This is a genomic window from Enterobacter sp. BNK-34 (assembly GCF_048684445.1).
GTDB lineage: Bacteria > Pseudomonadota > Gammaproteobacteria > Enterobacterales > Enterobacteriaceae > Enterobacter > Enterobacter pseudoroggenkampii.
On the sequence record NZ_JBLQUA010000001.1, the window covers coordinates 3,589,120 to 3,645,003 of the forward strand.

Annotated in this window: 58 protein-coding genes and 1 pseudogene (1 of these 59 only partly in view); 34 read left to right on the plus strand and 25 right to left on the minus strand. The window is 54.6% G+C overall.

Going from position 1 to position 55,884, the window contains the following annotated elements; translation table 11 throughout:
- The first annotated feature begins 68 nt into the window (after positions 1-68).
- Positions 69-2,033: a peptidase U32 family protein gene (locus tag ACMGG5_RS17605; RefSeq protein WP_024908432.1), complete on the plus strand. Its 1,965-nt coding sequence runs from the start codon at positions 69-71 to the stop codon at positions 2,031-2,033.
- Here ACMGG5_RS17605 and ACMGG5_RS17610 read toward each other — a convergent pair whose 3' ends face one another.
- Positions 2,034-2,264 (minus strand): DUF2554 family protein, encoded by a 231-nt coding sequence (locus ACMGG5_RS17610; RefSeq protein ID WP_024908433.1) that lies wholly within the window; start codon positions 2,262-2,264, stop codon positions 2,034-2,036. It abuts the gene before it with no gap.
- A 244-nt stretch (positions 2,265-2,508) separates the two neighbouring features.
- Here ACMGG5_RS17610 and ACMGG5_RS17615 point away from each other — a divergent pair, with 244 nt between their 5' ends.
- Complete coding sequence (locus ACMGG5_RS17615) at positions 2,509-2,871, plus strand: hypothetical protein (RefSeq protein WP_024908434.1); 363 nt, start codon at positions 2,509-2,511, stop codon at positions 2,869-2,871.
- A gap of 161 nt (positions 2,872-3,032) precedes the next feature.
- On the opposite strand, the gene ACMGG5_RS17620 is transcribed toward ACMGG5_RS17615, so the two are convergent.
- Together ACMGG5_RS17620 and ftrA are read right to left on the minus strand one after the other, a co-directional pair.
- Positions 3,033-3,569, minus strand: coding sequence for a dihydrofolate reductase family protein (locus ACMGG5_RS17620; RefSeq protein WP_420278264.1), 537 nt, complete (start codon positions 3,567-3,569; stop codon positions 3,033-3,035).
- A gap of 33 nt (positions 3,570-3,602) precedes the next feature.
- Positions 3,603-4,610, minus strand: a complete 1,008-nt coding sequence (ftrA, locus tag ACMGG5_RS17625; protein WP_248272041.1) for a transcriptional regulator FtrA — start codon at positions 4,608-4,610, stop codon at positions 3,603-3,605.
- Positions 4,611-4,683: 73 nt separating this feature from the next.
- Here ftrA and ACMGG5_RS17630 point away from each other — a divergent pair, with 73 nt between their 5' ends.
- The 8 genes from ACMGG5_RS17630 (at position 4,684) to zinT (ending at position 12,702) form a co-directional block, all read left to right on the plus strand.
- Complete coding sequence (locus ACMGG5_RS17630) at positions 4,684-5,097, plus strand: rhodanese-like domain-containing protein (RefSeq protein ID WP_061715159.1); 414 nt, start codon at positions 4,684-4,686, stop codon at positions 5,095-5,097.
- A gap of 156 nt (positions 5,098-5,253) precedes the next feature.
- Positions 5,254-6,357, plus strand: coding sequence for a cobalamin-independent methionine synthase II family protein (locus ACMGG5_RS17635; RefSeq protein ID WP_420278265.1), 1,104 nt, complete (start codon positions 5,254-5,256; stop codon positions 6,355-6,357).
- Positions 6,358-6,559: 202 nt separating this feature from the next.
- Positions 6,560-7,831, plus strand: a complete 1,272-nt coding sequence (gene urtA / locus ACMGG5_RS17640) for an urea ABC transporter substrate-binding protein (RefSeq protein WP_008502246.1) — start codon at positions 6,560-6,562, stop codon at positions 7,829-7,831.
- 24 nt (positions 7,832-7,855) lie between these two features.
- Positions 7,856-9,430 (plus strand): urea ABC transporter permease subunit UrtB, encoded by a 1,575-nt coding sequence (gene urtB / locus ACMGG5_RS17645; RefSeq protein ID WP_420278266.1) that lies wholly within the window; start codon positions 7,856-7,858, stop codon positions 9,428-9,430.
- Positions 9,430-10,503 (plus strand): urea ABC transporter permease subunit UrtC, encoded by a 1,074-nt coding sequence (urtC, locus tag ACMGG5_RS17650; RefSeq protein ID WP_420278267.1) that lies wholly within the window; start codon positions 9,430-9,432, stop codon positions 10,501-10,503. Before urtB ends, urtC begins: the two co-directional genes overlap by 1 nt.
- On the plus strand, positions 10,503-11,300 hold the full coding sequence (gene urtD / locus ACMGG5_RS17655) for an urea ABC transporter ATP-binding protein UrtD (RefSeq protein WP_420278268.1): 798 nt from the start codon (positions 10,503-10,505) through the stop codon (positions 11,298-11,300). The genes urtC and urtD overlap by 1 nt, the downstream gene beginning before the upstream one ends.
- Positions 11,301-11,309: 9 nt before the next feature.
- Entirely contained in the window at positions 11,310-12,008 is a 699-nt protein-coding gene (urtE, locus tag ACMGG5_RS17660) for an urea ABC transporter ATP-binding subunit UrtE (protein WP_024908443.1), read from the plus strand.
- Between the two features lie 52 nt (positions 12,009-12,060).
- Complete coding sequence (zinT, locus tag ACMGG5_RS17665; RefSeq protein WP_420278628.1) at positions 12,061-12,702, plus strand: metal-binding protein ZinT; 642 nt, start codon at positions 12,061-12,063, stop codon at positions 12,700-12,702.
- A 46-nt stretch (positions 12,703-12,748) separates the two neighbouring features.
- Here the strand turns inward: zinT and ydeE are convergent, their stop codons facing one another.
- Positions 12,749-13,942, minus strand: a complete 1,194-nt coding sequence (gene ydeE / locus ACMGG5_RS17670; protein WP_420278269.1) for an efflux MFS transporter YdeE — start codon at positions 13,940-13,942, stop codon at positions 12,749-12,751.
- Positions 13,943-14,136: 194 nt separating this feature from the next.
- On the opposite strand from ydeE, the gene eamA reads away from it, so the two are divergent.
- Complete coding sequence (gene eamA / locus ACMGG5_RS17675; RefSeq protein WP_267216476.1) at positions 14,137-15,042, plus strand: O-acetylserine/cysteine exporter; 906 nt, start codon at positions 14,137-14,139, stop codon at positions 15,040-15,042.
- A 32-nt stretch (positions 15,043-15,074) separates the two neighbouring features.
- Here eamA and marB read toward each other — a convergent pair whose 3' ends face one another.
- From marB to marR, 3 genes are read right to left on the minus strand one after another with little or no spacing between them, the layout of a single operon-like run.
- Positions 15,075-15,293, minus strand: a complete 219-nt coding sequence (gene marB / locus ACMGG5_RS17680; protein ID WP_023335698.1) for a multiple antibiotic resistance protein MarB — start codon at positions 15,291-15,293, stop codon at positions 15,075-15,077.
- Positions 15,294-15,326: 33 nt separating this feature from the next.
- Positions 15,327-15,707 carry an MDR efflux pump AcrAB transcriptional activator MarA gene (gene marA / locus ACMGG5_RS17685; protein ID WP_008502237.1) on the minus strand — a complete coding sequence of 127 codons (381 nt, stop codon included), beginning with the start codon at positions 15,705-15,707 and terminating at the stop codon, positions 15,327-15,329.
- Between the two features lie 21 nt (positions 15,708-15,728).
- A complete protein-coding gene (marR, locus tag ACMGG5_RS17690) occupies positions 15,729-16,163 on the minus strand; it encodes a multiple antibiotic resistance transcriptional regulator MarR (RefSeq protein WP_032647191.1) in 435 nt (144 codons plus the stop codon).
- A gap of 255 nt (positions 16,164-16,418) precedes the next feature.
- Here marR and ACMGG5_RS17695 point away from each other — a divergent pair, with 255 nt between their 5' ends.
- Positions 16,419-17,084: a MarC family NAAT transporter gene (locus ACMGG5_RS17695; protein WP_024908448.1), complete on the plus strand. Its 666-nt coding sequence runs from the start codon at positions 16,419-16,421 to the stop codon at positions 17,082-17,084.
- A gap of 91 nt (positions 17,085-17,175) precedes the next feature.
- On the opposite strand, the gene ACMGG5_RS17700 is transcribed toward ACMGG5_RS17695, so the two are convergent.
- On the minus strand, positions 17,176-18,372 hold the full coding sequence (locus ACMGG5_RS17700; protein ID WP_420278270.1) for a sugar transporter: 1,197 nt from the start codon (positions 18,370-18,372) through the stop codon (positions 17,176-17,178).
- A 177-nt stretch (positions 18,373-18,549) separates the two neighbouring features.
- Here ACMGG5_RS17700 and ACMGG5_RS17705 point away from each other — a divergent pair, with 177 nt between their 5' ends.
- From ACMGG5_RS17705 to ACMGG5_RS17715, 3 genes are all read left to right on the plus strand, one after another.
- The gene (locus tag ACMGG5_RS17705; RefSeq protein WP_420278271.1) at positions 18,550-19,338 is read left to right on the plus strand and encodes a PhzF family phenazine biosynthesis protein; all 789 of its coding nucleotides are present in this window, start codon (positions 18,550-18,552) and stop codon (positions 19,336-19,338) included.
- A gap of 27 nt (positions 19,339-19,365) precedes the next feature.
- Entirely contained in the window at positions 19,366-20,157 is a 792-nt protein-coding gene (locus ACMGG5_RS17710) for a PhzF family phenazine biosynthesis protein (RefSeq protein ID WP_157189176.1), read from the plus strand.
- A gap of 92 nt (positions 20,158-20,249) precedes the next feature.
- On the plus strand, positions 20,250-20,732 hold the full coding sequence (locus ACMGG5_RS17715) for a GNAT family N-acetyltransferase (protein WP_032647199.1): 483 nt from the start codon (positions 20,250-20,252) through the stop codon (positions 20,730-20,732).
- On the opposite strand, the gene ptrR is transcribed toward ACMGG5_RS17715, so the two are convergent.
- Entirely contained in the window at positions 20,686-21,564 is an 879-nt protein-coding gene (gene ptrR, locus ACMGG5_RS17720) for a putrescine utilization regulator PtrR (RefSeq protein ID WP_420278272.1), read from the minus strand. The two genes, ACMGG5_RS17715 and ptrR, sit on opposite strands and share 47 nt — an antisense overlap.
- A 98-nt stretch (positions 21,565-21,662) precedes the next feature.
- Here ptrR and sad point away from each other — a divergent pair, with 98 nt between their 5' ends.
- The 9 genes from sad (at position 21,663) to ACMGG5_RS17765 (ending at position 32,029) form a co-directional block, all read left to right on the plus strand.
- On the plus strand, positions 21,663-23,051 hold the full coding sequence (gene sad / locus ACMGG5_RS17725; protein ID WP_370883651.1) for a succinate-semialdehyde dehydrogenase: 1,389 nt from the start codon (positions 21,663-21,665) through the stop codon (positions 23,049-23,051).
- Between the two features lie 111 nt (positions 23,052-23,162).
- Positions 23,163-24,752, plus strand: coding sequence for a methyl-accepting chemotaxis protein (locus ACMGG5_RS17730; protein WP_420278273.1), 1,590 nt, complete (start codon positions 23,163-23,165; stop codon positions 24,750-24,752).
- 62 nt (positions 24,753-24,814) lie between these two features.
- The gene (glsB, locus tag ACMGG5_RS17735) at positions 24,815-25,741 is read left to right on the plus strand and encodes a glutaminase B (protein WP_024908464.1); all 927 of its coding nucleotides are present in this window, start codon (positions 24,815-24,817) and stop codon (positions 25,739-25,741) included.
- On the plus strand, positions 25,741-26,097 hold the full coding sequence (locus ACMGG5_RS17740) for a DUF4186 domain-containing protein (protein WP_061715147.1): 357 nt from the start codon (positions 25,741-25,743) through the stop codon (positions 26,095-26,097). The genes glsB and ACMGG5_RS17740 overlap by 1 nt, the downstream gene beginning before the upstream one ends.
- A gap of 113 nt (positions 26,098-26,210) precedes the next feature.
- Positions 26,211-27,650 (plus strand): GGDEF domain-containing protein, encoded by a 1,440-nt coding sequence (locus ACMGG5_RS17745; RefSeq protein WP_290092950.1) that lies wholly within the window; start codon positions 26,211-26,213, stop codon positions 27,648-27,650.
- A gap of 119 nt (positions 27,651-27,769) precedes the next feature.
- Positions 27,770-28,735: a sensor domain-containing diguanylate cyclase gene (locus ACMGG5_RS17750; protein WP_061715145.1), complete on the plus strand. Its 966-nt coding sequence runs from the start codon at positions 27,770-27,772 to the stop codon at positions 28,733-28,735.
- 82 nt (positions 28,736-28,817) lie between these two features.
- Positions 28,818-29,345 (plus strand): GNAT family N-acetyltransferase, encoded by a 528-nt coding sequence (locus tag ACMGG5_RS17755; protein WP_420278274.1) that lies wholly within the window; start codon positions 28,818-28,820, stop codon positions 29,343-29,345.
- A gap of 118 nt (positions 29,346-29,463) precedes the next feature.
- Positions 29,464-30,915: a tagaturonate reductase gene (locus tag ACMGG5_RS17760; RefSeq protein ID WP_420278275.1), complete on the plus strand. Its 1,452-nt coding sequence runs from the start codon at positions 29,464-29,466 to the stop codon at positions 30,913-30,915.
- Positions 30,916-31,114: 199 nt separating this feature from the next.
- Entirely contained in the window at positions 31,115-32,029 is a 915-nt protein-coding gene (locus ACMGG5_RS17765) for a bestrophin family protein (protein WP_048991640.1), read from the plus strand.
- On the opposite strand, the gene ACMGG5_RS17770 is transcribed toward ACMGG5_RS17765, so the two are convergent.
- Positions 32,017-32,565, minus strand: coding sequence for a GNAT family N-acetyltransferase (locus ACMGG5_RS17770; protein WP_048991639.1), 549 nt, complete (start codon positions 32,563-32,565; stop codon positions 32,017-32,019). The two genes, ACMGG5_RS17765 and ACMGG5_RS17770, sit on opposite strands and share 13 nt — an antisense overlap.
- A 134-nt stretch (positions 32,566-32,699) precedes the next feature.
- On the opposite strand from ACMGG5_RS17770, the gene ACMGG5_RS17775 reads away from it, so the two are divergent.
- The 7 genes from ACMGG5_RS17775 to ACMGG5_RS17805 all read left to right on the plus strand — a co-directional run bounded on the left by ACMGG5_RS17775 (position 32,700) and on the right by ACMGG5_RS17805 (position 38,772).
- Positions 32,700-33,287, plus strand: a complete 588-nt coding sequence (locus tag ACMGG5_RS17775; RefSeq protein ID WP_420278276.1) for a hypothetical protein — start codon at positions 32,700-32,702, stop codon at positions 33,285-33,287.
- An 11-nt stretch (positions 33,288-33,298) separates the two neighbouring features.
- A complete protein-coding gene (locus tag ACMGG5_RS17780; protein WP_420278277.1) occupies positions 33,299-33,772 on the plus strand; it encodes a GNAT family N-acetyltransferase in 474 nt (157 codons plus the stop codon).
- Positions 33,773-33,784: 12 nt separating this feature from the next.
- On the plus strand, positions 33,785-34,225 hold the full coding sequence (locus ACMGG5_RS17785) for a GNAT family N-acetyltransferase (RefSeq protein ID WP_024908474.1): 441 nt from the start codon (positions 33,785-33,787) through the stop codon (positions 34,223-34,225).
- Between the two features lie 145 nt (positions 34,226-34,370).
- A complete protein-coding gene (locus tag ACMGG5_RS17790; RefSeq protein WP_420278278.1) occupies positions 34,371-35,366 on the plus strand; it encodes an alpha/beta fold hydrolase in 996 nt (331 codons plus the stop codon).
- A gap of 44 nt (positions 35,367-35,410) precedes the next feature.
- Complete coding sequence (locus tag ACMGG5_RS17795) at positions 35,411-36,151, plus strand: response regulator (RefSeq protein ID WP_032647230.1); 741 nt, start codon at positions 35,411-35,413, stop codon at positions 36,149-36,151.
- A complete protein-coding gene (locus tag ACMGG5_RS17800) occupies positions 36,148-37,446 on the plus strand; it encodes an ATP-binding protein (protein WP_208762877.1) in 1,299 nt (432 codons plus the stop codon). Before ACMGG5_RS17795 ends, ACMGG5_RS17800 begins: the two co-directional genes overlap by 4 nt.
- Positions 37,447-37,581: 135 nt before the next feature.
- Positions 37,582-38,772 (plus strand): cytochrome c biogenesis protein/redoxin, encoded by a 1,191-nt coding sequence (locus ACMGG5_RS17805; RefSeq protein ID WP_370883646.1) that lies wholly within the window; start codon positions 37,582-37,584, stop codon positions 38,770-38,772.
- Positions 38,773-38,777: 5 nt separating this feature from the next.
- Here the strand turns inward: ACMGG5_RS17805 and tam are convergent, their stop codons facing one another.
- A complete protein-coding gene (gene tam, locus ACMGG5_RS17810; RefSeq protein WP_024908479.1) occupies positions 38,778-39,536 on the minus strand; it encodes a trans-aconitate 2-methyltransferase in 759 nt (252 codons plus the stop codon).
- 440 nt (positions 39,537-39,976) lie between these two features.
- Between tam and ACMGG5_RS17815 the strand changes: the two genes are divergently transcribed.
- Positions 39,977-40,615 carry an acyl-homoserine-lactone synthase gene (locus tag ACMGG5_RS17815; protein WP_157189188.1) on the plus strand — a complete coding sequence of 213 codons (639 nt, stop codon included), beginning with the start codon at positions 39,977-39,979 and terminating at the stop codon, positions 40,613-40,615.
- 14 nt (positions 40,616-40,629) lie between these two features.
- Here the strand turns inward: ACMGG5_RS17815 and ACMGG5_RS17820 are convergent, their stop codons facing one another.
- Together ACMGG5_RS17820 and ACMGG5_RS17825 are read right to left on the minus strand one after the other, a co-directional pair.
- Entirely contained in the window at positions 40,630-41,322 is a 693-nt protein-coding gene (locus ACMGG5_RS17820; protein ID WP_024908481.1) for a helix-turn-helix transcriptional regulator, read from the minus strand.
- Positions 41,323-41,627: 305 nt separating this feature from the next.
- Positions 41,628-42,212: an NUDIX domain-containing protein gene (locus ACMGG5_RS17825; RefSeq protein WP_420278279.1), complete on the minus strand. Its 585-nt coding sequence runs from the start codon at positions 42,210-42,212 to the stop codon at positions 41,628-41,630.
- A gap of 86 nt (positions 42,213-42,298) precedes the next feature.
- Between ACMGG5_RS17825 and ACMGG5_RS17830 the strand changes: the two genes are divergently transcribed.
- Entirely contained in the window at positions 42,299-43,072 is a 774-nt protein-coding gene (locus ACMGG5_RS17830; RefSeq protein WP_024908483.1) for a DeoR/GlpR family DNA-binding transcription regulator, read from the plus strand.
- A gap of 38 nt (positions 43,073-43,110) precedes the next feature.
- Here ACMGG5_RS17830 and ACMGG5_RS17835 read toward each other — a convergent pair whose 3' ends face one another.
- The 8 genes and pseudogenes from ACMGG5_RS17835 to ACMGG5_RS17870 all read right to left on the minus strand — a co-directional run bounded on the left by ACMGG5_RS17835 (position 43,111) and on the right by ACMGG5_RS17870 (position 49,097).
- Entirely contained in the window at positions 43,111-43,473 is a 363-nt protein-coding gene (locus ACMGG5_RS17835) for a DUF4406 domain-containing protein (RefSeq protein WP_024908484.1), read from the minus strand.
- A gap of 137 nt (positions 43,474-43,610) precedes the next feature.
- Positions 43,611-43,970 (minus strand): VOC family protein, encoded by a 360-nt coding sequence (locus ACMGG5_RS17840; protein WP_420278280.1) that lies wholly within the window; start codon positions 43,968-43,970, stop codon positions 43,611-43,613.
- A gap of 362 nt (positions 43,971-44,332) precedes the next feature.
- Positions 44,333-45,424: an HBL/NHE enterotoxin family protein gene (locus ACMGG5_RS17845; RefSeq protein WP_420278281.1), complete on the minus strand. Its 1,092-nt coding sequence runs from the start codon at positions 45,422-45,424 to the stop codon at positions 44,333-44,335.
- A gap of 35 nt (positions 45,425-45,459) precedes the next feature.
- Positions 45,460-46,347: an HBL/NHE enterotoxin family protein gene (locus ACMGG5_RS17850; protein WP_420278282.1), complete on the minus strand. Its 888-nt coding sequence runs from the start codon at positions 46,345-46,347 to the stop codon at positions 45,460-45,462.
- 111 nt (positions 46,348-46,458) lie between these two features.
- Complete coding sequence (locus ACMGG5_RS17855; RefSeq protein WP_048991623.1) at positions 46,459-47,601, minus strand: HBL/NHE enterotoxin family protein; 1,143 nt, start codon at positions 47,599-47,601, stop codon at positions 46,459-46,461.
- 245 nt (positions 47,602-47,846) lie between these two features.
- The gene (locus tag ACMGG5_RS17860) at positions 47,847-48,116 is read right to left on the minus strand and encodes a hypothetical protein (protein ID WP_024908520.1); all 270 of its coding nucleotides are present in this window, start codon (positions 48,114-48,116) and stop codon (positions 47,847-47,849) included.
- Between the two features lie 559 nt (positions 48,117-48,675).
- Positions 48,676-48,753: pseudogene (locus tag ACMGG5_RS17865) on the minus strand (recombinase family protein); the annotation flags it as partial.
- A 17-nt stretch (positions 48,754-48,770) separates the two neighbouring features.
- The gene (locus ACMGG5_RS17870) at positions 48,771-49,097 is read right to left on the minus strand and encodes a Silver-binding protein (protein WP_420278283.1); all 327 of its coding nucleotides are present in this window, start codon (positions 49,095-49,097) and stop codon (positions 48,771-48,773) included.
- Between the two features lie 289 nt (positions 49,098-49,386).
- Between ACMGG5_RS17870 and ACMGG5_RS17875 the strand changes: the two genes are divergently transcribed.
- Positions 49,387-49,860, plus strand: a complete 474-nt coding sequence (locus tag ACMGG5_RS17875; protein WP_420278284.1) for a hypothetical protein — start codon at positions 49,387-49,389, stop codon at positions 49,858-49,860.
- A gap of 42 nt (positions 49,861-49,902) precedes the next feature.
- Here ACMGG5_RS17875 and silA read toward each other — a convergent pair whose 3' ends face one another.
- The 4 genes in view from silA to ACMGG5_RS17895 are tightly spaced (at most 28 nt apart) and all read right to left on the minus strand, a layout consistent with a single transcriptional unit that may run on beyond the window.
- Positions 49,903-53,043 carry a Cu(+)/Ag(+) efflux RND transporter permease subunit SilA gene (gene silA, locus ACMGG5_RS17880; RefSeq protein WP_420278629.1) on the minus strand — a complete coding sequence of 1,047 codons (3,141 nt, stop codon included), beginning with the start codon at positions 53,041-53,043 and terminating at the stop codon, positions 49,903-49,905.
- A 10-nt stretch (positions 53,044-53,053) separates the two neighbouring features.
- Positions 53,054-54,304 carry an efflux RND transporter periplasmic adaptor subunit gene (locus ACMGG5_RS17885; protein ID WP_420278285.1) on the minus strand — a complete coding sequence of 417 codons (1,251 nt, stop codon included), beginning with the start codon at positions 54,302-54,304 and terminating at the stop codon, positions 53,054-53,056.
- A gap of 11 nt (positions 54,305-54,315) precedes the next feature.
- Positions 54,316-54,657 carry a cation efflux system protein CusF gene (cusF, locus tag ACMGG5_RS17890; protein WP_420278286.1) on the minus strand — a complete coding sequence of 114 codons (342 nt, stop codon included), beginning with the start codon at positions 54,655-54,657 and terminating at the stop codon, positions 54,316-54,318.
- Positions 54,658-54,685: 28 nt separating this feature from the next.
- Positions 54,686-55,884, minus strand: partial view of an efflux transporter outer membrane subunit gene (locus ACMGG5_RS17895; protein WP_420278287.1) — the 3' portion only. 187 nt of this gene lie beyond the right edge of the window; the window shows 1,199 of its 1,386 coding nt (coding positions 188-1,386); its start codon lies off the right edge, out of view — the gene reads right to left on this strand; the stop codon is at positions 54,686-54,688.

Consider the following 55,884-nt stretch of genomic DNA (forward strand, 5'->3'; position numbering starts at 1 on the left):
CTGTTTCGCTGACGCATACTTCTGACTACAATAGCCGCCATTTTGACCATAACGGATAACGACGAAGTATGCGCCTGCAATCCCATCATCTTGAACTTTTAAGCCCGGCCCGCGACGCCGCCATAGCCCGTGAAGCGATCCTTCATGGCGCTGACGCCGTCTACATTGGCGGCCCTGGCTTTGGTGCCCGCCATAACGCCAGCAACAGCCTGAGCGATATTGCTGAACTGGTGCCGTTCGCCCACCGTTTCGGGGCGAAAGTGTTCGTGACCCTGAACACCATTCTTCATGATGATGAGCTGGAGCCTGCGCAACGTCTGATTACCGATCTCTACCAGTCCGGGGTGGATGCCCTGATTGTTCAGGATATGGGCGTGCTTGAGCTGGATATTCCGCCCATTGAACTGCATGCCAGTACCCAGTGTGATATCCGTACGGTCGAGAAGGCGAAATTTCTCTCCGACGTCGGCTTTTCACAGATCGTCCTCGCGCGCGAGCTGAATCTGAATCAGATCCGCGATATTCATCAGGCGACAGACGCGACGATCGAGTTCTTTATCCACGGCGCGCTATGCGTGGCCTATTCCGGTCAGTGCAATATTTCCCACGCCCAGACGGGCCGCAGCGCCAACCGCGGCGACTGCTCTCAGGCCTGCCGTCTGCCGTATACCCTGAAAGACGATCAGGGCCGCGTCGTGGCGTTCGAAAAACACCTGCTCTCTATGAAGGATAACGATCAGACTGCCAACCTGGGCGCGCTGATCGACGCGGGCGTGCGTTCCTTCAAGATTGAAGGGCGCTATAAAGATATGAGCTACGTGAAGAACATCACCGCGCACTATCGCCAGATGCTGGACGCCATTATTGAGGATCGCGGCGACCTGGCGCGCGCGTCGGCCGGCCGCACCGAGCATTTCTTTATTCCGTCGACGGACAAAACGTTCCACCGCGGCAGCACGGACTATTTCGTGAATGCCCGTAAAGGGGATATCGGCGCGTTTGACTCACCGAAGTTTATCGGTTTACCGGTCGGCGAAGTGCTGAAAGTGGCGAAAGATCACCTTGATGTTGCAGTGACGGAGCCGCTGGCGAACGGCGATGGCCTTAACGTGATGATTAAGCGCGAAGTCGTGGGCTTCCGTGCGAATACGGTCGAGAAAACCGGCGAGAACCGCTACCGCGTATGGCCGAATGAAATGCCAGCCGATCTCTACAAGGCGCGACCGAACGCGGCGCTTAACCGTAACCTCGATCATAACTGGCAGCAGGCGCTGCTGAAAACCTCCAGCGAACGACGTATCGCCGTGGATATTGAGCTGGGCGGCTGGGAAGAGCAGCTGATCCTGACCATGACCTGTGAAGATGGTATCAGCGTGACGCATACGCTCGATGGTCTTTTCGAGGTGGCAAACAACGCGGAAAAAGCGCTTAGCAGCCTGAAGGATGGCGTGGCGAAGCTGGGCCAGACGATTTACTACGCGCGCGCTATCGACGTGAATCTGCCGGACGCGCTGTTCGTGCCGAACAGCCTGCTTAACCAGTTCCGCCGAGAAACGGCAGAGATGCTGGATGCCGCGCGCCTGGCTCAGTATCCGCGCGGTAGCCGTAAAGCCGAAGCCGTCCCTGCGCCAGTATACCCGGACACCCATTTGTCCTTCCTCGCCAACGTTTACAACCATAAAGCACGTGAATTCTATCATCGCCACGGCGTGCAGCTGATCGACGCGGCCTATGAAGCGCATGAAGAGAAGGGCGATGTGCCGGTGATGATCACCAAGCACTGCCTCCGCTTTGCGTTTAACCTGTGTCCTAAGCAGGCTAAAGGTAACATTAAGAGCTGGAAGGCCACCCCAATGCAGCTGGTAAACGGTGACGAAGTTCTGACCCTTAAGTTCGACTGCCGTCCTTGCGAAATGCATGTGATTGGCAAGATGAAAAACCACATCTTCAAAATGCCGCAGCCCGGCAGTATTGTGGCATCCGTCAGTCCGGACGACCTGATGAAAACCCTGCCAAAACGCAAGGGCAGTTAATTACCTGACGTGCGTGTCCGGTTTGCGCGACTTCTGCCACAGGTGGTGTTCGCGCAAACCCTCCGCCGACTCTTCCGCAGCGCTTCGCAACTCATCGCTGTCGGCTTCATGACGAAGCTGATGCGCCACGTTCTTTACCCATAAATATTCATGTCCTTTGTGCCCGGCCATAAGCTGGCCTGAAAACAGCGCACAAATAAGCATTATGAAAGATAACCCTTTTTTAATCATGGATTCCCCGCTGAAAAACAATGCCGGATAATCATGTCGATTATTTCCTGGTGTTATTATTTAAAAATTAAAATTAGCGAAAAGAAAATGTCAAATAATGTGGGTTCGGAATAGTGATTAGGATATTTCCTAAAATTCATCCTAATCTTTGTAAAGCTCCATTTCTGGACCACAATTGGATGTTTGCATTAAGGATTAATCTTATATAATAGTTATCTTGGGCTAAGGAACAGGTCATTTATAAATGAAAAAAATAGTAGCGCTTGCGCTTCTGGCGGCGGCTGTTGTAGCCGTTGCAGGGGTTCGTTATGCAGGTAATGACGAACCAGAATATATTCAATCTGCAGAAATTCGCGTGGGTTCCTATTTAACCAGCGACTATGGTGGCGTTGCCTGCACCAGCAAAAAAGTGAACGATCAGCGTTGGGAATTAGATTGCACTCATCAGGCAAGAGGAAAAACATTCCAGTTCGCGGTGTATCCCTCTGAAAAAGCACCTTATGGTGTCGCACGCTCCTTTTATCTTGAAGCCATTAACGATGACGCAAAACAGAGCGCTGAACAGGGGCTTATGCGTTATTTGCAGATCAATACCCATGCAGGTTAATAAGACTGTTTAACCTTCGTTAAGACAACGGGTGTTAGGTTGTATGGGATCCGCAGCCCGGCCATGGAGTGTCGGGACGTAGAGACCAAAATACAAATCTATCCATGCAAGCATTTACCGCCATTTTTGGCGGTTTTTTTTGCTCAGTGTTTACCCTGGTTTTATGGCTTCAGTCGATAATGTGACTGCACCAGGCCAGAAGGGAAGCTGCGGCTTGATACCAGCGTCAAATCGATATCTCCGGACAGGGCGCCGAACAGCGACTTTCCCGATCCGAGCAGAACAGGAACGGTCGTGATCACCATATCCGCTACCAGTCCTTCGCGCAGGAACGACTGGATCACCTGTCCACCATCGAGATAGACGCGATGGACGTTCTGCATCGCCAGATCGTCGAGCACCTCCTTTGGCGTGCGGCCGGAAAACTGTACTTTACCCCTCAATGCGTCGGGCACGGGCGTATCGGCCAGCTGTCGGGAAAGCACCAGCACGGGCCGATCATACGGCCATGTGTCAAAAGTCAGCACCTTCTCATAGCTCCCCCGGCCCATCATGATCCACTCTTTGTCCGCGATGAACGCCGCATAGCCATGATCCTCAGTCGGGTCATCGCGCTGCAGCAGCCACTCGATATCGTCATTCTGTCGGGCGATGTAGCCATCAAGACTGGTTGCGATGAAAACGTGTGTGGTGACCATCAGGTGCTCCGTATTAACCATAAAACTAACGCCTCAGCGGGCGGTACCAGTACGTGAAAATTGTTTGCGATACTGAGCCGGGGAGAGCGCGAACTGCTGGCGAAAGTGATGACGTAATGTCGATGCCTGACCAAACCCGGTCTGTTCCGCGATGCTGTCGATGCTTAACCGGCTGCTTTCCAGATAATCTTTCGCTCGCAGCAGGCGCTCATTGATCAACCAGCGTGCGGGCGTCATTCCCGTTGCCGCCTCGAAGCGGCGAAGAAAGGTGCGCTGGCTCATTCCGACCCGACGCGCCAGCGAGTCGACGCTATGCGCGTCGATAAGATGCGTGTGCAGAAAATCAAACAGCTGGCCGAGACGTTGACTCTCCCGCAGCTGCGCCACCGGGCGGCTCAGCTGCTGCGGCTGAGATCCATCCCTGTGAGGGGGAATGACCAGCCGACGCGCCACGCTGTTGGCGGTTTCCATGCCATAATCCCGACGCACAACGTGCAGGCAGAGATCGATCCCCGCCGCGCTGCCCGCAGAGGTCAGTATATCGCCCTCATCCTGGTAGAGCACATCCTCAACCACGTCGATGTCAGGGTAACGGGTTTTTAGCGTATCAATGTAGCGCCAGTGCGTCGTGGCTTTACGTCCATTCAACAGCCCCGTAGCGGCCAGGACAAACACACCCGAACAGATGGAGAGTAGCTGACACCCGCGCACACTGGCCTGACGCAATGCGCCGCAGAGCGCATCCGGAACCGGTGAGTCCAGCCCCCGCCAGCCCGGAACCACAATCAGATCGGCAGACTCAAGCAGGGAGATATCGCCATCGGTAATGATGCGGATCCCGCCCGTCGCCCGAAGTTCACCGCTGTCCACGCCCGCCACGGCAAAACGATACCATTCGTCGCCCAGCTCGGGGCGAGGCAGGCCGAAGATTTCCACCGCCACCCCAAACTCAAAGGTACACAGACCGTCATACGCCAGCACGACCACCTTCGGGCGGGCAAGTTGTCTTAAGTTTGTCATCTTTTTGCTGTTTTCTGGCATAAGCGAGCGCATTCACGGGCTGAATTTGTGGATAGAGTAGTGTTAACACAAACGCCAAAGATGAGGAAGGATCATGAGCTATGTTACTGAATTTCCGGCTGCCGAGCCGCAGGAAGCTGTTACCCATTTTCTGCGTCGCCTGAGCGTCGAAACCGACTGTGCCGATGTGCATCATGCCATCGCCAATAATGAGCAGGACTTTGTTTTGCTGCATGTGGTGGGGAGCCCGGAGCAGTTTGCCCGTCGTCACGTACCTGGCGCATTGCATCTGCCGCGGAGCCAGATTACCGCTGAGCGCATGGCTCAATGGCCTGAAGGCACGCTGTTCGTTGTCTACTGCGCAGGGCCGCACTGTAACGGCGCGGACAGAGCCGCGCTCAAGCTGGCGCGCCTCGGGCTGCCGGTCAAAATCATGCTCGGGGGGATCGCCGGCTGGGAAGATGAAAAGTTCGCCTTTGCCAGCAGCGAAACCGCCGCCGCGCTGTGAAGATGAATTTTTTTCAATGCCCGTGAAATTTTCTCGTTTGCCGACGCCGGTGAGGTATGACATTGTTTTTGGACATTTAGACATCCAGAAGTCTAAAACTTCAAATAATGAATTATCACTGCTGGCAATTACCGTCGGCAGACTGAGGAGATTTCCATGCAACGACACCACGCCCCGTACCGCGCCGATGTAGTCGGCAGTTTTTTACGCCCGGATGCCATCAAACAGGCGCGCCTGAAGTTCGCCAGCGGCGAAATCGATGCCGGACAGCTTCGCGCGGTAGAGGATGAGGCCATTCGCCACGTCGTTGAGCAGCAGTGTGCGTGCGGCCTGCACGTGGTCACCGACGGCGAGTTTCGTCGTGCCTGGTGGCACTTCGACTTCTTCGACGGACTGCAGGGCGTTGAACGTTACGATTCACAGCAGGGCATCCAGTTTAACGGGGTGCAAACCAAAGCCCACGGTGTGCGCGTCACCGGCAAGCTGGGTTTCGGTGACCATCCAATGCTCGAAGATTTTCGCTATCTGAAAAGCATCAGCGGGAACGCCCAGCCGAAAATGACCATTCCCAGCCCGAGCGTGCTCCATTTCCGCGGCGGTCGCAAAGACATTGATGCGACCGTCTATCCGGACCTGAACGTCTATTTCGACGATCTGGCCGCCACCTGGCGTGATGCCATTCGCGCTTTCTATGACGCGGGCTGCCGTTATCTGCAGCTGGATGACACCGTCTGGGCCTATCTCTGTTCGGACGATCAGCGCCGTCAGATCCGCGAGCGCGGCGATGATGCCGATGAGCTGGCGCGTATCTATGCCCGCGTTCTGAACAAGGCGCTGGAAGGCAAGCCGGACGATCTGACCATCGGGCTGCACGTCTGTCGCGGTAACTTCCGTTCCACCTGGATCTCCGAAGGCGGCTATGAGCCGGTGGCGGAAGTGCTGTTCGGGACGGTCAACGTTGACGCGTTCTTCCTTGAATATGATAACGACCGCAGCGGGGATTTCGCGCCATTGCGCTTTGTTCGACCGGGCAAGCAGCAGGTGGTGCTGGGGCTGATTACCACGAAAAACGGCGAGCTGGAGAACCCGGAAGGAATTAAAGCTCGTCTGGAAGAAGCGGCGAAATACGTGGCGAAAGAGCAGATCTGCCTCAGCCCGCAGTGCGGCTTTGCCTCTACCGAAGAGGGCAACAGCCTGAGCGAAACCCAGCAGTGGGACAAAGTCCGTCTGGTCACGCAGATCGCCAGCGAAGTCTGGTAAAATCGACCTCCTCCGCGCTGCATTATAAAAGTGCAGCGCTGTGCCATTCTGAGACGTTCTTTTTACATCCGGCGTTCCCCTCCCAGAAATAGCGCTATCTTCATTCTGGCATCCTTTTTGCTCCTGCTTCGCTGACACTTTAATTCCGCGTCCACGCCGTAACGGACGTTTTCGCACAGCGTTCTTTTTCAGGAGTGAAAATATGCAGCGTCGTACCTTATTAAAAGCCTTTGCGTTATCCGCGTCCGTCGTGGCGATGGGCATGAGTTTTGGCGCGCAGGCGGCCGATACCATCAAAGTGGGGATCATGCATTCTCTTTCCGGCACGATGGCCATCTCCGAGACCCCGCTGAAGGATGTCGCCCTGATGACGATTGATGAAATCAACGCCAAAGGCGGCGTGCTGGGTAAGAAACTGGAGCCGGTGGTGGTGGACCCGGCCTCAAACTGGCCGCTGTTTGCCGAGAAGGCCCGTCAGCTGCTGAGCCAGGATAAAGTGGCGGTGGTATTCGGCTGCTGGACGTCTGTTTCGCGCAAATCCGTACTGCCGGTCTTTGAGGAGCTGAACGGCCTGCTGTTCTATCCGGTGCAGTATGAAGGTGAAGAGATGTCGCCAAACGTCTTCTATACCGGCGCGGCGCCGAACCAGCAGGCGATCCCGGCGGTGGAATACCTGATGAGCGAAGACGGCGGCGCGGCGAAACGCTTCTTCCTGCTGGGAACCGATTACGTCTATCCGCGCACCACCAACAAGATCCTGCGCGCGTTCCTGCATTCGAAAGGGGTGGAGGATAAGGACATCGAAGAGGTTTACACCCCGTTTGGTCATAGCGACTACCAGACCATCGTCGCCAATATCAAAAAATTCTCAGCGGGCGGCAAAACCGCCGTGGTGTCGACCATCAACGGCGATTCCAACGTGCCATTCTACAAAGAGCTGGCTAACCAGGGACTGAAGGCGACGGACGTGCCGGTGGTGGCGTTCTCCGTGGGTGAAGAAGAGCTGCGCGGGATCGACACCAAACCGCTGGTGGGCAACCTGGCCGCATGGAACTACTTTGAATCCGTGGATAATCCGACAAACCAGGCCTTCGTGGCGGATTACAAAGCCTATGCCAAAGCGCATAAGCTGCCGAACGCCGATACCGTGGTGACCAACGATCCGATGGAAGCGACTTACGTAGGGATTCATATGTGGGCGCAGGCGGTGGAAAAAGCGGGCACTACCGACGTGGATAAAGTGCGTGCGGCGATGGCCGGTCAGTCCTTTAAGGCGCCGTCAGGCTTTACGCTCACCATGGATGCCACCAACCACCATCTGCATAAGCCGGTCATGATCGGTGAAATCGAAGGCAACGGTCAGTTCAACGTGGTGTGGCAGACGGAACAGCCGGTACGCGCCCAGCCGTGGAGCCCGTTCATCGCCGGGAATGACAAAAAGCCCGACCAGCCGATGAAAACAGCCAGCAACTAAGCCATCACCACAGGGAGAAACGTCATGAACGCCATGCGCTTGTTCATCGCTCTTGTATGGCTTTCCGGACTGCTGCCAGGGATGGCGCAGGCATCGGATGCCGATCGTTTTGTTGCCGCCAGCCGCAGCCAGCAGGCGGATTTGTTGATGCAGTGGGCCGCCGCGCCGGATGCGGTTAGGCTGCCGCTGCTACAGGCGCTGCAAAAGGAAAATTTGTATACCGACAGCCAAAAGCACGCCTTTGCGCAGCGCAGTGGCCAAATGGTCTCGCTCGGTGACGCAAAGGCGGCCGAAGGACCAACCAAAGCCGTTCGTCTGACCAACCGGCTGCGCGTTCTGGCCGCCACGGCCATCGCGACGCATCAGCTGGTGAGTGACAGCGTCACCGAAAGGCGATCGGCGGCACGTCAGCTTCAGCGGGATGCCCAGCCCGGGATGCTCGCTTTTCTGGAAAAGCGGGTAAACGATGAAACGGACGCAGTGGCGCGTCAGGCGCTGCTGCTGGCGGTGGCGAATCTCCAGCTAGCCAGCCCGCTGGCCGAGGTGCGCCGCAAGGCTGTCGAATTATTAGGGCAGTCTGACGATCCGGACGTGGAGTCCAGACTTACCCCGTTTACCCAGGCACAGACAGAGCCGGATGCTGGGGTTCGCGCCGCCGCGCAGGAGAGTCTTATCCAGATCCAGCACCGCCTGATGTGGGGCGATCTGCTGGGCCAGGCGTTTATGGGGCTGTCCCTGGGGTCGGTGCTGCTGCTGGCCGCGCTGGGGCTGGCTATCACCTACGGCCTGCTGGGCGTGATTAACATGGCCCACGGCGAGATGCTGATGCTGGGGGCATATGCCACCTGGATGGTGCAGCAGGCGATGGCCGGGCTTGCGCCCCAGTGGCTGGCGCTCTATCCCGTTATCGCCTTGCCGGTCGCGTTCTGCCTGACGGCGGGCATTGGAATGGTGCTGGAGCGCACGGTGATCCGCCATTTGTACGGTCGTCCGCTGGAAACGCTGCTGGCGACGTGGGGCATCAGCCTGATGCTTATCCAGTTGGTGCGCATGACCTTTGGCGCCCAGAACCTCGAGGTGGCGAACCCGGCATGGCTGTCCGGCGGGGTGCAGGTTTTTGCCAACCTGACGCTGCCATGGAACCGCATTGTGGTGCTGGGCTTCGTGCTGCTGGTGCTGTTCTTCACCTGGCTCATTCTGAACAAAACCTGTCTGGGGCTCAACGTGCGGGCGGTGACGCAAAACCGCAGCATGGCCGCCTGCTGTGGGGTACCGACAGGGCGCGTCGATATGCTGGCGTTTGGGCTTGGCTCCGGAATTGCGGGATTAGGCGGCGTGGCGCTATCGCAGCTCGGTAACGTCGGGCCGGAGCTGGGCCAGGGCTATATTATTGACTCTTTCCTCGTGGTCGTTCTTGGTGGCGTAGGCCAGCTGGCAGGCAGCGTGGCCGCGGCGTTTGGTCTGGGGATCTTCAATAAAATTCTTGAACCGCAGATGGGTGCGGTGATGGGCAAGATCGTGATTCTGGTGGCGATCGTGCTGTTTATTCAGAAACGCCCCCAGGGGCTGTTTGCGCTGAAAGGGAGGGTGATTGACTGATGAGCCAGCCGCTGACCTTAACGCTGGCGCGCAAAGCGCCACGCACCAAGCAACTTGCAGGCAGCCTGCTGGTGGTGTGTCTGCTGATATTGCCGTTTTTCGCCTTACTGCCTGCGACGCATCCGCTGGCGCTGTCGACCTGGATGCTGACCCTGATTGGCAAGATCCTCTGCTACGCCATCGTTGCGGTGGCGCTGGATCTGGTGTGGGGCTATGCCGGGATGCTGTCGCTTGGGCACGGGATCTTCTTCGCGCTGGGCGGCTACGCGATGGGCATGTACCTGATGCGCCAGGCCGCGGGTGACGGTCTGCCCGCGTTTATGTCGTTTCTCTCCTGGAGCGAGCTGCCGTGGTTCTGGTGGGGAACCCAGCATTTTGCCTGGGCGCTGGTGCTGATTGTGATGGTGCCGGGACTGCTGGCGCTGGTGTTTGGCTGGTTTGCCTTCCGCTCAAAGATCAAAGGGGTCTACTTCTCGATTATGACCCAGGCGCTGACCTATGCCGGGATGCTGCTGTTCTTTCGCAACGAAACCGGTTTTGGCGGCAATAACGGCTTTACCGGCTTCACCACGCTGCTCGGGTTTTCGGTGACGGAAACGACCACCCGTATCGCGCTGTTTCTGGCCACCGTGCTGTTGCTGATCCTGGCGTTAGGCACCGGATTTGCGCTGGCGAAGAGCAAGTTTGGCCGCATCCTGACCGCGGTTCGTGATGCCGAAAATCGGCTGACGTTTTGCGGCTACGATCCGCGCGGCTTCAAGCTGCTGGTATGGACGCTCTCTGCCGTGCTGTGCGGTCTGGCGGGGGCGCTGTATGTGCCGCAGGTGGGCATTATCAACCCCGGTGAAATGTCACCAACGAACTCGATAGAAGCGGCTATCTGGGTGGCGCTGGGCGGGCGCGGCACGCTGGTGGGACCGGTGATTGGCGCGGCGCTGGTGAACGGGGCGAAAAGTTTCTTCACCGTCGCGATGCCGGAATACTGGCAGCTGTTTCTGGGGTTGATTTTTATCGCCGTCACGCTGTTTTTACCGCGCGGCGTCTATGGTCTGTTTCGAAAGGGAGATAAATAATGCAGCCAGCCGAAGGGTTATTTACCCGCCAGTTGCCCGGCGATCGTTACCGCGAGCAGACCGACCCGGTGCTTCAGCTTGAGGCCATTAACGTCAATTTTGATGGCTTTCAGGCCCTGACCGATCTCTCGCTGAATATCGGCGTGGGTGAGCTGCGCTGCGTGATCGGCCCCAACGGAGCCGGTAAAACCACGCTGATGGACGTCATCACCGGCAAAACGCGTCCAGAGAGCGGCAGGGCGATTTACGATCAGTCCATCGATCTGACCGCGCTGGAGCCTGCGGCCATTGCCCGCCAGGGGATCGGGCGTAAATTCCAGAAACCCACCGTTTTTGAAGCGCTGACGGTGTGGGAAAACCTGGAGATCGCCATGAAAACCGATAAATCCGTCTGGGCGAGCCTGCGGGCAACGCTCAACGGTGAACAGCGCGACCGGATCGATGAGATGCTGGTTTTGCTGCGCCTTAGCAGCGAGCACGACCGCCGCGCCGGGCTGCTTTCCCACGGGCAAAAGCAGTTTCTGGAGATCGGCATGCTGCTGGTGCAGGACCCGCATCTGCTGCTGTTGGATGAACCCGCCGCCGGGATGACCGACGCGGAAACGGAATATACCGCCGAGCTGTTCAAAACGCTGGCGGGCAAGCACTCCCTGATGGTGGTGGAGCACGATATGGGCTTTGTTGAAACCATCGCCGACCATGTGACGGTGCTGCACCAGGGGCGGGTGCTGGCGGAAGGGGCGCTTCGCGAAGTTCAGGCCAACGAACAGGTGATTGAGGTCTATCTGGGACGTTAAGGAGAGGGAATGTTACAGGTCAACGAACTGAATCAGTATTACGGCGGCAGCCATATCCTGCGCGGCGTGAGCTTTGAGGCTAACACTGGCGAAGTCACCTGCCTGCTGGGGCGCAACGGCGTCGGGAAAACCACGCTGCTGAAGTGTCTGATGGGGCTGATCCCGGCGAAAACCGGGGAGGTCATCTGGCAGGGTAAAAAGATTACCCACAGCAGGCCGCATCAGCGGGTGCAGACTGGCGTGGCGTATGTTCCGCAGGGGCGCGAGATTTTCTCGCGCCTGACCGTGGAGGAGAACCTTCTGCTGGGGCTGTCGCGATTTTCCGCCCGCGAGGCGAAGCAGGTGCCGGAAGAGATCTGGCAGCTGTTCCCGGTGCTTAAAGAGATGAAGCATCGTCGCGGGGGCGATCTCTCCGGCGGGCAACAGCAGCAGCTGGCGATTGGGCGCGCGCTGGCGAGTCGTCCGCAGCTGCTGATTCTGGATGAGCCGACCGAAGGCATACAGCCGTCGGTGATTAAAGAGATTGGCCAGGTGATCCGCACTCTGGCGGACCGGGGGGATATGGCGATCCTGCTGGTTGAGCAATTTTACGACTTTGCCGCCGAGCTGGCAGACAGCTATCTGCTCATGTCGCGCGGCACCATTATTCAGCGCGGACGGGGTGAGAACATGGAGCAGGAGGGCGTGCGCGGCCTGGTTGCGATCTGAAATGTTATAATATAACATCCTCGTTCTTATCAAACGGAATGAGGGTGTTATGTTGACTGCACATATTGGAAAATTTGCTATGACTCTGGGGGCGCTGCTGGTCAGCGGCCAGCTGTTTGCTCATTCGCACGGCCATCAGATGACTGAAGCGGAACAGAAAGCGGCGAACGGTGTGTTTGAGGATAAAGACGTGAAGGACAGAGCGCTGTCTGACTGGGACGGGACCTGGCAGTCGGTCTATCCGTTCCTGCTTGATGGTTCGCTCGATCCGGTCTTTAAACAGAAAGCGCAGAAAGACAAAAGTAAAACCTTTGACGAGGTGAAAGCCTACTACCGAACGGGTTATGCGACGGACGTGGATGCCATCGGCATCGAAAATAACGTGATGGAGTTCCATCAGGGTAAAGCGGTCAGCCGCTGCCATTATGATTACAGTGGCTACAAAATTCTGACCTACGCGTCAGGTAAGAAAGGCGTGCGCTATCTGTTTGAGTGTAAGGACGCCAGCAGCAAGGCGCCGAAGTTCGTGCAGTTCAGCGACCATACCATCGGACCGAAGGCCTCTTCGCACTTCCATATTTTCATGGGCAATACCTCCCACGAGGCGCTGCTGAAAGAGATGGATAACTGGCCGACCTATTACCCGAACGAGATGTATAAAGAGCAGGTGGTGGAGGAGATGTTGCACCACTGATGCTTTATTGCCGGGTGGCGGCTGCGCCTTACCCGGCCTGCATTTGCTACGCCGCTTTGGGCGACTCGCACCACGCCTTCACGCTCATCCCGCGCAAAATCATCAGCCATGCGACAACAATGGCGACCATCATTATGACAAACAACGACCAGTGCGGCAGGTTGGTCAGGATGATACCGGTGATCATCGGGTTTGCCGCCGCGCCGAGCCAACCCAGCGCCTGCGCGGAGAAATAGCTCGCCTTCATTCCCGGTGGCGCAATGTTGTCGATCAGCATGTATTCGCCCGGGGCATAGATAATCTCACCCAGGGTGAAGATGGCGGCAGCAATGCCCCAGTAAACCAGGTTCTCTCCGGAGAGCATAAAGCCGCCCAGCCCCACGATAAAAAACAGGGTAGCGAGGGTCATCAGCGGGCGGATATTGCTGGCTGAGATTTTGCGGCCCAGCGCATATTGCAGCGTCACCACCACGGCGGCGTTGACCGGGAGCACCACGGCCACCACCTTTTCGGCGAAATCACTGTCCGCATGCGCGGCCAGAACGTATTGCGAAATACAGCTCGCGAACGACCCGCCCACGTATGAGGCCAGCAGGCCAGACAGCGTGTACCAGAACAGCGCGCGGTCTTTCAGCAATACCGACGACTGCCAGGGCGTCTTCTCCTCGGTAGTATCCAGCGCCACGCTTTTTTGCACAAAGAAATGGATAAAGCCCAGCGGCAGCGCGGCGCAGAAGGCCGCCAGCCAGAACGGTAGCTGCAGGCTGTACATCACCAGCAGGGTGCCAATCGGCGGTCCGATCGTCCAGCCAATGTTCAGGAAGCTGTAGTTCAGCGAGAAGACGCGCGCTTTCTGGCTCGCGGTGAGCACGTCGGAGAACCAGGCCTTCAGCACCGTCGAAAAGACGGAATAGGCGCAGTTGATCAGCGCAAAGAACAGCACCACCAGCGTGACGTTATCGACCAGCGGGATCGCGACAAAGCCGGCGATAAAGGCCACGATCGCGATCAGCATGTAGCGTTTTTTATCAAACTTATCGGCAAGAATGCCAAACCCCAGGCTGAACACCACGCCGATAGTCAGCGCAATCGTCAGGGCATAACCAATATTCTCGACGCTCATGCTGTAGACGCGCGTGAGATAGATGGTCATAAACGGCAGCGTTGCCCCTCGACCAATGGTTAACAACAATGACGATGCCAGCAGCGCTGCGGTTGAGCGCCTGAGAGATGGTTTCATATTCCTGCCCGACAGTTGCTTATGCTTTTATTAGATGTGTGTTAACAGGATTACCATGACATAAGGGGCTTGTATAGCACCTGATTTATCCCTAAGTGCTTCAGCTGCCTGCCAGAAATAATGATCTTCTCGCGGCGCACTTTTTTCTGTTACCTTGAAGTGTTAACAAATTATTAATAATTCAGGGGCTGGGTATGACGCGGAAAGACGGGCTGCTGGCGTTGCTGGTGGTCGTAGTATGGGGGCTCAACTTTGTGGTCATTAAGCTGGGGCTGCACAACATGCCGCCGCTGATGCTGGCCGGTTTACGTTTTATGCTGGTCGCTTTTCCGGCCATCTTCTTTGTCGCCCGCCCGAAGATCCCGTTGAAACTGCTGCTGGGCTACGGTCTGACCATTAGCTTTGGCCAGTTCGCGTTTCTCTTCTGCGCCATCAAGTTCGGCATGCCGGCGGGTCTTGCCTCGCTGGTGTTACAGGCGCAGGCGTTCTTTACCATTATTCTCGGGGCGTTCGTGTTTGGCGAGCGTCTGCAGGGCAAACAGCTGGCGGGGATCACCCTGGCGGTGTTCGGCGTGCTGGTGCTGATCGAGGCCAGCCTGAATGGTCAGCATGTGGCGCTGCTCGGGTTTATGCTGACGCTGGCGGCAGGGCTGAGCTGGGCCTGCGGGAATATCTTCAACAAGCTGATTATGCAGCACGAGGCGCGCCCGGCGGTGATGTCGCTGGTGGTGTGGAGCGCACTGATCCCGGTGATCCCGTTTCTGCTGGCGTCGAGTATTCTGGACGGTCCGGCGGTGATGCTGAACAGTCTGGTCGACATCGATATGACCACGATCCTGTCTCTCGTCTATCTGGCCTTTGTCGCCACCATTGTGGGCTACGGGATCTGGGGATCGCTGCTGGGGCGGTATGAAACCTGGCGCGTCGCGCCGTTATCCCTGCTGGTGCCGGTGGTAGGACTTGCCAGTGCGGCGATATTGCTGGATGAAACGCTAAGCGCGCTGCAGCTGTTTGGCGCCGTGCTGATCATGGCCGGGCTGTACATTAACGTGTTTGGTCTGCGGGTTCGTCGGACGACGCGGGTAAGCGAAAAGGCATAAAAAAAGCCCCGCATCTGCGGGGCAAAAACGAATCAGAGGCCGTGCTGATTATAATAAGGCACGCCTAATTCGTCGGATTTGTCGCTACCAGCACCCATGTGGTTGAAATCATAAGGCGACTGGTCATGTGCTGACGGCAAAATCATCGTATCAGGATTATTTTGCTGCGTTGCACGAGGGGTTTGCTCCGCGAAGGTCTGGCTGGAGAACAGCACCAGCAAGGCGAGGGCGGCGGAGGCGATAACTTTCATGATTTCCTCGGTTACGTCTGTTACAGGCGATGATTAACTACAGTGTTTTAACGGATACAGGTATCGGGATTCGCCCGGCACGCTGGTGATTCGGTACTTATGAGGCGGCACGTCAAAATAGTTCTTGAACGTACGCGTCAGGGTTTGCTGCGATTCAAATCCGTAACGCTCCGCCAGATAAAGGATCGGCTCATTGCTTTCTTTCAGTTTCTGGGCAATTTCCGTCAGCTTGCGGCTGCGAATATATTGACCTAATGAATGACCGGTCTCTTTTTTGAACATCCGTTGCAGGTGCCATTTGGAGTAACCCGAACGCTCTGACACTTTTTCAAGGGAGAGCGGCGATTCCAGGTTATCTTCGATCCAGTCCAAAATGCTATGAATGGTAATAGCGTCAGTATTGCGTCTGGACATCGTCATACCTCTTTTTTCTGTTTACGGCAGGATTTTCTTCAGCAAAAGCTCAAGGGTTGCCACTTCATCTGCCGTTAAGTTTTTTGTTAGTTCCTGATGCAGTGTTTGTCCTACTAATTGATGACATTGCTCGCACATGTCCGCGCCATCGCTGGTTAGCTTCACCAGTACGCCGCGTTTGTCATTCGGGTTAGGGCTTCGTTCTATCCATCCTTTGCAGACGAGACGATCGAGCATGCGGGTTAACGCGCCCAGATCGACAGAGAGCACCTTTTTCAGCTCAACCGGCGTGATACACACTTCGCAGCGAATGGAACACAGCACTTTGAACTGTGTTGCGGTGATATCCAGCGGTGACAGGTAGTCATTGAGCAGGCGATCTTTTTTCTGATTGACCATATGAATAAGACGACCCAGCGGAACAACGTCGTTAAAGATATCACTGGTGCTTTTCACAATGGTTGCCCTGGCAAGTAATTAGTCACGGCAGATATTATTGCTCAGGCAAGTATAAGTCAACTGAATGAGTCAGCCGATGCCACGAATTGCTAAAACGTTTCATGAACTTTTTTTGAGGTCTTTCAAATCAGATAGATAACTGACAGTTATCTTTTCAGAAGGGAAATAATCGTTACGTTGCACCCATGGCTGAATGTCACACTTTCACCCTATAATTGCTGTGTTAAATATGGATAAGGACAACAACGCACTATGTTGGATTTAATTAAAGCAATCAGCCTTGGGCTGGTGGTCTTGCTGCCGTTGGCTAACCCGTTAACGACGGTGGCGCTGTTCCTCGGGCTGGCAGGGAATATGAATAGCGCCGAGCGCAACCATCAGTCGATGATGGCCTCGGTGTATGTGTTTGCCATCATGATGGTGGCTTATTACGCCGGACAGGTGGTGATGAATACCTTCGGGATTTCTATCCCGGGCCTGCGTATCGCGGGGGGGCTGATTGTGGCCTTTATTGGTTTCCGCATGCTGTTCCCGGCGCAAAAAGCGCATGAGTCGCCGGAAGCGGCCAGCAAATCGGAAGAGCTGGAAACCGAACCGAGTGCCAATATCGCCTTTGTGCCGATTGCCATGCCGAGCACGGCGGGGCCGGGGACCATCGCGATGATCATCAGCTCCGCGTCGACGGTGCGTGACAGCGCAACCTTCCCGGACTGGGTGCTGACGGTAGCGCCACCGCTGATTTTTGCGATTATCGGTCTTATCGTGTGGGTGTCGCTGCGCAGCTCTGGCGCCATTATGCGCTGGGTAGGCAAGGGCGGTATCGAGGCGATTTCCCGTCTGATGGGCTTCTTACTGGTCTGTATGGGCGTGCAGTTTATTATTAACGGCGTGCTGGAAATTATTAAGACCTATCATTGATGTGATTGCCGGGTGGCGGCTACGCCTTACCCGGCCTACGTTATTATGGGCTTGTAGGCCGGGTAAGCGCAGCGCCACCCGGCAAGAAGGCTCACCCGTGCTGCCCCTGTTCCTCCAGCGCCACCGGCCATTTACGGAAGATGAGCACCGACCAGACAAGCGCCATCAGGGCCGGAATAGCCCCCAGATAGCCAATCGCTGACATCGACACGTGCAGTATGACCTGATTTCCCACCAGCGCGCCCGCGCCAATCCCGAGATTGAAAATCCCGGAGAATAGCGACATGGCAACGTCTGTTGCATCCGGCGCCAGGGCCAGAACTTTCACCTGCATGCCCAGACCAATAATCATGATCGCCACGCCCCAGAACAGGCTGAGGATCGCCAGATAGCTTTCACTACCTGCGGCGGGCATCAGCAGCAGCAGGCAGGCCAGCAGCAGGCCGATGGCGCTGCTCACCAGCAAGGAGGCGTGCCGGTTACCCAGCTTGCCAAACAGCACGCTGCCAATAATGCCCGCGCCGCCGAGGATCAACAGTAAGACGGTGGCAAAGTTGGCGCTAAAGCCCGCCACCACCTGCACAAACGGTTCAATGTAGCTATACGCCGTGTAATGGGCCGTCACCACAATGACGGTCAGCAGGTAGATACTCAGCAGTGCCGGGCGACGCATCAGCAGCGGCAGGCTTTTCAGCGAGCCGGAATGTTCGCTCGGCAGCGCGGGCAGCAGTTTAATCAGGCATACCAGCGTAACCAGCGCACCCATACCGATGGCGAAGAAGGTCGTACGCCAGCCGAAGTATTGCCCCACGATGCGGCCAATCGGCAGACCCAGCACCATCGCCAGTGCGGTACCGGTAGCAATCAGGCTCAGCGCCTGCGCGCGTTTCCCTGCCGGCGCCAGGCGAATCGCCAGCGACGCGGTGATCGACCAGAACACCGCATGGGCAAAGGCGATGCCGATGCGGCTCATGACCAGCACCGTAAAATTCCACGCCATAAATGACAGCACGTGGCTTGCAATGAACAAGACAAACAGACCGATCAGCAGCCTGCGCCGCTCCATCTGGCTGGTCAGCAGCATAAACGGCAGGGACATTAGCGCCACCACCCAGGCGTAGATGGTCAACATAATGCCCACCTGAGCCGTTTCCATCTGGAAACTTTCAGCGATGTCAGACAACAGCCCAACCGGAACAAATTCTGTGGTATTAAAAATAAACGCGGCAATGGCCAGCGTGACCACGCGTAGCCACGCAACCCTGCGGGAAACTGTGTTCGTTGTCATAGGGATGTCGGAGATTCGTTGCTGAAAAGAAGAGGGGACGATCTTAAAACGTCAAACGGCGAAAACTCAACCATTATGTGATGCAGATCTCAATATTTACCTTATAAAAGCGGTAGCCGGGAACGCTGTTTTCATTGAATATAAAAGAACAACATAATAAAAACAGGCGGTAAGACAATGCAGGAGATTGATTTTTATCTGGTAGATGCGTTCAGCGATACCTCGTTCGGCGGCAACCCGGCAGCCGTTTGCCCGCTGAAAGCGTGGTTGCCCGATGAGACCTTACTGAAAATGGCGCAGCAGCATAATCAGTCGGAAACGGCTTTTTTCGTCTGCAGTAAAGGGGGCATTGAGCTCCGCTGGTTTACCACGCTCACCGAAGTCAATCTCTGCGGCCACGCTACGCTGGCGGCCGCGCACGTGCTGTTTACCGAGCTGGATTACCCGGATTCGCGGATCCACTTTGAAACCGCCTCTGGCCGCCTGACGGTCAGCCGGGAGGGGGAGTGGATGACGCTGGACTTCCCGGCATGTCCAACCCATGAAGAGACGCCCCCGCCTGAAATGCTCTCGGCGCTGGGTATCAGCCGCTACGTTGAAGCCCGGAAAGGGCGCGCCTGGGTCATCGTTCTTGAAAATTGCCAGCAGGTCGAGGCCCTCGCGCCACACTTTTCGGCGATGACGCCGGGCGAGCATAAGGTGAGCGTGACGGCGCGCGGTGAGGGGGAATACGATTTTGTCAGCCGCTTTTTCTCCCCCGGCGTTTCCGTCCCGGAGGACCCGGTTACCGGCTCCGCGCACACCATGCTGATCCCGTACTGGAGCGAAAAGCTGGGTAAAACGACGATGTTTGCCCGTCAGGTTTCAGTGCGCGGTGGCGATGTGCGCTGTGAGCTGAAAGGCTCGCGGGTGCTGATGAGCGGGCAGGCCACATTTTATCTGAAAGGCACAGTTTTTCTGCGCTAAATAGCCATAACAAGAGAGGAAGAGACAATGCAGGAAATTGATTTTTATCTGGTGGATGCCTTCAGCGACAAAACCTTTGGTGGCAACGCCGCAGCGGTATGTCCTCTGGAAGAGTGGCTGCCGGACGAGACGCTGCTCAAAATGGCGCAGCAGCATAACCAGTCTGAGACCGCCTTTTTCGTGCGCACCGACGGTGGGTTTGAGCTGCGCTGGTTTACCACGCTGGATGAAATTAACCTCTGCGGCCACGCTACGCTTGCCGCCTCGCACGTCATTTTCGAATACCTTGATTACCCGCATACCGAAATCACCTTCACCACCCGCTTCGTGGGCGAGCTGACGGTAAAACGCAGCGGCGACTGGCTGACGCTGAACTTCCCCGCATGGTCGACGGAGGTTGTGGATAATCCTCCCGAGGTGCTGTTTAGCGCGCTGGGCATCACGGCGGCAAAAGAGGTGCGCGTGGGTCGGGATTACATGGTGGTGCTGGAGAGCCAGCAGCAGGTGGAGGCGTTAACGCCGGATATCGGAGCCATGCTTCCGCTGGATAAAATGGTCTGCGTGACGGCGCCGGGCGAAGAATATGACTTCGTCAGCCGCTTCTTCTGCCCGGGCGAAGGGGTGCCGGAAGATCCGGTTACCGGATCTGCCCACAGCATGCTGATCCCGTACTGGAGTGAAAAGCTGGGCAAAACGTCTCTCAATGCCCGCCAGGTGTCGCACCGTGGCGGGGATCTGCGCTGCGAGCTGAAGGGCGACCGCGTGCTGATTGGCGGCCAGGCTACCCTGTATCTGAAAGGGCGCGTCTTTTTGCGCTAACAGGGCGGAGCGATAAGTTAATACTATGTAGCACCCTGGCAGGCCTGCGCTATGTTGAAATTTAGCCTCATAAAAAAAGCAAGGAGCCTGCCATGTATTCCATTACCTCTGAATCTGCACGTCATCCGGACATTCTCGCTCTGATCGCGGCGCTTGACCGCTATCAGAGCGAACTCTATCCCGCAGAAAGCAACCATCTGCTCGATCTGGCTGCGCTGCCGGAAGCCTCGCTGATCCTGATGATCATTCGCGACCAGCAGCTGCACGCCGTGGGCTGTGGCGCTATCGTGCTCAACGGTGACGGAACGGGGGAGATGAAGCGGGTCTATATCGATCCGGCCCATCGCGGGCAGCATCTCGGCGAAACGCTGCTGGCCGCCCTGGAAGATGAGGCTCTGAGCCGTCATTGCCATACGGTACGGCTGGAGACGGGCATCAAGCAGCATGCTGCGGTGCGTCTTTATGAACAGTGCGGATACGATTTGCGTCCGGCGTTTGCCCCGTACGTTGACGACCCGCTCAGCCTGTTTATGGAGAAGGCGCTGGTTGAAGACGTTCGTTTAGCAGCGCTATAAAAGCTTCCAGCTGGCGGGTCATCGCCCCGCGTCGCCACACCAGCCAGGTGGTGAGCCAGCGCCAGTTTTCCGCCAGCGGCCAGGCTTCCACCTGTTGATGCCCAGGCATACTCTCCAGCATCGAGCGCGGCATCAGTGCGATGCCCGCGCCCGCAATGACGCAGGCGAGCATGCCGTGATAGGACTCCATCTCATGAATGCGGCCGGGCGTGGCGCGGTCAGCGTGAAACCAGCTCTCCAGGTGTCGGCGATACGAGCAGTTGGCGCGAAAGGCATAGACGTCGCTGCCGCTGACCTGCGAGGCGCGCGTCACCTCCACATGCCCGGCAGGCGTGACCAGCATCATCTCTTCCCGGTAGACCGGCATGCCTTCCAGCTCCGGGGGCGAAAGCGGACCGTCGACGAAGGCGGCGCTTAGGGTTCCCTCCAGTACGCCATCAATCATCGTCCCGGAAGGCCCGGTAGAAAGGGCAAACTGAATACGCGGATAGCGCTGGTTAAACTGCGCCAGCGTTTCAGGAATGCGCACGGCGGCGGTGCTTTCCAGCGCGCCGAGGGCAAATAACCCCTGCGGCTCATCCCCCGCGACAACCATGCGCGCTTCATCCACCAGGGCGAGGATCTGCCTGCTGTAGCGCAGGAAGTTATGGCCAGCCGGGGATAAGCGCAAACGCTGATTCTCACGAATAAACAGCTCAACGCCCAGATCGGCTTCCAGCTGGCGGATGCGGGTCGTCAGGTTAGACGGCACGCGATGCACCTTCTGCGCCGCCTGGGTGATGCTGCCCGTCAGCGCGACGGCGTTAAACATTTCAAGCTGGGTTAAGTCCATGGCATTCTCGTTTCGTGAATAAGGTGGTTAGTATTATTCATTTTTAAGAAATAGCAGAGTGAGCCACAATCAATCAACCGAAATGCGTGGAGAACATCATGAAATATTCATCTGCTACACATGCCCTCTCTGTTAACCCGGCAACGGGTGAAACCCTCGCTGCGTATCCCTGGGCGACGCCGGAAGAGGTTGAACGCGCGATTTCTCAGTCCGACGCGGGCTATCGCCAGTGGCGACGCGAAAGCGTGTCCCACCGGGCGCAGAAGCTGCGGGATCTCGGCGCCGCGCTGCGAAACCGCGCGGAAGAGATGGCGCAGATTATCTCCCGTGAAATGGGCAAGCCCATCCTGCAGGCGCGAGCGGAAGTGGCGAAGTCCGCCGGTCTGTGCGACTGGTATGCCGAGCACGGCCCGGCAATGCTGCGTGCGGAGCCGACGCTGGTGGAAAACCACAACGCGGTCATTGAATACCGTCCGCTGGGGCCGATTCTCGCGGTGATGCCATGGAACTTCCCGCTCTGGCAGGTGCTGCGCGGCGCGGTGCCGATTCTGCTGGCCGGTAACAGCTATCTGCTCAAACATGCGCCCAACGTGCTCGGCTCTGCGGATCTTATAGGGCAGATCTTTGCGGATGCGGGTTTCCCTGAAGGCGTGTTCGGCTGGGTGAACGCCACCAATGACGGCGTCAGCCAGGCGATTAACGATCGTCGTGTTGCTGCGGTGACCGTCACCGGCAGCGTGCGTGCCGGGGCCGCCATTGGTGCTCAGGCAGGAGCCGCGCTGAAAAAATGCGTTCTTGAACTGGGCGGCTCAGACCCGTTCATCGTTCTCAACGATGCCGACCTGGATCTTGCCGTGAAGGCGGCGGTAGCGGGGCGCTACCAGAATACCGGGCAGGTGTGCGCGGCGGCAAAACGCTTCATTGTGGAAGAGGGTATTGCGGATACCTTTACCCAACGCTTTGTTGATGCGGTTGCTGCCCTGAAGCTGGGCGCTCCGGACCAGGAAGAAAACTACCTGGGCCCGATGGCGCGTTTCGATCTGCGCGATGAACTGCATCAGCAGGTGCAGGCGACGCTGGCAGAAGGTGCAACGCTGCTGCTGGGCGGTGAGAAAATCAGCGGCGAGGGGAATTACTATGCGCCAACCGTGCTGGCGAATGTCACCCCGTCGATGACGGCGTTCCGCCAGGAGCTGTTTGGTCCGGTCGCGGCCATTACCGTCGCGAAAGACGCGGAGCATGCCCTGATGCTTGCCAACGACAGCGACTTTGGCCTGTCCGCCACCGTCTTTACCGCTGACGCAGCGCTTGCGGATAAATTCTCCCGCGAGCTGGAGTGCGGCGGCGTGTTTATCAACGGCTTTAGCGCCAGCGATGCGCGCGTGGCTTTTGGTGGCGTGAAGAAAAGCGGTTTCGGCCGCGAGCTTTCCCACTTTGGCTTGCACGAGTTCTGTAACGTGCAGACGGTGTGGAAGGATCGCGTGTAATCCTTAATTTCGGCCCTCGTCGTGAGGGCCGTTGTCATTATTCTGCCATGGTTCTGTCATTTTCATTTCGTAGACTCGCACGCGTCTAACGCCTTGTAAATGAAGCTAATTATGAACCTAACGCAAATTTTTCGCCGTATTGCGCAGCGTCTCACCCCTCGTCACTTTGGCCTGCTGACGGGTATCTTTTGCATTATTGGCCTTTTCTCCGCGCTGCAGCTCTCCTCGTCACTCCTGCTTAACGCCTCCCTGAACAACGCCCAGCGTAACGAGCAGCAAAACCTGCTGGCCTGGCAGCAGCAGAGCAAGCTGGATCTGGCCCGTGTTTCCCTGCTGGCGGCAAGCGATCTGCTTAACCGGTCCGGCGTCTGGTTTATGCAGGATAAAGAGACCGGCTCCGACGGAAGCTGGCATAGCCTGATGGACGATGCGCAAAAGGCGCTGACGGTTTCTCAGCAGGCGTGGAAGGCCTGGCTGGCGCTGAATCCGCCGAAAGATGACGCGCTGGTGAACAGCTATCAGCTTTTCTACGGTGCGATTAAAGAGCAGGCTGAAGGGCTTCTCAAGACCAACACCATCGACGCTTTTTTTGCCGTCCCGGCGCAGGCGTTTCAGACGGATTTTAACGATAACTATGCACGCTATCAGCAGGCAAGCGAGAAGCAGGCCATGCAGGGGCGTCAGAGCCTCATGGCGCAGCTCTCAGGATTGCAAACGTTGTTCCTGTTTGCGCCGGTGCTGTTAGTCGCTATCGCCGCTGTCGTCTGGTTCGGCATGTCCAGATGGGTGATTACGCCGCTGCGTCGGTTGATTGCGCATATCAACCGGCTGGCGGCAGGGGATCTCTCCGGCACGCCGCCGAACGTCATGCGCTTCAACCGGGAGATAGGGCAACTTAGCGACAGTATTGCCACGATGCAGCACGGTCTGCAGCAGCTGGTCACGCAGGTCAGCCATGCCACGGTGACCATGGTGGAGAACATTGGCTCACTGGCCCAGGGTAACCAGAAGCTGTATCAGCAGTCGGCACGCCAGGCGAAAGAGCTTGAGGATGTGACGGCGCATATCGCGGCGCTGGAAAACCATGTGGAAGGGAATACCGGCTATGCCAGACTCGCCAGCTCGCGGGCGGATGAAGCGCGTCAGGCCGCCGCGGGGGGAGACCAGATGATGTCGACCGTAAACGCGTCCATGCAGGCGATCGTCGACCGATCGTCCGAGATGCGCGGGATCGTGGCGATGATCGACAGCGTGGCGTTTCAGACCAACATCCTGGCGCTGAATGCGGCCATCGAGGCGGCCCATGCCGGAAACCAGGGGCGCGGGTTTGCCGTCGTCGCCCGGGAGGTTGGATTGCTGGCCAGAAAGAGCAGCCACTCGACGCAGACCATTCAGGAGCTGATCAACCGCTCGGTTCAGGGCATTGAAGACGGTTCCCGTGCCGTCACCCTGATGGAAGAGAATCTGCAGCAGGTCACCGGTCTGGTGGGCAATTTAAGCAGTTTGCTGAATGAGATCTCCACCGCCACCCTCAGTCAGGGAGAGAGTATTCACCAGATGACCCGTCAGCTTCAGGCACTGAACCAGGTCTCCCGTCAGACGGACCTGCTGGTCTCTGACGCCTCGGATGCTTCTGAACGTCTGCAAAAGCAATCCGATCTTTTATTGCAGGCCGTTTCGCGTTTTCGTCTTAGCGCCTGACGCAATACATAAGCCTCTGTTATACTCGCAGCCCGTTTTAGCCTGAGGGCAAGGAGCAAAGTGTGGCTGCGGTCATCCATAATGAGATGTTGGACGAGATTCTGGCGCAGGTTCGTCCGTTAATTGGAAAGGGGAAGGTTGCCGACTATATTCCGGCCCTTGCCTCGGTCAGCGGGAATAAGCTGGGCATTGCTATCTGTACTATCGACGGACAGCGATACCAGGCAGGGGATGCAACAGAACGTTTTTCCATTCAGTCCATTTCGAAAGTGCTCAGTCTGGTTGCGGCGATGCGCCAGTATGAAGAAGACGAGATCTGGCAGCGGGTGGGCAAAGATCCGTCCGGCCAGCCTTTTAACTCGCTGCTTCAGCTCGAGATAGAACAGGGTAAACCGCGAAATCCCTTTATCAACGCCGGGGCGCTGGTGGTCTGCGATATGCTGCAAAGCCGCCTCAGCGCACCACGTCAGCGAATGCTTGAGATTGTGCGTCAGCTCTCGGGCGTTGACGACATTACCTATGATACGGTTGTGGCACGCTCGGAGTTTGAACACTCTGCCCGTAACGCGGCTATCGCCTGGCTGATGAAATCCTTCGGTAATTTCCACAACGACGTGGCGACCGTCCTGCAAAACTACTTCCATTACTGCGCCCTGAAAATGAGCTGCGTTGAGTTGGCTCAGACGTTCCTGTTCCTTGCGCACCAGGGGCACGCGCCGCATCTCGATCAGGAAGTCGTTTCGCCGCTTCAGGCTCGTCAGGTTAACGCGCTAATGGCCACCAGCGGGATGTATCAAAACGCCGGCGAGTTTGCCTGGCGCGTTGGGCTTCCGGCTAAATCGGGCGTTGGCGGCGGGGTCGTGGCGATTGTGCCGCATGAAATGGCGATAGCCGTCTGGAGCCCGGAGCTGGATGAAACGGGAAATTCGCTCGCCGGCGTGGCGGTTCTGGAGAAACTGACCCAGCGTCTGGGACGTTCCGTATACTGATGTCCGATCTGGATCCTCTCTTTTCCCGTCTGGCGCGATCGACATTTCGCTCGCGCTTTCGTTTAGGCGATAAAGAACGACAGTACTGCTGGGACAAAGGCCCCGAAACCATTGACCAGCATGCCGCGGATTTTGTCGAAAAGCGCCTTGCGCCTGCACAACCCGCAAATGACGGTAAACAGACGCCTATGCGCGGTCACCCGGTGTTTATCGCCCAGCATGCCACCGCCACCTGTTGTCGGGGCTGCCTGGCAAAATGGCATAACATTCCACAGGGTGTAACGCTCACCGCGCCGCAAAAAAATTATATCGTCAGCGTTATCCATCACTGGCTGGTGCTGCAGATGAACGCCTAAATTTGACGAGTTATGCTCCAGTGGTATTTGTGTTATAGATGCATCCTAAGTTAGTCCCGATCATGCTGACGACCGCAATAATTGCCATAAGCTTTCATATGGAATGATATTTAATGCGTTCTGCTCTTACCGCTTTCAGGCCGTTCCAGCCTGACACGCCGCTGCGAAATGCATCGACGATCTTCATCCTCACCACCTTGTTCTACTTTGTGGGCGCGGAATTACGGCTCGTTGAGGCCCTGTCGCTGTTCTGGCCGCTGAATGGCGTCATGGCAGGGATCTTCGCCCGCTATGTCTACCTGAATCGCCTGCATTACTATGCGGTATGCTATGTCGCGATGCTGTTGTACGACGCGGTGACGACCAACTGGGGTATAGCCTCAGCGGTAATCAACCTGTCTAACATGATCTTTATTGTTGTCGTCGCCGTACTGGTTCAGCGCGACAAGCGGCTGATGAAGAAAACCCCCGATCCGCTTAACGCGCTACGCCTGTTTAACTACTGTCTGATTGCCGCGCTGCTTTGTGCCTTGCTCGGCGCGGCGGGGTCGGTCGGGATTGACAGTCACACCTTCTGGCCGCTGTTTGCCGACTGGTTTAGCGAGCAGTTCTCAACCGGCGTGCTTGTTGTGCCCTGTATGCTCACGATACGTATGCCCGGGCGTGATCTCAGGTTACGTCTGGAGCAGCTGCTGCCGGTGATGGCGCTGATCGTCTCGGTGGTCGCGTCGGTGGTGATTGGCGGAGCAGGGAGCCTCTCGTTTCCTCTGCCAGCGCTTATCTGGTGTGCGGTTCGTTACTCATTGCCTGCGACCTGTCTGCTGACGTTTATCACGGGTGCCACTGAAATCATTTTGGTCGCCAACTCGATTATTAACATTGCCGTGGCGACGCCGTTTACGACGCCAATGATGTTTTCAGCCCGGCTGGGTATCGCCACGATGGCGATCTGCCCGGTGATGGTCTCCGTCAGTATGGCGGCGATTAATTCCCTGATCCGCCAGGTTTCACTGAGGGCGGATTATGACTTTTTAACACACGTCTACTCGCGTTCCGGGCTTTATGAGGCGTTAAAGCATGAAGAGACGTACCGGCATACCCGTTTTTTGACCGTCATGCTGCTGGATATTGATTATTTCAAAAGCATTAATGATAACTACGGCCACGAGTGTGGAGATCGCGTGCTGGCGTCGTTTGCCCGACAGGTTCAGCAGGTCGTCGGCGAAGACGGTATGGTGGCGCGCATGGGCGGGGAAGAGTTCGCTGTGGTGGTTCATTCAGGCGACGCGCAGCACGGTTTTGAACTGGCTGAGCGTATCCGTTCCACCGTTGCCAGCCATCCTTTTACATGGCGTCACCAGACGCTCTTTCTGACGGTCAGTATTGGCCTCGGCAGTGGAAAGGCTGAGTCATGGCAGTTGACCGAGGTCTTCAACAAGCTCATGGCCGAAGCGGACGATCATCTCTATCGTTCAAAAAAAGCGGGTCGAAACCGTACCAGCGCCCGGGTGGCGGACGAGCAAATTGCCGCGCCCACCGGGAGTGAAACATAGCTGCGTTAATCGTCATAAGGCATTGACGTGAATAGTAAGCGACTTAACAGGCTGTCAGAACGCTGACAATGCCTCTGTTTAAGCTACGCTTTTAGTAACGCTTTACGTCAGGAGACATTATGAAAGCACCTGCAACCCCTGAAAATGAAACAGACAGACTCAACTCGCTACGAGAATCCGGTCTGCTTGAGATCGACAGTTCCCCGGCGTTTGACCGGTTAACGCGTCTGGCAAAACGCTTCTTCCAGGTGCCGCTGGCGATGGTCAATCTCATTGATGAGCATTCGCTAATCGTTAAGTCCGCTGATGGTCAGGCACCTGGCTCCGTTCCGCGTAACATCTCATTTTGTGGCCATACGATCCTCACCGAAGCGCCGCTGGTGGTAGGGGATATGCTTCAGGACGATCGTTTTGCGGATAACCCGCTGGTGGCCGGTGAACCTCGCGTGCGGTTTTACGCGGGCTTCCCGCTGCGCCTGCGTGACGGCGCAAGCGTTGGCTCGCTGTGCCTGATTGATTATGCTCCCCGGGAGTTTTCTGCCGCCGACCTCGCCGTCCTGGGAGATCTTGGCGCGCTGGCGGAAGATGAATTTGCTGCCATCAGCGCGGCGACCACGGATGAATTAACCGGGCTATTCAACCGTCGGGGCTTTAATCAACTCGTGCGCTTCACGCTTTCCGTTGCCCGGCGCCGGGCAGAGCCGCTGACGCTCGGCTGGCTGGATTTGGATCGCTTTAAGGAAATTAACGATCGCTTCGGGCATGAAGAGGGGGATAAGGCGCTGAATGCCATGGCGCAACTGATGCGTGCCTCTTTCCGCGAAGCGGATCTGCTGGTTCGTTTTGGCGGGGACGAGTTCGCCGTGCTGTTCGCGGATACGGATGAGCAGGGCGCCTGGATTGCCATGCAGTATCTCGTCGAGCAGGTAGAAAACTATAACGCCCGCAGGTTACACCCCTGGTCGCTTCACTTCTCATGGGGGCTAAGTGAATTCGATCATAACGGCAACGACCTGCAGCAGTGGTTAAAAGATGCCGATGAAAAGATGTATGCCATGAAGCAGCAGCGCCAGCGCGCCCGGTGACATAACAAAAGCCTATGTCCGATCCGTTTGCGTTAAGAAGATGTTAAATGCACAGTGATGGTATTCAACGTAAGGAAAAACAATGAATACCTCACTGCAAATCAAAAACCTCACCCGAGACGAAATTCTCACCCACCTTGATGCGCTGGCCGGGATCCTCGAAAACTGTGTGAACGGCGGGGCATCCGTCAGCTTTATGCTTCCCTTTAGCCTGGAGAGGGCCCGATCTTTCTGGCGCGGCATTGCTGAAAGCGCAGGGCGCAATGAGCGCCTCGTGCTGACCTGTATCGACCCGCAGGACGGCGTCATCGGAACGGTGCAGTTAATCACAGACCAGCCGGAAAACCAGCCGCATCGCGCCGATGTGGCGAAGCTGCTGGTTCACGAGAAAGCGCGCCGGAAAGGTGCCGCGATGGCATTGATGGAAGCGCTTGAAGCTGAGGCTCGGGCCAGGAACATTTCGGTTCTGGTACTTGATACCTCCACCGGCAGCGGCGCCGAGACGTTCTACCAGCGCGCCGGATGGCAAAAGGTGGGGGAGATCCCGCGCTATGCCCTTATGCCGGACGGCGCCATGACGGCCACGTCCGTGTTCTATAAGTTCTTATGATTATTTTGTACAACTACGCGACGTATTGATCAAAACAGGGTTCCCGGTCGTTAAGTTTTGATAAGTTATCGTACCAATCTTATCAGGCTGTATGACTAATCATAAAAGGAACCCCCTTGTGAACACGCTCAACCGTCGTGATTTTCCCGGTGCTCAATACCCAGAACGCATCATTCAGTTTGGTGAAGGCAATTTCCTGCGTGCGTTCGTCGACTGGCAAATTGACCTGTTAAATGAACATACCGATCTTAATGCCGGAGTGGTTATCGTCCGTCCTATTCAGAGTGACTTCCCGCCGTCGCTGAGCACTCAGGATGGTTTGTATACCACTATCATTCGCGGCCTGAACGAGCAGGGTGACGCGGTGAGTGAGAGCCGTCTTATCCGCTCGGTTAACCGTGAAATCAGCGTCTACGACGACTATGACGCCTTTCTGAAACTGGCACACAACCCGGATATGCGCTTTGTTTTCTCGAACACCACCGAAGCGGGTATTAGCTACCACGCGGGTGACAGATTCGACGATGCCCCTGCGGTGAGCTACCCGGCGAAGCTGACGCGACTGCTGTTTGAGCGCTTCAGCCATTTCAACGGTGCACCGGATAAAGGCTGGATTATCATTCCGTGCGAACTGATTGACTACAACGGTGATGCACTGCGTGAACTCGTCCTGCGCTATGCCCAGGAGTGGTCGCTGCCTGCGGCCTTTATCCGGTGGCTAAACGACGCCAACAGCTTCTGCTCGACGCTGGTTGATCGTATCGTGACCGGTTACCCGCGCGACGAAGCGGCTGTGCTTGAAGCTGAGCTGGGGTATCACGATGGGTTCCTTGACACGGCTGAACATTTCTATCTGTTCGTTATCCAGGGGCCGGCATCCCTTGCTCAGGATCTCCGTCTGGATAAGTACCCGTTAAATGTACTGATTGTCGACGACATCAGGCCCTACAAAGAGCGCAAAGTCGCCATCCTGAACGGGGCGCATACGGCGCTGGTGCCGGTCGCCTTCCAGGCCGGGCTGGATACGGTGGGCGAGGCGATGAATGATGCGGAGATCTGCGCGTTCGTCGAAAAAGCAATTTATCAGGAGATCATTCCGGTCCTCGATTTGCCGCGTAACGAGCTGGAATCTTTCGCCAGTGCGGTAACAGGGCGTTTTCGCAATCCCTATATCCGACACCAGTTGCTTTCCATTGCGCTCAACGGCATGACCAAATACCGCACCCGCATCCTGCCACAGCTACTGGCAGGGCAGAAGGCAACAGGGCAATTACCGGCACGTCTGACGTTTGCCTTAGCCGCGTTGATCGCGTTCTACCGCGCGGAGCGTAACGGGGAGAGCTATCCGGTGCAGGATGATGCGTGCTGGCTGGAACGCTATCAGCAGCTCTGGGCGCAGCACCGCGATCGGCAGTTGAGCACCCGTGAGCTGGTGCAGTCGGTGCTCAGCGCACGCGAACACTGGGAACAGGACTTGACGCAGGTAAGCGGTCTTGTCGACCAGGTCACGCTGGACCTTGATGCCATTCTGCTGAAGGGAATGCGCGCTGCGGTTAAACCGCTTTGCTAACGTTCACCCGGCTGCGGCCGGGTTTAAACACATTCCATTTTAGTTACAACATACTATGTGCTTTGTTTTTAAAAAACACATGCAGCACTGTGCGGATTTCGCTAATCAGGGGAGAAAATGCAATGTCCCGTTAACAAACTTGCAACGGTGACGGGGATCACGTTTAATAGCCTCGCTCTTTTCTTTCCTGAAACTCACTATGATCGTTCGTCCTAAACAGCACTGGCTACAACTGATTTTTGTCTGGCACGGTTCGGTACTGCCTAAGATCTATACCCGACTGCTGCTCAACTTCCTGCTTTCTATTGCCGTTATCCTGATGTTGCCGTGGTATACCTCACTGGGCATCAAATTTACCGTGGCGCCATTCAGCATTCTCGGCGTGGCGATCGCAATCTTTCTCGGTTTCAGAAACAACGCCTGTTATTCACGCTACGTTGAGGCTCGCCTGCTCTGGGGGCAGTTGATGATAGCGGCGCGCTCGCTGTTTCGCGAGGTAAAAAACACCTTGCCTGACGATAAGCATCTGGGCGAATTTGTCCGTCTGCAGATTGCTTTTGCTAACTGCCTGCGCATGACCCTGCGCCGGGAGCTGAACGCTGAGCAACTCTCTCGCTATCTTGCTCCGGATGATTTACGTCAGGTGATGAAAGCCAACTCACCGGCGAACCGTATTTTACTGATCATGGGGGAGTGGCTGGCCGTACGGCGGCGTAACGGGCAACTCTCAGACATTCTGTTTCACAGCCTGAACAATCGTCTGAACGATATGTCCATCGTCCTGTCCGGCTGTGAACGCATTGCGACCACGCCGGTACCGTTTGCCTATACGCTGATTTTGCACCGCACGGTGTATCTGTTCTGCATCATGCTGCCGTTCGCGCTGGTCGTGGACCTGCACTACATGACGCCCTTTGTCTCGGCGCTGATTTCATACACCTTTATCTCGCTGGACACCCTGGCGGAAGAGCTGGAAGACCCGTTCGGCACTGAGAATAACGATCTGCCGCTGGACGCCATCTGCAACATGATGGAACGCGATCTGCTGCAGATGAACGATGAAGAGAACATTCCGGAAAGGCTGATGCCGGATAAGCACTATCAGCTCACCTGACGGGCGTTCCACTCGTCGCGGGTGATCTCCCACAGCTCGGAGTCCAGCATCCCGCTAACGTAGGCTTTCTTCTCCGTCCTGATAAGCCGCATGCCGCTACTGTCCGAAATACGCCGGGAGCGGCTGTTGGCAGCGGCTTTCGGGGCGCGTAATACAGGTTTGTTTAGCGTATTGAACCAGTAATCCGTCGCGGCAATGCTGGCCTCGCGCATGTATCCCTGGCCCTGAAACTCCGGCGCGAGCCAGAACCCGCGGTTGTTATCCTCGACGTCGTACAGGCAAATAATGCCCATCAATTCATCCGGCACCTCACGTCGTCGGATGCTCCAGAACCAGGCAATCCCTTTCGCCACATCCGGCAGCGCCACGTTATTGACATAGTTTTCCGCGCCGTTATCCGGGTAGGGCCATGGCACGGAAGAGACCATATAGCGGACAATCTCCCAGCGCGGATAAAGCTTTTGTATCTGAGCCGCATCTTCGGCAACCAGCGGTTTTAGCAGTAAGCGTTCTGTCATGAGCGTCGGTATGGTCATCCGCGGATCTCCCTTTTTAGGCGTTATGCTTTTGTTTGCGTTCTGGTATTTTCATCTCTATCACATTTAGTTGAGGCGTGCTGGGTTCATTCCCTACCAGAAATGGGCATCATTTCTTTAATGGCGAAATTTTGATGAGCTTTTTGTCTCTTTTAACCGGACGGGTTTTCCAGGATCTCCTGCAGCATGGCAAAGAGATAGAGGAGGCTATTGCTCATCGTGATATCCATCTCTTGAATCATTCCACGCCCGAGCTGGAACGGTATTTTTCGCGTCCACTCAGCGAGCTTCCGCGTCAAAATCCTTATCCGGTAGCTATGCTGTTACCTCTGTTTTTAGTGGCGTTTGCGTTAAACCTTTTGCCTTTTCTCATCACGTTGCAGGGTTTGTCACCTTTGCATCATGCATTGAGCTTTTTCTTACCATCATTGACGATGACAGGCGCGCTCATTGTGACAAGCGTACTCCTGGCACGTGGTAAGACGTCGGGATTGTCGGGCTTTATGGCGTTGTTCATCATCCTGCTGATAACGACCCTCGTTCAGGTTCTACATATCCTGCTTTCTCATGATGGAAGCCTCTGGCCACTCGTCATTGCATCTTTCGCGCTGTTACTTTGTCGGGTGGTGATGAACAGCAGCGGCTTTGTGCTGTTTACGCTCTATTGTCGTACTCAGCGTCTTGCCAGGTCGGCACGGGGAATGCGGCTAAAAAGCCGTTAAAGGAGGAGGTTATGACATTACGAAAAGCCAGGCCACAGGAAGCCGAAACGCTCTGGAATATTCGCAATCAGGCGATTCTTCGTCACGGCTGTAAAACCAGTTACGACGCAGAGGTCATTGCGCGCTGGACGCCAGATCTCATGCCCGAACGCTTTCGGAAGATGATCATTGAATACCCTTTTTATGTGGTTGAAGATGAAAAGGGCGATGTTGCGGCAACCTGCTATCTCGATCTGGATACCCACTGTCTGGAGGCGATTTTCACCTTGCCTGCAGCCTCCGGAAAAGGCATGGCAACCCGGATTATTGAGGCGCTCAAACAGGAAGCCCGCAGCCGGGGGATAACCCGTCTGACGCTCGATGCGACGCCTAACGCCCAGTCGTTTTATCAGAAGCAGGGGTTTGTTACGCTGAGCGAAAGCTATCATCACTCGCGTATGGCGGGTGTCGATTTACGCTGTTTCGAAATGGCGATCAATTTGTAATGTGAGGAACACATGGCTGTCACGGTAAGACCTCTACGCGCAGACGACTATTCCCAATGGCGACCGCTGTGGGATGGTTACACCCATTTTTATGATTGCTACCTCGAGGAATCCGTCACCGCAGCGACGTGGGAAAGGGCGCTATCAGCGCATTCCCAGATGTTCTGCCGGGTAGTGGAGAAGGACGAAAAGGTCATCGGTTTCGCGATGTGCATTCTGCATGAAGGTACCTGGTCAACGGCCCCCATCTGCTACCTGGAAGATCTGTTTGTTGATGCCGACGAACGCGGAGCGGGTGCAGGTAAGGCGCTTATTGATGCTCTGATTGAGGAAGGCAAGCGCGAAGGGTGGTCGAAACTGTACTGGGTCACCCGGGAGAACAACCCGGCGCGTAAACTCTATGACAAATATGGCGAAGCTGACGATTACGTCCGCTACCGACTCTCCCTTTAAGGCGACAACGCCTGTGTTTGTATCACACTGTATCAGCGTCCCGGATACATACACAGGCTTGCAATAAACCCGCTTTCGCACATATCCGCTATACATTGCAGTGTTGTTATATCCCCGTGAATTGTACTCAACCGGAGATACCAACATGTTTAGCAAACTCGCGTACTCAACTCTTGCACTGACCGTTTCACTTGGCACCGTGATGTCCTGTCAGGCCGAAGTCACCGGCACAAACGTCGCCGCAGCCTTTGACCATCCCCAGCAAATCACTGCAGGCGATCTGAATGTCGGCTATGTCGACATTGGCCCGAAAGACGGTCAGCCGGTTATTTTACTGCACGGCTGGCCGTACGACATTCACAGCTATGCCGAGGTTGCACCCGCACTGGCGGCAAAAGGGTACCGGGTCATTGTGCCGTCTCTGCGCGGTTACGGCACCACGCGCTTCCTTTCAGCAAACACACCGCGCAACGGCCAGCCTTCGGCGATGGCGAAAGACATCGTCAACCTGATGGATGCACTGAATATCCGGCAGGCGGTGTTTGCAGGATATGACTGGGGCGCCCGGACGGCGGATATCGTTGCGGCGCTGTGGCCCGAGCGCGTGAAGTCACTCGTTTCAGTGAGCGGGTATCTCATCAGCAGCCAGCAGATTGGCAAACAGCCGTTGCCGCCAAAAGCGGAGCAGCAGTGGTGGTATCAGTTCTATTTCTCTACCGCGCGCGGTGCTGAAGGCTATGCCAAAAACACGCATGACTTCGCCCGTTTAATCTGGTCTCAGGCCTCACCTGACTGGAAATTTAGCGATGCGGTCTTTAACGCCAGCGCCAAATCACTCGATAACCCGGACCACGTCGCGGTGACGCTCAGTAATTATCGCTGGCGTTTAGGGCTGGAAAAAGGCGAGCGCAAATACGACCGCTACGAGCAAAAACTGGCTACGCTGCCGAATATCACCGTACCAACGATCACCATCGAAGGCGGCAACAACGGCGCGCCGCATCCGGCACCGCAGGCCTATGCAGCTAAATTTACCGGCAAATATGAGCACCGCACCTTCGGCTCAACCGTGGGGCACAACCCGCCTCAGGAAGATCCGCAGGATTTCGTCAAGGCAGTTATCGACGCGGATAAGCTGTGAAATGTGCTATTTTCAGTACGTTACCCTTCGGTCTGGAGAGTTTGGTGGAACATATTGACCACATCCTTGTCGTCGATGACGACAGGGATATTCGTGAACTGATTGTCGATTATCTCGGTAAGTCTGGCTATCGCGCGACGGGCGCGGCCAACGGCAAAGAGATGCGCAGCGTACTGGATAAACAGCATATCGACCTGGTGGTGCTGGACGTCATGATGCCCGGCGATGACGGTCTCACGCTATGCCGGCAGCTACGCAGCGGCAAACATAAAGATCTGCCCATCCTGATGCTGACGGCCCGCAATGAGGAGACGGACAGGATCCTGGGCCTGGAGATGGGCGCGGATGACTACGTGGTGAAGCCGTTTGTCGCCCGTGAGCTTCTGGCACGCATTAAAGCGATTTTACGGCGTTTTCGCACGATGCCGCCCAATCTACAGGTGACAGAAGCAGGGCGGCTGGTGATGTTCGGTGAATGGCAGCTCGATACCGTCGCCCGCCACTTAATCGACCCGGAAGGGGTGATTGTGGCGCTCAGCGGGGCGGAGTATCGTCTGCTGCGCGTTTTCCTTGACCATCCTCAGAGGGTTCTGACCCGCGATCAGCTGCTTAACCTGACGCAGGGGCGAGACGCCGAGCTGTTTGAACGTTCTGTCGACCTGCTGGTTAGCCGGGTTCGCCAGCGTCTCAATGAAGATGCCCGCACGCCCGCCTATATCAAAACCGTGCGCAGCGAAGGCTACGTCTTTACGATGCCGGTGACCATCAAAGAGGTTAACGAATGACGCTCTGGCCACGCTCGCTGCTGGCTCGTTTGCTGATCGTCGTGCTGCCCGGTTTGCTGCTGGCTAACGCCCTGAGCCTGACGCTGGTCATGATTGAACGCATGCACAGCGCCCGCACGGTGATGCTCGGTAATCTGGAAAACGACGTCGCAACCAGCGTCGCCATTTTAGACCGCTTACCGGCCAGCGAACGCGCCGCCTGGCTGCCGCGGCTTGAACGGGGTAACTATCGTTATATTCTGGGCACAGGGGAACCCGGCGCAGCGCCGACGGATAAGCGTTCGCAGGATGCTATCCGAACCTTAAAAGCGACGCTCGCGGCACAATATCCTCTCAGCTTCACCGCCGTTCCCGGCGCCATTTCACATATCCAGGCGCATCTCACGTTACGCGATGGCTCGCCGCTGACCATTGACCTCATCCCGCGCATGCCACCCGTCGCCAGCTGGTTACCCGTTGTGCTCATCCTGCAGCTGCTGCTCCTGGCGGCCTGCTCCTGGATCGCCGTGCGGCAGGTGGTTCGGCCTTTTTCACAATTTACCCGCGCGGTGGATTCACTTGATCCGGCGGCCAGCACGCCAATGACGGAGAAAGGGCCGCTGGAGCTGCAGCGCGCAGCCCATGCCTTCAACGCCATGCAGGCGCGCATTCAGTCTTATCTCAGGGAGCGCGCACAGATCCTGGCCTCTATTTCTCACGATCTCCAGACGCCCATTACCCGCATGAAGCTTCGTGTAGAAATGACGGAGCAGCCTGAACTGCGGGACAAACTCTTAAACGACCTTGATAATATGTCGCGTCTGGTGCGGGAGGGCATTGCGTATGCCCGGTCATCAGAATCACTGGAAGAGACGTCGCTGAAGCTGGAATTGAACGCCTGGGTCAACAGCATCGCCAGCGATTATCAGGACATTGGTAAAAACGTGCAGTTTCAGGCAAACGAAGTCCGTTTGCCGATCGTCACGCGTCCGCAGGCGCTTCGTAGAGTGATGTCTAACCTGCTGGATAATGCCCTGAAGTTCGGCGACTGTGCCGTCATTGCCATTGATGATTCGTCTGCCGAAGAGGTGGTGATTCACATTGTGGACGACGGACCGGGAATACCCGAAGCCGAGCTGGAGGCGGTTCTGCAACCGTTTTATCGTGTTGAAACCTCGCGTAACCGCGATACCGGCGGGACAGGACTCGGCCTGGCGATTGCCGCGCAGCTGACCGCACAGCTGGAAGGAAAGCTCAAACTGGCGAACCGAGCCGGTGGCGGACTGGACGTCTCCATTACGCTACCGCGTCGTTAATTGTACGGCTTTGTATCTCCTGGCCCGGATGATACAGAGCCAGACAAAAACCGCGCGTTTACACATATCCTGAACACATCAGGACGATGAAATAGCCTCACTGCAGTGTCGCAGGACATGTAATGTGAGGTCATTATGTTTCTGGTAATCGCTTTTCTGGGCGGGATGATAAGCCTGCTAAGCCCATGTACGCTCCCGGTTATTCCACTCCTGTTCGCCGGTTTCCAGGGGCAACGACGACATATTCTGGCCCTGCTCGCCGGGATGGTCGTGATGTTCACCCTGGTGGCGATGGTCATCACCGTCGCCAGCGAGTGGATAACAGCGGCAACCATTGTTGGGCGCTGGATCGCGCTCGTCATTCTGGCCATAGCCGCGCTGGCCTTAATTTTTCCGTCTTTCGCCCAGCGTATCGCGGGACCGGCCGTCAGCGCAGGAAATGTTCTCAACACCCGAAGCGGGCAAACGCGCGGAATGGCATCGGCTTTTCTGGCCGGGCTTGCGGTCGGGCTACTCTGGTCTCCCTGCGCGGGCCCCATCCTGGGCGCTATTTTCAGCATTAATATCGCGGGCCACTCGGCCATCGCCACGGGCGCACTGCTCGCTGCCTATGGCAGCGGATGCGCGCTAATGCTGGGCCTGCTCGTTATCGGCAGCCGCACGCTGATGACACCGTTAAGGGCAAAGTCTGCGCTGATGGCGAAGCTCCGGCAGGGGGCAGGAGTTGCAATGTTAGCGGCAGTTGTCCTGAACGCGACGGGGATGACCTCGCTGCTGAAAGGGGCTAACGGCGTCGCAGACCGTCTTGAGACCGCGCTCTTAAATCTGGCAAAACCCACAACCGCGCCGGTGAAGCTCCAGCCGGTGGCGATCGCTGAGCCCAGCAGCCAGCTGCCTTCGTTAAGCGGTGGAACAGGATGGATTAACGGTGACCCTGTCACGTCTGAATCCTTGCGAGGGAAGGTGGTGTTGATTGATTTCTGGACGTGGGATTGCATTAACTGCCAGCACACGCTCCCGCATGTGCGAGACTGGGCCACGAAGTATCAGTCGCAGGGCCTGGTGGTGATTGGGGTTCACACCCCAGAATACCCCTGGGAAAAACCGCTTTCGTCGGTACAAAAGGCAGTAACGAAATGGCAGTTGCCGTATCGGGTTGTGACGGATAACAACTATCAAATCTGGAATGCGTTCGGCAACCAGTACTGGCCAGCGCATTACTACTTTGATGCCAAAGGGCAGCTGCGCTATACCGCCTTTGGCGAGGGTGATTATGCGCAGCAGGAAAAGGTTATCCAGCAGTTGCTCAAAGAAGCCCGCTTATAATCGGATCAGGGCTGGCGTTGAGCCACGATAAACAACCGAGGAAAAGCCAGCAGTATCTGCCCGTTTTCCTGAAGCGGATACTGCTCTTCCAGCAGTTCATGGTAGCGTTTCAGGAAACGTTTCTGCTCGCTCTCGTTCAGTTCCTGGAGCCAGGGGCGCAGGCCGGTGGCGCTTACCCAGTCAATAATGGCCTGATGAGAGCTCATTTTGTGATAATAGGTTGTCCGCCAGATATCCACGTCACAGCCAGCCTCCGACAGAATATCGTAATAAGCATGTATACCCGGCAGAGGTTCGCGGCCACGGTCCGGGTAGTCTTGCTCCAGCGCCACTTCACGCATCGCCACATGGGTGGGTTCCAGCCAGTTATCAGGCATCTGGATCGCCAGCACGCCATTTAACTTAAGCAGGGAGACAAGATGAGGCAGGAGATCGTAATGGTCCGGAACCCATTGCAGCGACGCGTTGGCATAAATCAGGCTAAGCGGCTGGCCAGGCTTGTACTGACGGATATCGGCCTCAACAAAGTGGCAGTCAGGTAAGGCGGCGCGTGCTTCCTCGAGCATAGCAGGGGAGTTATCGACCCCGGTGATGTGCGCAGAAGGCCAGCGATGCTTCAACAGCGCCGTGCTGTTACCTGGCCCACAGCCCAGATCGGCGATAGTAGCGGCTTCATCAAGAGGAATTCTGGCGAGCAACTCGGCGGCTGGACGCGTTCTTTCTGCGCCAAATTGCAGGTAAAGAGAAGGGTTCCAGTCGGCCATCATCAATTCTCCGTCTTACATGATTCAGCAAGAATAGCACAGGCAGATACCTGCAAAGCGGTACCGGCCAGGGTTTTGGGCAGATGAAGTCAGTAGATTCTGTAAAATGAAGGGGAGGGTGGGAAAAATAAGCAATCGGAAATATTACCCCTTAAAAGATTAAGGGGCAATGTTTTTATTGTAATTACTTTATGATTATTGTTTTTTATTATTTTATCGGCAAAGTGCTTCTTATGCTCTGTACCCGAAACTTTAAATATTAGATAATCATCGATGGGTATATCCCTGGTGTTTCGTAGGTCTTTGACCTCCTGACCGCTTAGTTTTGCGAGAACTTCGTGGTCAGGTACTTTTTAAGTATAGGGAATATGCGGCACAATGAAAGCTGTCCTAAAAGACAGGTGATGATAGTTTCAGGTGTTATTATCAGGAACAAGAGCATGATTTCTGTCATTGAATTTTTTTTACACGACTACGATGATTTACCCCCAGCACTAGCGCACGAACTCTACCGACTCAGAAGAAAAACCTTTCGGGACCGACTCGACTGGAAAGTGGAATGCATCGAAGGGATGGAAAAGGATCAATTTGATTCCCATAACACGACATACTTACTGGGTATGTATGATGGACAGCTGTTATGCGGCGCGCGATTTATTAACTCAACGCAGCCGACAATGATAAGCGAAATCTTTCATAATTATTTCGATAATCCCATTGTTTTTCCAGCCGATGTTCCCTGCTGTGAAGTGAGTCGTTTATTTTTAGATAAAGAAACACGAGACTCTGCAAGTTTGCAGGGCGTGCCCGCCAGTAAAGCATTGTTTCTTGCAATGAATATTTATTGCATTAAGAATAAATATCACGGAATGTACGCAGTAGCCAGTCGCGGTATGTATGCCATATTTCGGCATGCGAACTGGAAAGTTGAAGTTATTCAGCGCGGTGTTTCTGAAAAAGGGGAGGTTATTTACTATATTTATATGCCTGCCAGCACCCGCATTATTGAAGATATTATTAGTAAAGACAAATCCAGCCACTGGCTTCGCGAAATGCTCGGGCATTTACGCTATCTATAACCAGTGTCTGAGGGTCAGTCGTCCAGTAACCGGAGTTCTGTTCCAAGCTTTATTGCATGTCTGGCATTATTCACACCGAGTTTTTTCATTATATTGCCCATATGGAATTTAACGGTGCGTTCAGCAATAGATAAAATAACAGAAATTTCTGCATAGGTTTTTCCGGCGCTGACCCATTTGAGGATTTGTCGCTCACGTGGCGACAAGAACACATTCTTTTTCTGCTGATGCTGACTATACAGATTGAGTGTCTTCTGATGTAACTGAACAAGGAAGCGTAGAAATTGCGGCCGATATTTCTCTATGTCAATACCAGAATGCTTAGGACTGATGACGGATAAGACAACAAGATTATTCAGATAGTCATGTAGAGGAAAAGTCTGCCCCTGGTATATATCATACTGAACGCTTTCGTCGAAAATGCGTGTCAGGTTATAACCATCCGAAAGGACGACATCGCTTTCCCAGAAAAAGTCTTCAACACAGCGCAAAGCCCGAATAATGACAGGGTCAATGAACTGATATTTTCTTTCAAGGTAGATATTAAACCACTCAGGACTGTTATTGAGTATCCTCATCTGTGAAGGATCTTTCTTGTTCATAATAGCGTAGGCAAAGACGATCCCTTTGAAGTCCTCAAAAAACGCGTCCAGCTCACTCTGAATTAGCGTATTGATCGTTATGTCGTTGTAATATGTATCCTTCACGTGAGTTGCTGCCTCCTGTTCGAGTGGAGGAGCAAGTATAATATGCTTCGTTATCTGTAGCGAGTCGCATTTTAATCCAATCAACAGATAAGACAGGCTACCTCTGCAGGCAGCCTTGTGAACGTTTGGCATTTTTGAATGGTAAATGCAGATGACTCAGGGAAATGTTTATGATTTTATCGAATTTCGAAATCGTTCACTAAATATAGTAGGCTGCAAAATTTAGGAGGTTTCCCGCATTCCATCCGCGTAACGGACAAGCGCACCAACTCATGCGCCTTCAAATCAGGATTCAAACCAGTAGGTTAAAGAATACCTTTAAGGGCCACATGATAAAGCAGCATGATGGTTTTCCCGTCGACGATTTTACCCGTCTCAATGCCGCGTAATGCCTCTTCAAGCGTCATTTCCAGCACGTCGATATCTTCTCCTTCCGCCTTGATCCCACCGCCAGCGCCGGTTCTGTCTCTCGGCTGGTACTCGGCAAGGTAAAAATAGAGCTTTTCCGTAACGGAGCCCGGGCTCATATAGGCTTCGAAAATTTTCTGCACGCGTGAAACGTGAAATCCGGTCTCTTCTTCCGCTTCTGCTTTGATGCGGCTCTCGGGATCCATGTTGTCCAGCAATCCCGCAGCGGCTTCGATTAGATTGTCCTCATGGCCGTTGATAAAGACGGGGAAGCGGAACTGGCGAGTCAGGATCACCGTCTTTTTATCACGGTTGTAGAGCAAAATCGTCGCACCGTTGCCACGGTCGTAGACTTCCCGCTGCTGCCGCTGCCATTCGCCATCACGTCGCTGCAGGTCGAAGGTGTATTTTTTAAGGACGTACCAGTTATTTGACAGTGTTTCACTGTTAATGATGCGCACATCTGCACGTTTTGATTGCACGTTTGTTCCTCCTTACGTAGAGTAATTATCATAAACAGCATTATCGTGCATTTACAAGATAAAACATGCAACATCAGGAATTCATGATGCTCACCAGTCAACGAAAACAATTGATCCTCGAAAAGCTCGGCGCCGAAGGTCAGGTCCAGTCAAAAGCGCTCAGCATTCTCTTTGACGTCTCTGAAGACACCATCCGGCGCGATCTGCGCGAGCTGGCGGCAGAAGGGCGTTTGCAGCGGGTTCACGGTGGCGCGCTTCCAGCATCTTCCGCGATTGCTCCGTTTGCTGAACGGCAATCCGTGAAAATGGATGCGAAAAAAAGGGTGGCCCGCAAAGGCGCGCAGCTGATTTCATCAGGCCAGGTGGTGATCGTCGATGGTGGCACGACAACGTCGGAGCTGATTACGTTTCTCCCTCCCGAGCTTCGTATCACTGTGGTGACGCACAGCCCGAGCATTGCCCTGGGGCTTGTCGATCATCCGTCCATTGAGGTGATTCTGATCGGCGGTCGCTTGTATAAACACTCTATCGTTGCGGTCGGCGCTGCGGCCATCGAAGGCATCGAAAATATTCATGCAGACCTGTTCTTTATGGGCGTGACCGGGATCCATCCTGAAGCTGGATTAACGACCGGTGATTTCGAAGAGGCGTGCATCAAACGTGCATTTTCCGGCAGAGCCGCGGAGACTGTTGTTCTGGCTTCTCCGGAAAAGATCAACACAGCGTCTTCGTTTGTGATTGGTGATGTGTCATCGGTGAATACCATCGTCGTGGAAGACAATACCGATAAGGACTGGATCCGCGCAGTATCAGAAAAGGGGGTATCCGTCGTGTTAACCTCAGATTGTGATACCGTCTGACAGCCAGCCTGAGAGCATAGCCTGGCTGTCGGTTTTCCTTAAGCCTCAGGAATGTCCTCAAGCGCGGTATAAACCCTGAGGCCGTATTTTCTGGCGACCTCAATGTCCATATCGGCACCTTTAGATGCACCGGCGATACGATAAATTGCATCGCATTTAGCTATGAGCCGGTGAGCAACGGGGTAGAGCATCGCTTCGCTGATTTCATCACCAACGGTTTTCGAGCCCGCGGCCTTTGCCAACGGCAAAGCAAGCCATTCACCGATGATCGGAATGTGACCACGCTGGTAAACGGCTAATGCTGCGCTTTCGAGACGCGCCAGATTCTCATCAATGCGCGCCTGAACGCCGTCGGTTCCGCTGCGGTAGGGGCCGGCAATTAGAATCAACTGTTGTGTCATAAATACCTCTGTCAGTGTTATTGCACGAAGTTGCACGATTACAGATCATACCATACGGGATTAATGTGGCTTAATGAAGCACTTTCGTGCATAATCGTGCAAATAGACGCATGACAGATATTTAATGACATCTGACGCTACAGACTCTGCGGCGCATGGCACACCGCCTCGATATTATGACCATCAGGCGAGATGACAAACGCGGCATAGTAATTTTCACCGTATGACCTCAACCCCGGCCCGCCGTTATCACGTCCGCCGGCGCGCAGTGCAGCATGGTAAAAATCATCAACCTGCTGGCGCGTATTGGCCACAAACGCCAGATGCAGAGGCGCGGGTTTGTCATTTGTATGGAAAAGGCAAAGTGAAACATCGCCGGAACTCATTTCTACACCATACTCCGGCGTGCCTTCATCGATGAGTTCAACACCAAGCGGGCGAAGCGCCTCGAGGAAGAAGGTTTTACTTTTTTCATAATCGCTGACGCCGAATTTCACATGATCAAACCAGACAGGCCTGTAAAACGGTGTTTGATTTTCTTGCAGAGGGTTTACAGGCTTATATCAACAGGGCAAAACGGTAAGTAAACCTGGGAAGAACAGTACCGTTAAGCTGGCATGCGCTGGACGCGCTGTGAGATAGCCGGCGTAGACGCTTTCAGAAGCCAGGCCAACGATGTCCGCAAAACGCCAGATTTTCCCTGATTCCATACAAGTGCGCATAATGTATATTATGTTAAATCATGTTGATTGTTAACTTACGCTGTTTTGTACCACCCCACCTTCAACCAACAGTGCTGACGCTATACCTGTTCTAAAAAGCTTTTCTGCCCGGCGGTTGCCGGGCAGTTCTTCGCCTGTCATGCACTCGACTTCAGTTCATTTGCGGGAACAGTATTAAAAGGCAGCGGCCCTAACTGCATCACGCTTCCCGCCTGATCGCCTAGCTGTTGCCACTGGCGTTTCATCGCGCTCAGCCTCAGTGCCAGATACCCTTTTGAACTCTGCTGCAGGTCGGCCAGCGTTTGCTGGTAGCTATCAGCAACGGTCTGCCATCCGTTGACCAGCAGCTTAGCGGCATCAATGGCAGACTGAGAAAGTCTTTCACTGGCCGTCAACTGGTTATAAACCGTGTCAAAAACAGCCACTTCCAATTCAAGCCCGACGAGATTGGTCAACGTTGTGCTGTACTCTTTTTGCGCTTTGACGATATCGGCAGAGCTTATGGTCATCGCCAGCGTTCCGCCCGCGACCAGGGTAATACCTGCAGCCAGAAGCGTTTGCGTTGCCCCACCGGTTTCGATAATTGTTGTGGCCGCAATGACAATCATGCCGATCCCTATAATGTCGCTCACCGCTCCCGCCGAAATCTGCACAATATCTGCATCCATCTGTTTATTCAGATCGTTTAGCTTCTGCCGAAGTGCCGATATTTCCCCTTTATCACCGGTAATTTGCGTCTGCACGGTTTCTTTAGCCGCTTTAAATGTGCTCTGACTGCTGTTGATCCCATTCACATAAACCTGGACGTTATCGACAAACACCCCCGTGGAAGTGACGTTTTTCTGAGCAAGAAAAAGCAGCTGCTGGATGCCCTGCTGGATATAAGGAAGCTGGCTTTTATCCCCCATGTCATATTTTTGTGCCGCCGGAAGAAGTGCATCGACATAAGCCCCCACCTGATTCGAAAAATTACGCACATTCACCAGAGAAGAGATGGCCGCCGGATTAATCGAGGACAACCATTCCTGCGCCTGATCGCGCGCAATAGCCTGCTGTGCAGGAAGATCAGGTAAAATATCTAAATGAATGTTGGGTTGACATAATACAGTGCTCGCATAAGTCTGTTGAGCAATCGATGAAGCACCAATGCCCTGAATACCTGTCATTAAGGTATGGGTTGATGATGATTCAGTATCATTTTTCACAGCTGCAATGGCTTGCATGATCATAATGAAAACCTCAAAGTCGTTAATTGGTTTTTGCCTTACTGCAATTGCTCAACGGTGCGCATCACTTCCTGCCAGTTCGCCTGCACGGTATTAACCGAGACGATAAGAAAATCCGCAGTCACCTGTTGTTGGGTCACCTCCGACAGCTCGGCCGTCACGGTTTGCCAACCATATTGAAGAGATTGTGTCAGGCCACACAAAATAGCGGTTCCTTTGGTCAATGCGTTCAGTGCATCACTGGTGGCGCCGAGCTGTCCTATTTCCTGATAAAGCCTCTCCGTTTCCTGTTGCGCCTGACCAATCGCCCGCTCTGTGCTTTGCACATAGCCTGTTAATTCCATAATGGCGGCGCCAATCCCAAGAGTAAAAATGCCGATGATAATTTCCATCCGCTTTTTACTTTCAAGCTCAGCATTCAGCGCATTCAGCTGAGCTTTAAGAGCTTCTAATCTTGCCCGATCGGCAGCTAATAACTGTTGCGCCCTTTGCTGATCGGCTAGCAAGTTCCTTGAGTCCGTCGTAATGTCATTATTAAAGGAAATAACAACCTCATTGAAATTATTCAGAGAGGCGGATAGCGGCGCGCTGTCGGAGAGTAATTGCTTAATCTGTCCCTGAGCTTTTGTGAGATATCCCTGTCCGTCAGGACCATTTAATTCAGAACGGATGTTAGAAACCGTAGAATCCAGCTCGTCTCCAAACCTGATAACCTCGGAATACAACGAATCCATTTCCACCACAATGTCAGACAGATAATAATTCGCATGATTGTGGACGGAGACAATATTTTCATTCAGGTCGGGGATCTGCGGATCGTTAATGGGCGGAAGCTGTTCTAATTGTTGTGCGACCAGCTTCATCTGTTGACGCACATCTTGTTGAGCCGTTAATGCCTGAGTAAAGCTGACTTTTAATGCTGGCATACTCTGAACCTTAGACAAGGGTCTTTTATTGGCATCATCGTGAAACGATGCGTCCGGTTTGTCTGTTAAAACAATCAGACCCTCACGGGCCTGATTGATGATTGATGAACGCTATGCAGCAGCCAGCCGTGCAAACGTCGCCGTTGGGTTAGGCAACAGGATCCCACCGCTGGTAACCGATGCGTTGCTGACCGGTAAAGAACCATAATCCAGGAGTTTACGGGCATGATTGCCAACATCATCCCAGTCCGCTTTCGCCGCATTGAGTTGCGCGATCAGGAAATAACCTAAATCGGGGGTCGCGCTGGTCAGCGCCGACTGGAAGACAATAAAGTCCTGTTCAAGCGTCTGCCAACCTGCCAGTAAAGAACCCGCGGCCTGAACCGCAGCGGATGCCTGGCCTGAAAGGTTCTGAACAATCGTATTCACGTTTTTGGTGGCAGAATACTGTTGTTGTAGTTTTGTTCTGGTCGTAATGGCCGTGCTGAGCGCGCTGGTTTGCTTGGCATAGTCAACTCCCCCGGCAATGGCAACACCAGCACCGGCTCCAACGACCACCAATCCACCGACAATCAGTGCGGTACTGACACCTGCGGTCGCAATTTCCGCCAGTGCCCCCACGGCAATCATTAATCCCCCTACTACTGCGGCGGTTGAACCCGCTGCAATCATAGTCAAGTCTTTACTCATGGCGGAATTAATAGCGTCGATTTGTTTCCCCAGTGCGGCAATTTGCCCGTCTTTACCGGCTAATGCCGCCTCTGCCGTCGAAAAATCACTGGCGAAATTGCGGGCATCTTCGGCAAGCGTGGTCTGGAACCCCCCCACTGAATTAACCACGGTATGCGTAGCGGTTTGTTTTTGAGCGACCAACGCCTGAAGTTGCTGAACACCCAGTTTAAAAGTATTAATTGATGCTGTGTCCGAAGGGTTTTGCTGTATTTTTACCGCCAGCTTAACCAAAGGGTCATAATAGGAATCAAAATTGTTAGAGAAGCTCACAATATCCGTATTGGTTGAGATCATTTGCGGCTGTATGACATCGCGCCAGGATGTGGCATGGTCTCTGGCTTTTGCCTGATGTTCCGGTAGATCGGGTAATATATCAGGCAGAGAGAGATCGGCCTGTGTTAAAATGGTGCCGACATAGTTTTGAATAATCACAGCTGCCGTGGTTGAGGCATCAGCACTCGCTTTCATGTTATTACTGTTAATCGACGGATTAGTGCCGGCCTGTAGAATATGATTTAGCATTATTAAATACCTTTTCCGTTACTAAGATCGGAGTGAACTCTTAGAACTCAGTTAAATATAAAACATATTGACCGTGGCTAATCAGGTCATTTCATACCAAGGAAATCGCGTTTTGAGCTCACGACTTCTTTCAATAAGTGGATTAAATAAAAATCAACTTAATAAAAATCACTTATTTACGAAAAGACCGTCAAAGCCTGGAATATTTTCCTAAATCACGCATTGACACAGTATTGATTGAAAGTTCAGATTCGGGTGATTCCGACAATATGCGGAGCCCCCTGCAAAGGCTGGAAGATTTCAACAATAGACTCCCACACCACTAAAGCAGGCGGAATTGAAGCAAGGCACTTGAAGCGATAATTTGTCCCGGCCACTAACTGCGTTGAGACGGCCTGCGGCTCATACGTTACACCAACAAATCCCGCCATGGCTTCTTTAAATACCTGCCAATCTTTTTCGGTCAACGTATGATAAGCCGTCCAGCCACCAACAATAGTCTCTTGATTCGACATGATATTGCCTCGATATTAGTCATCCTACTCATTTGGCTTTTCGGAGTTCGCCCCATCTATTTTGAAATGGTTTCTGGAATCCATTTATTTCCATACATATTTGTAAAGAAAAAAACCACCAGCTTCAATCTGGCAGAAGCTGCTTGTGATATATTTTATATTTTAGCCAGTGCAATAACTGGCAATCAGAACGTTCTTAAATATTAGTGGTACAATCATTTCCCGCAACTGACTTTAATAATACGGAATTTCATTTTACTGCACCATGGGTTACATGGTGTAATGTGCCACTTTATAACATAAGCAAAGTAGCAATGATGGCTTTTACATCTTAATCCAGAGCAATGCCTCAAGTGATTAATTATTATCAGAATAAACACCCCCTCCCCCAGAAAAAGGCAAAGAAAAATCGCTTTTGTTTTAAATTAACAATTAAGCAATTGTTAATGGTTAGTTTATTTATTAATCAAAGCTTAATTGTATAAATATTTTAAATTTTGATTTGTAGGCCTTTTTTCGGCTGAAATAAAAAACCCGCAAAGTTACCTGCGGGTTTTCAAATTGCCGTGCCGCCCATTTTCGCGACCACATGCAGACGGTACACTTCAGCAGGATCGATGGAGGGTTTACGGCCTCGAGAGGCTTCGCAGCGGATTAATTCTCTGTCATCTGGCGACGATGTTGTTGCGCCTGCTGCTGATGGCTGACCGAAGACTGGCCGTTATTCGCCGTCTCGTGTGCAATCGCCGCTTTCTCGTATTCATTCATCGCGGAAAACGACGTCGCTGTTTCGTTAGTACCGCATGGACGGGTTTTGATCATCTCCTTATGCATTTCCGCCATGCTCTGGCTCGAATCCGATGTGTTGCTTTGCATCATGTCATGGGGCAGTGCTGCCTGTTTGTTGCTGTTTGTCTCTGCCGCCCAGCTGGATGCAGAAACCGCCAGGAGGGCAATAACAGATAAAAGGGTCTTTTTCATAACGGTATCTCCGAAGTTAAAGCGCCCAACAGTTGGAGGCCTTCTTTATAATGAATTATAAAAACCGGCTACTGTTTATCGCATGACTGGCGAGTGACATTTCTGTCACTCTATGAGCTTATTCCCTATCCTATTCCGGCACTCAAGGAATGAGAGATACAAAACGTTGATTATTCAAATAATTAGAAATTTATCCCGTCGCCTGCAACACTGTAACGAGGTGGCTACCAGCATAAGCAATGCCTCCCCGACACAGCTGCAACAGCTAAAGACTCAGTTGGCTGAAGAAATGGGCAAACCTGTAGGCCTACACACCATGGGGATTCCGGCGGCAATCAGTACTCTCGGGGTGATTGTCAGTTTCGCTATTCCTCAGCTGTGGCTGGGGTATGGCGTACTCGCCGAACTCGACCAGCCAGCGGGACACGTATTCGTCTGGGTTGTCCTGATCGCCCTTCTGTTCGCTGGCCTTAACGGCGTGACGATGTTTATGATTGGCAAAGGCAGCATGCGCGCCGTGAGGTTACACCTTACGCTGGCGGTGATAAGCCTGGTATTAACGGCAGCCTATCTGCTGGTCGCGCTGAGCGGTAGCGCTGCTCCGGGCGTCAGTCTGACCGCGGCGCTAGTGAGTACCGTCATGCTACTGCTTAGCGGCAGCTGTATCCTTTCCACCGCCTTCTATAAGATGCTGCTGTTTACTCTACATAATCGTGCCTGGCGCAAGCTTCTCAGCCAGACGCGTGCTAAAACAGCGCGCTAAGCGTTCATCCCATAAAAAAACCGCCATCACTGGCGGTTTTTTTTATGGCTTTTTATGCCTGCGCAACCAAATTAACTTATACGCCGCAGGAATAATAAACAGCGATAGTAGCGGAGCCGTGATCATCCCGCCAATCATGGGCGCCGCTATCCGGCTCATGACTTCTGACCCGGCACCGGTACCCCACAGAATGGGCAGCAGACCGGCAATAATCACCGCGACGGTCATCGCCTTTGGCCGCACGCGCAGCACCGCGCCATGATAAAGAGCGTCATCTAGCCCCTGTTCGGTGAACGTTTCCCGATGGGATAACGCCGGGTGCGCTTCAATGGCATGACGCAAATACATCAGCATGACCACCCCAAATTCTGCCGCTACCCCGGCCAGAGCGATAAAACCGGTGCCGGTTGCCACAGACATATGGAAGCCCTGCCAGTAGAGGAACCATATCCCGCCGACCAGTGCGAACGGCAAGCTCATCAGGATCAGCAACGCTTCATCCACGCGACGGAACGCCAGATACAGCAGAATGAAGATGATCATCACCGTCATCGGCACCATCAGCTTCAGTTTCTTGTTGGCGTGTTCGAGCAGTTCAAACTGTCCGGAGAATGAGACGCTGGTACCCGGTCTCAGCTTTACGTTCTGACTGATAGCCGTTTTAATGTCGTTCACCACCGACACCATATCCCTGCCGCGGGCATCGATATAAATCCAGCTCGCAGGTCGGGCATTCTCCGTTTTTAGCATCGTGGGGCCGGAAACCACGTTGATATCCGCCACATCGCCCAGCGTGATCTGCTGTTTCATCGGCGTGAGGACAGGCATCTGCTTCAACGCGCTCGGGCTGTTTCGGTAGTCCTGAGGATAGCGAATATTAATCGGGTATCGGGCGACGCCTTCCACCGTTTCACCCACCGTCGTCCCGCCGATGGCCGAAGCGACGAACAGCTGCACATCACCCACCGTCATCCCGTAGCGGGAGGCTTTTTCCCGGTTGATATCAACATCAATGTAGCGCCCGCCCTCCAGACGTTCAGCCAGGGCAGACACCACGCCCGGCACCGTTTTGGCTACCGCCTCAATGCTCTGCGCCGTGGCGTCAATATCCGACAGAACGGTACCTGACACTTTGATACCGATGGGGCTTTTGATCCCGGTCGAAAGCATGTCTATCCGGTTACGAATGGGCGGAACCCAGAGGTTCGCCAGGCCAGGCAAACGAACGGTCTTGTCTAGCTCGTCAACGATCTTGTCAATCGTCATGCCGGGCCGCCACTGATCCTCAGGCTTGAGCTGAATGGTGGTTTCCACCATTTCGAGCGGCGCGGAATCCGTTGCCGTTTCGGCCTTGCCGGTTTTGCCAAACACCGAGGCCACTTCAGGCACGGTTTTGATGAGTTTGTCCGTGGTCTGTAACAGCGCGGCAGCTTCAGCCGGAGAGACGCCCGGCAATGTTGACGGCATATACAGCAGGTCACCTTCATTTATCTTTGGCAGGAACTCGCCGCCTACCTGGCTCAGGGGCCAGATCACCGTGAAGATGGATAAGGCCGCAGCCAGCAGGGTTGTTTTAGGCCAGTGGAGCACACGAATCAGTAGCGGATGATAGGCTTTAATCAGTAGCCTGTTCAACGGGTTACTGGTCTCTGCAGGGATTTTACCCCGGATCCAGAATCCCATCAGGATGGGGATAACAATGATGGCCAGCGCGGCCGCGCCCGCCATGGAGTATGTTTTTGTGAAGGCCAGCGGACCAAACAGCCGTCCTTCCTGCCCCTCAAGGGTAAAGATAGGAATGAAGGACAAGGTGATGATCAGCAGGCTGATAAACAGCGCGGGGCCAACCTCGACAGAGGCGTTGGTGATCACCTTCCAGCGCGTGGCGTTATCAATCTGCTCTCCCGGATGCTGGTGATCCCACTCTTCCAGCCGTTTGTGCGCGTTTTCAATCATCACGATAGCGGCATCCACCATCGCGCCGACGGCAATGGCAATGCCTCCCAGCGACATGATATTGGCGTTCAGTCCCTGGAAATGCATGACGATAAAGGCAATACACAGGCCAAGCGGCAGAGAGATAATCGCCACCAGCGCCGAGCGAACGTGCCACAGGAACAGGGCGCAGACGATGGCCACCACGATAAACTCTTCGAGCAGCTTGGAACTCAGGTTGTCGATTGCCCGATCGATGAGCTGGCTGCGATCGTAGGTAGTCACAATCTCAACCCCTTCCGGCAGGCTGGCCTTCAGCGTCTCCAGCTTATCTTTCACCGCCGTGATGACCTCGCGCGCATTTTTGCCCGAACGCAGGATCACCACGCCGCCCGCCACTTCACCCTGCCCGTTCAGCTCGGCAATACCGCGCCGCATTTCCGGCCCCGTTTGTACGCGGGCAACATCACGAAGGTAAATCGGTACCCCGTTCGCGCCGGTTTTCAGGACGATGTTATTGAAATCGTCCATCGTCTGCAGATAGCCGCTGGCCCGGACCATATACTCCGCTTCCGCCATTTCAACTGACGATCCCCCTGCCTCCTGGTTAGACGACTCAAGGGCCTGCTTAACCTCCGGCAGACTAATGCCGTACTGAGCCAGTTTTAACGGATTGACCTGGATCTGATACTGCTTCACCACGCCGCCGACGGAGGCCACTTCAGCCACGTTCGGGATCGTTTTCAGTTCAAATTTCAGGAACCAGTCCTGCAACGAGCGTAACTCGGCGAGATCGTGTTTTCCGCTGCGATCCACCAGCGCATACTCAAATATCCAGCCCACGCCCGTGGCATCAGGGCCTATTTCTGAGCTCACACCGGCAGGCAGTTTGCCCTGAACCTGGTTCAGATACTCCAGCACGCGCGAACGGGCCCAGTACAAATCGGTACCGTCTTCAAAAATGACATAGACATACGAATCACCAAACTGCGAAAAACCGCGCACGGTCTTTGCGCCGGGAACCGACAGCATGGTGGTGGTGAGTGGATAGGTGACCTGGTTTTCAACAATCTGCGGAGCCTGGCCGGGATAGCTGGTTTTGATAATCACCTGAACGTCAGACAGATCGGGCAAGGCATCGACCGGGGTGTTGATGATGGTCCATGTCCCCCAGACGCTGAGGAAGAGCGCCCCCATCATGACCAGGAAACGGTTGGCGACTGACCGCCGGATAATCCATTCAATCATCATCGTCTCCTTAATGACCAGAATGCGCGCCGTCAGCCGTTTCAGCGTGACGCATGCGCTCCAGCGCGCCGGTAATATTGGCCTCCGAGTCAATCAGGAACAGACCGCTGACCACTATCGACTCTCCCTCTGCCAGTCCGCTACCAATGCCGGACTGCTGCTGAGCTTCATGCAGAACGTGGATCCTTTTCGGCACAAAATTCCCGTCCGCATCAACGGTAATAACGCGCTGTTCTTTGCCGGTATCGATTACGGCCTGGGAGGGGATCAGCAGCATTTCCTGGCTTTGGGTATTTAGCTTCAGGTAGGCATTCATGCCCGGTTTCAGCAGTTCATCCTTGTTGGAGACCTGCAGGCGCACCTGCAGCGTACGGGTGGTTTGATCCACGCTCGGCAGAAGACTCCACTTTTCAACCGGGAAGGATTTATCCGGATAAGCCGGTATGGAAACAGCAAACTGCGAGGTATCTTTCAGCAGATAAGCGATGGATTCAGGTACTGCCGCGCCGATCCAGACCGGATCCATTCCCTGAATTTGCGCCACCACCTTATCTTTGGAAATATTCATCCCGGTACGCAGGTCAAAGGCCGTGATCACCCCGTCGATAGGCGCCTTGATGGTAAACCGGGTCTGGATCGTTCGGGTCGCACGCAGCCTCTGAATATCGTCATCCGGCATTCCGGCCAGGCGAAGACGCTCCAGCACACCTTTTATTTGCGTTGGCGTTCCACCGGTGCCGGATAGCAGCAGAAACTCGCTCTGCGCTTCGACCCAGTCCGGAATGGTAATATCAATCAGCGGCGTGCCTTTCTTCACCTTATCGCCCGTCGTCAGCGGATACACTTTCTCCACGAACCCTTCCGCGCGCGCCTGCACAATGACAAACTGATAGTCGTTATAGCTGACGTTGGCCGGGATCGTCTGGGCATAATTCAGCGTTCCGCGCGTCACCTTTTGCGTTTTTAATCCCAGATTCTGAACCTGTGTCGGGTCGATACGTATTCCGGTGCTGCTTTTATCGTCATTTTCATCCGCATATTTCGGCACCAGATCCATATCCATAAACGGCGATTTACCGGGCTTATCGAATTTCACGTCAGGCTTCATCGGGTCATACCAGAAAAGCACCTTTCTTTCAGAGACGCTGTTTTCTGTTTTTTCAGACGAATGAAAAGCCTGCCATGCCGTTACCGATATCAGCCCTCCCGCAATCAGGCTGCTGACTATCATGGCAGCATATTTTATTTTTAATGAGGCCATGCCGTATCTCGCTATTTAATGCTCTTCAGTAAAGAGATATTGCCCTGCTGAACAAACGAAAAATCAACGTGACTGCCGACCTTTAAGGCGTTGATGCTCTCATCGGCCTGAATAAAGGTGAAACGCATGGTCATCGCGGGCCAGCCAATCGCCGGGATGGCCTCATGAGAAATCGTGACTTTTTTATTTGTGAGATCAATGTCCTTCACGATACCGGTCCCGGTGATGAGCTGCTCTGAGCTCCCTTCGCTGGCAGCACTCATCCCCTCGTGCTGATGAACTTCAGCCTGGAGGGCAGCAGAAAACACAATAGAGATCGCACCGAATACAACAGCCTTAAGTGAATTGCGCATATTTATTTTCCTGTTTAATTAAATACCGTTATTCGACCCAACCGCCGCCGAGCGCGGTGAAAAGATTAATTTCATTAACCTGCCGGGCATAAATAAGGTCGAGAATATTTTGCTGCGTGGAGAAAAGAGAACGTTCCGCATCAAGCACTTCGATATAGCTGACCGCCCCGCTGGAATATAACCCTCTGGCCCGCTGCAGGGTGATGCGTAGCGAATCAAGATACCGCTGTTGCGCAGCAAGCTGCTGGTTAATGCTGTCCCGCAGCGCGAGCGCGTCGGCAACCTGTTTGAAGGCGGACTGAATTTTTTGTTCGTAATTAACAACCGACTGCTGCTGGCGAATTTCAGCCAGCTTCAGGTTGGCCTTATTCCTGCCCGCATTGAAAATGGGAATTTCGATTTTAGGAATAAAATTCCACATCCCGCTCCCTGACGTGAACAGGCTGGATAATTCCGTACTACCTGTGGAAAGCCCGCTGGTTAGTGATATGGACGGGAAAAAGGCGGCACGCGCGGCGCCAATATTCGCATCGGCCGCTTTAAGCTGGTATTCCGCCTCCATAATATCCGGGCGCTGTAACAGTATCGCTGAGGAAAGATGGGGAGGCAGTTTTACCGGCGCGACATCGCCGGCATTCATGCCGCTGTCGCCCGGGAGCGCGCGATACGTGCCGAGGACCAGCTGCAGGGCATTATTGGCCTGCGCCAGCTCTCCCTCTCGTTTGGCAATATCTGCCTGCGTGCTTTCGATCTGTCCCCGGGCCTGTTCCAGCGCCAGGACGTTCGTACTGCCCGTCACCAGCTGCTGCTCAACGAACGCATAAGACTGCTGGTAATTTGTCAGCGTTTCCCGCGCAATACGCAGCTGTTTATACGCCAGCTGCTGATTGAAATAGCTCTGGGAAACGTTAGAGACGAGCAGGATATGCACCGCGCGACGGGCCTCTTCGCTGGCGAAATAGTTTTGTCGGTCAGCCTCGCTCATGTTCCTCAGCTTGCCGAAGAAGTCGAGTTCATAGCTAAGCGCAAGGCCCGCGTCGTACTGCTGCGTGGTGGGTTTGTCACTTTTAAGCCCGCCGCTGTACGTGATACCCGAAGAGGCATTCAGCTGAGGATAACGGTCTGCATCCGTCACGTTGAACTGCGCCCGCGCCTCTTCAACCTTCAGGGCGGCCATTTTTACATCGCGATTGTTATTCAGGGCTTCCGTAATCAGCCCCGCTACCT

Bases quoted from the DNA above. Each gene is read 5' to 3' on its own strand.
- ACMGG5_RS17745 (WP_290092950.1), top strand. From the start codon at position 26,211: ATGCGTTCTGCTCTTACCGCTTTCAGGCCGTTCCAGCCTGACACGCCG.
- marB (WP_023335698.1), bottom strand. From the start codon at position 15,293: ATGAAAGTTATCGCCTCCGCCGCCCTCGCCTTGCTGGTGCTGTTCTCC.
- ACMGG5_RS17855 (WP_048991623.1), bottom strand. From the start codon at position 47,601: ATGCTAAATCATATTCTACAGGCCGGCACTAATCCGTCGATTAACAGT.
- ACMGG5_RS17850 (WP_420278282.1), bottom strand. From the start codon at position 46,347: ATGCCAGCATTAAAAGTCAGCTTTACTCAGGCATTAACGGCTCAACAA.
- ACMGG5_RS17755 (WP_420278274.1), top strand. From the start codon at position 28,818: ATGAATACCTCACTGCAAATCAAAAACCTCACCCGAGACGAAATTCTC.
- ACMGG5_RS17605 (WP_024908432.1), top strand. From the start codon at position 69: ATGCGCCTGCAATCCCATCATCTTGAACTTTTAAGCCCGGCCCGCGAC.
- ACMGG5_RS17715 (WP_032647199.1), top strand. From the start codon at position 20,250: ATGTATTCCATTACCTCTGAATCTGCACGTCATCCGGACATTCTCGCT.
- cusF (WP_420278286.1), bottom strand. From the start codon at position 54,657: ATGCGCAATTCACTTAAGGCTGTTGTATTCGGTGCGATCTCTATTGTG.
- urtC (WP_420278267.1), top strand. From the start codon at position 9,430: ATGAGCCAGCCGCTGACCTTAACGCTGGCGCGCAAAGCGCCACGCACC.
- ACMGG5_RS17835 (WP_024908484.1), bottom strand. From the start codon at position 43,473: ATGACACAACAGTTGATTCTAATTGCCGGCCCCTACCGCAGCGGAACC.
- ftrA (WP_248272041.1), bottom strand. From the start codon at position 4,610: ATGCCAGAAAACAGCAAAAAGATGACAAACTTAAGACAACTTGCCCGC.
- ACMGG5_RS17630 (WP_061715159.1), top strand. From the start codon at position 4,684: ATGAGCTATGTTACTGAATTTCCGGCTGCCGAGCCGCAGGAAGCTGTT.
- sad (WP_370883651.1), top strand. From the start codon at position 21,663: ATGAAATATTCATCTGCTACACATGCCCTCTCTGTTAACCCGGCAACG.
- ACMGG5_RS17830 (WP_024908483.1), top strand. From the start codon at position 42,299: ATGCTCACCAGTCAACGAAAACAATTGATCCTCGAAAAGCTCGGCGCC.
- ACMGG5_RS17805 (WP_370883646.1), top strand. From the start codon at position 37,582: ATGTTTCTGGTAATCGCTTTTCTGGGCGGGATGATAAGCCTGCTAAGC.
- ACMGG5_RS17610 (WP_024908433.1), bottom strand. From the start codon at position 2,264: ATGATTAAAAAAGGGTTATCTTTCATAATGCTTATTTGTGCGCTGTTT.
- ACMGG5_RS17765 (WP_048991640.1), top strand. From the start codon at position 31,115: ATGATCGTTCGTCCTAAACAGCACTGGCTACAACTGATTTTTGTCTGG.
- ACMGG5_RS17615 (WP_024908434.1), top strand. From the start codon at position 2,509: ATGAAAAAAATAGTAGCGCTTGCGCTTCTGGCGGCGGCTGTTGTAGCC.
- ACMGG5_RS17620 (WP_420278264.1), bottom strand. From the start codon at position 3,569: ATGGTCACCACACACGTTTTCATCGCAACCAGTCTTGATGGCTACATC.
- urtE (WP_024908443.1), top strand. From the start codon at position 11,310: ATGTTACAGGTCAACGAACTGAATCAGTATTACGGCGGCAGCCATATC.
- urtA (WP_008502246.1), top strand. From the start codon at position 6,560: ATGCAGCGTCGTACCTTATTAAAAGCCTTTGCGTTATCCGCGTCCGTC.
- ACMGG5_RS17870 (WP_420278283.1), bottom strand. From the start codon at position 49,097: ATGAAAAAGACCCTTTTATCTGTTATTGCCCTCCTGGCGGTTTCTGCA.
- ACMGG5_RS17790 (WP_420278278.1), top strand. From the start codon at position 34,371: ATGTTTAGCAAACTCGCGTACTCAACTCTTGCACTGACCGTTTCACTT.
- ACMGG5_RS17740 (WP_061715147.1), top strand. From the start codon at position 25,741: ATGTCCGATCTGGATCCTCTCTTTTCCCGTCTGGCGCGATCGACATTT.
- silA (WP_420278629.1), bottom strand. From the start codon at position 53,043: ATGATTGAATGGATTATCCGGCGGTCAGTCGCCAACCGTTTCCTGGTC.
- ptrR (WP_420278272.1), bottom strand. From the start codon at position 21,564: ATGGACTTAACCCAGCTTGAAATGTTTAACGCCGTCGCGCTGACGGGC.
- ACMGG5_RS17860 (WP_024908520.1), bottom strand. From the start codon at position 48,116: ATGTCGAATCAAGAGACTATTGTTGGTGGCTGGACGGCTTATCATACG.
- ydeE (WP_420278269.1), bottom strand. From the start codon at position 13,942: ATGAAACCATCTCTCAGGCGCTCAACCGCAGCGCTGCTGGCATCGTCA.
- ACMGG5_RS17815 (WP_157189188.1), top strand. From the start codon at position 39,977: ATGATTTCTGTCATTGAATTTTTTTTACACGACTACGATGATTTACCC.
- ACMGG5_RS17750 (WP_061715145.1), top strand. From the start codon at position 27,770: ATGAAAGCACCTGCAACCCCTGAAAATGAAACAGACAGACTCAACTCG.
- eamA (WP_267216476.1), top strand. From the start codon at position 14,137: ATGACGCGGAAAGACGGGCTGCTGGCGTTGCTGGTGGTCGTAGTATGG.
- ACMGG5_RS17695 (WP_024908448.1), top strand. From the start codon at position 16,419: ATGTTGGATTTAATTAAAGCAATCAGCCTTGGGCTGGTGGTCTTGCTG.
- ACMGG5_RS17730 (WP_420278273.1), top strand. From the start codon at position 23,163: ATGAACCTAACGCAAATTTTTCGCCGTATTGCGCAGCGTCTCACCCCT.
- ACMGG5_RS17700 (WP_420278270.1), bottom strand. From the start codon at position 18,372: ATGACAACGAACACAGTTTCCCGCAGGGTTGCGTGGCTACGCGTGGTC.
- ACMGG5_RS17885 (WP_420278285.1), bottom strand. From the start codon at position 54,304: ATGGCCTCATTAAAAATAAAATATGCTGCCATGATAGTCAGCAGCCTG.
- ACMGG5_RS17875 (WP_420278284.1), top strand. From the start codon at position 49,387: ATGGGCAAACCTGTAGGCCTACACACCATGGGGATTCCGGCGGCAATC.
- ACMGG5_RS17775 (WP_420278276.1), top strand. From the start codon at position 32,700: ATGAGCTTTTTGTCTCTTTTAACCGGACGGGTTTTCCAGGATCTCCTG.
- ACMGG5_RS17710 (WP_157189176.1), top strand. From the start codon at position 19,366: ATGCAGGAAATTGATTTTTATCTGGTGGATGCCTTCAGCGACAAAACC.
- ACMGG5_RS17635 (WP_420278265.1), top strand. From the start codon at position 5,254: ATGCAACGACACCACGCCCCGTACCGCGCCGATGTAGTCGGCAGTTTT.
- urtB (WP_420278266.1), top strand. From the start codon at position 7,856: ATGAACGCCATGCGCTTGTTCATCGCTCTTGTATGGCTTTCCGGACTG.
- ACMGG5_RS17705 (WP_420278271.1), top strand. From the start codon at position 18,550: ATGCAGGAGATTGATTTTTATCTGGTAGATGCGTTCAGCGATACCTCG.
- marA (WP_008502237.1), bottom strand. From the start codon at position 15,707: ATGTCCAGACGCAATACTGACGCTATTACCATTCATAGCATTTTGGAC.
- ACMGG5_RS17845 (WP_420278281.1), bottom strand. From the start codon at position 45,424: ATGATCATGCAAGCCATTGCAGCTGTGAAAAATGATACTGAATCATCA.
- tam (WP_024908479.1), bottom strand. From the start codon at position 39,536: ATGGCCGACTGGAACCCTTCTCTTTACCTGCAATTTGGCGCAGAAAGA.
- ACMGG5_RS17785 (WP_024908474.1), top strand. From the start codon at position 33,785: ATGGCTGTCACGGTAAGACCTCTACGCGCAGACGACTATTCCCAATGG.
- ACMGG5_RS17780 (WP_420278277.1), top strand. From the start codon at position 33,299: ATGACATTACGAAAAGCCAGGCCACAGGAAGCCGAAACGCTCTGGAAT.
- ACMGG5_RS17770 (WP_048991639.1), bottom strand. From the start codon at position 32,565: ATGACCATACCGACGCTCATGACAGAACGCTTACTGCTAAAACCGCTG.
- ACMGG5_RS17800 (WP_208762877.1), top strand. From the start codon at position 36,148: ATGACGCTCTGGCCACGCTCGCTGCTGGCTCGTTTGCTGATCGTCGTG.
- urtD (WP_420278268.1), top strand. From the start codon at position 10,503: ATGCAGCCAGCCGAAGGGTTATTTACCCGCCAGTTGCCCGGCGATCGT.